Raw genomic sequence first — 57671 nt, 5'->3', positions numbered from 1 at the left:
TCGTCCGCGCTGATCTTCAGCACGCCCCAGTCGCGCAGTCCCTCCGCGATGACCCGCATGGCCGCACCGTGGAAGTCGCGGAAGCTCGCACCGGGCCGCAGGACGGCGATCGCCGCCTCCTGGGCCTCGTACACCAGCTCGTAGACCTGGCGCTGGACCGGGTCGAAGCGCCCGGAGAGCGGCAGGGTCCTGGTGATGTCGGCGGTGTAGAGGTGGTCGGTCTCCACGCCCGCGTCGAGGAGGAGCAACTCGTTCTCGTTCAGCCGCCCGTCGTTGCGGATCCAGTGCAGCACGCACGCGTTCGCGCCGGAGGCCACGATGCTGTCGTAGCCGACCGCGTTGCCCTCCAGCCGGGAGCGGAGGCCGAAGACCCCCTCCAGGTAGCGCTCGCCGCGCCGGTGTCCCAGGGCGGCGGGCAGGGCCCGCACCACGTCCTCGAACCCGCGCGTGGTCGCGTCCACCGCGAACTGCAGCTCCGCGATCTCCCAGTCGTCCTTGATCAGCCGCATCTCGGACAGGAACGCCTCCAGCTCCTCGTCCCCGTCGCCGGGCGCGACTCGCCCGTCCACCGACGCGTCCACCCCGCGCAGCACCCGCGCGGGCCCGCCGAGCACGTCGTCGAGCCTGTCGATCGGCGCGCAGGCGATCTGGTACAGCGCCTCCGCCTCGGCCAGGTCGGGGCGGCGGCCGACCCAGAACTCGCCGTAGCGGCGGTCGCGGTAGAACTCCTGCCCGGCCTGTCCCGGCGCCGACCGCACCGAGCGGGGGCGCAGGAACAGGACGGCCTCACCGGAGGGCTCGACGACCAGCACGTCGTCGGGTTCCTGGTCACCGGTGAGGTAGGCGAACGCGCTGTGCGTCCGGAACCGGTAGTCGCTGTCGTTGCTACGCGCCTTGAGCGTGCCGGACGGGACGACCAGCCGCTCACCGGGGAAGCGGGCGGCGAGCGCGGCGCGCCGCTTGGCGGTGTAGGCGGCCTGTGGCAGCGCGGCCAGGTCGTCGCGGTGGGTGTCGGCCCAGCCGGTGTTCATGAACTCGGCGAGGGCGTCGGAGACCGGCAGGTCGTGGCTGCCGGTATTGAGCTTCTGGGTCATTTTGTCCCCGGGCGCGAAGGTCTGCGGTCCCTCCCACGCTAGCCCGGAGCGACGGGCCCCGCACCTTCGTCGCCGGGGGTGCGGGGCGCCGCCGTGAACCGCGGATCAGCCCACCGGGACCTGGTAGGTCTTGGCCAGGTCGGAGGTGGCGGCCTCCTTGAAGATCACCGCGCCGCCCAGGGCGTCCTTGTCCGGCTTGGCGACGTACGACAGCAGTGAGGCGGGCTTGTCGAACGTGGTGAAGTCCATGACGGCACCGAACTCCGCGCCCCAGGCCGACTGGCCGCGGTGCGCGGCGACCACGGCGGCCCGGGTCAGGTCCTTGCCCTCGCAGGCCTTCTTGAGCGCGTCGACGACGATCGCCGCCGCCGAGTAGCCGGCGGAGACACCGCTGTCGATGGCCGCGTCCGGATACTTCGCCGCGTAGTCGGCGGCCAGCTTCTTCATGGCCGGCTGGTCGGCGCTGATCGGGGTGCCGGCGGTGATGTAGTAGAAGTCCTTCAGCAGCGCGGGACCCGCCGGGGTGGGCAGCAGCTGCGGGGAGTAGGCCGAGTTGCTGCCGACGAACGGCACGTCCATGCCCTTGGCGAGCGAGACGCCGACGAGCGAGGCGGTCTGCCTGGGGCCGACGGAGACCAGGACGGCCTTGACGCCCTCGGCCTTGAAGGCGGCGACCTGGGCGCTCATGTCCTGGTCGGTGGCCTTGATCTTCTGCTCCACGAGCTTGAGGCCGAGCTTCTCCGCCGCGTACTTGGAGCCGTTCAGCGCGCTCTCGCCGTAGTCGCCCTCGAAGTACAGGTGGCCGATCTTGTCGCCGGACTTGATGCCCTTCTCCTTGGCGAGGAAGTCCACCCCGTTGATCATGTCGATGTCGTAGGTCGTCCCGGTGACCTGGATGGGCTTGCTGCCGAGCAGCCCGGTCGCCCACGCCTGCGGGATGGTGAGCATGTCGTCGGCCTCGATGCGCTGCTTGACCGCGTTGACCATGGGCGAGCCGACGACGTGGGCGAGGGCCACCACCTTCGGGGAGATCTCGGTGTAGGCCGCAACCGCCTTCTGCACGTCGTAGCCGTGGTCACGGACCAGAGCCTCCAGCTGCCGCCCGCACACGCCCCCCGCCGCGTTCGCCTGCTCGAAGTAGAGCTGCTGTGCCTGGGTCAGGCTCTTGCCGAAGGAGGCGTACGGGCCGGTGAGGTCGGTCATCAGGCCGATTGTGATCTTGTCGGCGGTGACGCCGGGGCCGGTCTTCACGCCGTCCCCCCCGACGGCGGAGGGGGCGGCCGCACCCCCGGTGGCCTTCTCGCTGGCGCACGCGGTGACGGCCAGGGCCAGGAGGGCGAGTACCGCGATTCGTCGGACCGGGGTTCTTGGGATTCCCATGTCAGTTCCTTGTGTCGGGGGAGGGGGTGGAGGTGGGGGAGAGCGGGGTCTTCCTCGTCGCGGGGACCGGGGCGGGCCGCCGGGTCACAGCGAGGCGCAGGCGCCTGGCGAGGCCGAGCAGCCCGCCGGGCAGGAAGAGGACGATGACGACGACGGCGGCGCCGTACAGGATGCGGGACGCCTCGGCGGGTGAGACCCCGGCTGAGCCGGGCTCGGCCACCAGCGGCAGGGCGTCGCTGTAGCGGCTGAGCAGCTGGGGGAGCAGGGAGATGAAGAACGCGCCGATCACCGCGCCCGCGACGGAGCCGAGGCCGCCGATGATGATCATCGCCAGGTAGTCGAGAGAGAGCAGCAGGCCGAAGTAGTCGGGTACGGTGCGCTGGAAGACCAGCGCGATCAGGACCCCGGCCAGCCCTCCGTACATCGACGACAGCACGAACACCCCGGCGCGGTAGCGGGCCACCGGCACGCCCATCACCCCGGCCGCGATCTCGTGGTCGCGGATGGTGTTCATGGCCCGTCCCGGCCGGCCGCGTAGCACCCCGCGGGCGAACAGTGCCGCGTAGGTCAGCACGGCCAGCCCGAGGAACCACAGGCGCTCCAGTGATCCGAACGGCACCTGGGCGACCACCAGTTCGGGGGAGTCGGCGAACACGAATCCGAACAGTTCCATCGGCGGCACCGCCCGCCCGTTGTAGCCGCCCGTCACGGGTTCGGCGTTGAACAGCACGTGCTGGCCGACGAAGATCAGCGCGAGGGTGGCGATGCCGAGGTACGCGCCCTTCAGGCGTCCCGCGATGGGGCTGAACACCCCACCCGCGACACCCGCGGTGAGCACCGCGAGCAGTGCCGCGACCGGCGTGGGCAGGCCGAGGCCGCCGAGGGCGTGCGCGCCGCCCTCCGGTTCGGCGGCGAAGTAGACGTAGGCGTACGCGCCGACCGCGAGGAAGAACGCGTGGCCCATGGAGAGCTGGCCGGTGGCACCGGTCAGCAGGTTGAGGCCGATCGCCCCGATCGCCGCCGACATCGCGAAGAGCCCGGCCTGCAGCCAGAAGCCCTCCAGGTAGAACGGTACGGCGATCGCCACCGCGACCAGCACGACACAGGAGAGGATGACCTTCTTAGACACGTGCCAGCTCCCTCGTCCCGAACAGCCCCGCGGGGCGGATGAGCAGGACCACGATCATCACGAGGAACGGCGCGACGTCGCCGATACCCCGGCCGAGGAAGACCAGGTCGTTCTGGTAGCCGCTCATCATCGCCTCGGTGACACCGATGATCAGCCCGCCGGCCAGTGCCCCGGTGGTGGAGTCGAGGCCGCCGAGGATCGCCGCGGGGAACGCCTTCATCGCCGCGAAGGTGGTGCTGCGATCCAGACCCGGTGTGGGGAAGACGCACAGGAAGAGCGCGGCGACGGCGGCGAGCGCCCCGGCGACCGCCCAGGCCCCCATCGAGACCCGCCCGCGCCGCACGCCCATCAGCGCGGCGGTCTCGGTGTCCTCCGCGGTGGCGCGCATGGCGATGCCCCAGTTCGTGTATTTGAACGCCAGCAGGAACGCGGAGATCAGGATCGCGGCGACGGCCAGCGCGACGAGCCGGGTCTCGGCGATGCTGACGCCCCCCAGATGCAGCACCCGGTCGCGCCACGGGTCGCCCAGGGCGAGCACGTCGGTGCCGATCTGCCTGGTGAGCTCGGTGGTCAGCACGATGTCGACACCGATCGTCACGATCGCGAGAACGCTGTGCGAGATGACATTCGCCCTGCGGATGATCAGGAATTCGATCAGGGCGCCCACGGCCGCCGCGCCGGCGATGCCCAGCAGCAGCGCGGTCCAGAAGCCGATCAGCGGGTGCAGCCTCGCGACCACGAATCCGCCGACCAGCAGCAGCGAGGCGTGGGCGAAGTTCACCACCTCGGTCGCCTTGAAGATGATCACGAAGCCCAGGGCGATCAGCGCGTACACCGCTCCGACGGAGATGCCGTTCACCAGGAGTTCGAGAAAGGTGATCATGAGGTGACCTCCTCGGTCCCGCTCGCGGTCGTGCTCTCGGCCGCCGCGCCCAGATAGGCGCGGACGACCTCGGGATCGTTCTGCACCTCGCCGGGCGGGCCGTCCGCGATGCGCCTGCCGAAGTCCAGGACCGTCACCGCGTCGGCGAGCCGCATGACCATCCCCATGTCGTGCTCGACCAGCAGGATCGAGATGCCGAGGCTCTCCCGTACCGCGACGATCAGTTCGGCCATGTCGCGGCGCTCGCCGCCGTTCATGCCGGCGACCGGCTCGTCCAGCAGCAGCAGCCGCGGTTCCATGCACAGTGCCCGTGCCAGTTCCACGCGCTTCTGCACGCCGTACGACAGGAGTCCGACGGGCGTGGCCAGGTGCTCGGAGAGCCCGACGAACGCGGCGATCTCGGTCACCCGCCCGCCGTGCGCGGCGGCCTCGCGCCGGGCCGACGGCAGCCGCAGCCCGGCGGAGAGGAACCCTGCGTGGGTCAGCCGGTGGCGGCCGAGCATCAGGTTGTCCCGCACCGGCAGCATCGGCGACAGCGCGATGTTCTGGAAGGTGCGCGCCACGCCCAGGGCGGCGATGCGGTGCGGGGCCAGGGCGGTCAGTTCCGCGTCGCCGAACCGCACGCTGCCCGAGGTGGCCCGGTAGACGCCCGACAGGACGTTGAAGCAGGTCGACTTGCCCGCCCCGTTGGGCCCGATCACAGCGTGCACACTGCCGGGCTCGACGGTGAAGCCGACCGCGTCCAGCGCGGTGAGCCCGGCGAAGCGCACCGTCACCTCGCGCACGTCGAGCCGGGGAACGGAGGTGTCCTTACCGCTCACGCGGACCACCTCGCCAGCACGGGACGGGCGTCGGCCGCCCCCGCGGGCGCGTCCGCGGGGGCGTCCTCGATGCCCAGGTAGCGGCGGCGCACCTCGTCGCTCGCGGCGAGTTCGGCGGCCGGTCCCGACAGGACCACCTCGCCGACCTCCAGCACGTAGGCGTGCGAGGCCAGGGACAGGGCCATGGCGGCGTTCTGCTCCACCAGGAGCACCGTGGTCCCCCCGGCGTTGATCTCGCGAACGGTGTCGGCGATCCGGGCGGCCATCATCGGCGCGAGGCCGAGGGTGGGCTCGTCGAGCAGGAGCATCCTCGGTCTGGCCATCAGCGCGCGGCCGATGGCGAGCATCTGCTGCTCGCCCCCGGACAGCAGTCCCGCGCGCTGCCCGGCGCGCTCGGCGAGCACGGGGAAGAGCGTGAGCACCTTCTCTCTCGCCTCGGCCGCCGACCGCCGGTCGGGCGCGCCGAGTGCACCGGCCCGCAGGTTCTCCGCCACGGTCATCCGGGCGAAGACCCGGCGGCCCTCGGGTACCTGGACGACGCCGCCGGCCACGACGGCCGAGGTGGTGGCGCCGGAGAGCCGCGTCCCGCCGAAGGTGACCTCGCCCGCGGTGATCCCGCCCCGGTGGAACCGGAGGGTGCCCGATATGGCGCGCAGCAGGGTGGACTTCCCCGCGCCGTTGCCGCCGAGCACCGCGACGACCGAACCGCGCGGGACGTCCAGCGAGACACCCCGCAGGGCCAGGACCGGGCCGTAGCTCACCGCCAGATCCCTGACGACCAGCCCGGAGTCTTCGGGCGGGCGAGGGTCGTGCACGTCCATGTGTTCCTCCTGTACAGCCGATGAACGCACCCAACCGAGGTGGTTCACCGGCGTCCAGAGGGCCAGGTGAAGTCGGGGCGGGCGCCCATGCCGGGCGGGGCGCGGTTGTGCGCGAGTACAACCCCGGATCACGAAACAGAACAGAACCTTGTTCCATTACCTGACTTGCTGACACGATTCCCAGATGGGGACCCGGCCGGTTACGGATGACGAAGTACGCAGGATCATGCGCCTGGCCGCCCGACGGCTGCTGCTGAGACTTCCCGAGCTCACCGACGAGCTCGTCGCGAGGATCCGCGACACCGACGAGGCGTACCGCAGGATGGTGCCCACCGACGACCACTGGCAGAGCGTCTACGAGGCGATGCGGGACGGCATCGGCGCCATCCTGCTGCCCCGCCCCGAGCGGCGCGACCTGCCACAGGCCGAGAAGACCGCCCGGCGCAGGGCGGAGCAGGGCCTGCCCATGGACTCCCTGCTGCGCAGCTACCGGCTCTCCGCACAGGTGATGTGGGACGGCCTCATCGACGTGGTCACCGAGGAGGAGTCCGACAGCCTGCCGGTCCTGATCCGCAGCGCCACGAAGGTGTGGCACGCCATCGACAGGCAGGCGATCGCCGCCGCCGAGGCCTACCGACGACGGGAGGCCGAGATGTTCGGCCGCACAGCCGAGAGGGTCCAGGCCCTGCTCGACGCGCTCCTGGAGGACCGGGCGGACGCCGCCCTGGTCCGCAGTGCCGCCGCCGCGCTGGACCTGCCCGAGCTGGGCCGGTACGCCGTCGTCATCACCAGGTTGCCGGGCCGCCACGACCACGGGGACGACGCCCCACGGCCGACCGCCCTGGGCGCGATGCGGTTGCTGTGGCGGATGCGCCCCGACTACGAGGTGTCGGTGGTGCTGCTGCACGACGCGGACATGGAGCACCTGGCCGAGGAGCTGCGCCCGCACGTCACCGGCTGCGCCGGGATCAGCCCGATCGTCGAGGGACTGGCCGAGCTGGGCCGCGCCAGGCGGCTCGCCGAGCTCGCTCTGCGGACGTGCGTGGGCGACGGCCCAGAGATCGCCAGACTGGAGGACAGGCTGCCCGCCGCCCTGGTGGTCAGCCAGCCCGAGCTCGCGGGCCACCTCAGCGGAGCTGTGCTGCGGCCCATCCTCGCCCTCGACCAGGCGGACAGGGACGTGCTCCTCGGCACCCTGCAGGCGTGGCTGCGCTGCGAGGGCTCGGCCATGCGCGCCGCGGGGCAGCTGTACTGCCACCGCAACACGGTCTTCAACCGCATCCGCCGCATCGAGCAGCTCACCGGCCGTTCCCTGGCGCGCCCGCTCGACATCGTCGAGCTCACCCTGGCCCTCGACGCGGTCCGGCTGCTGCCCGTTACGTGACAGTCACACGTTTTGCCGTCTCGGTGGCTTAGCGTGAGGCCCGACTGGGCAGAGGAAAGGGATACCTGCGCCAGGCTGAACCGAGGTGGTGTCAATGCTGATCGGTACGATTCTGCAAGGCAAGGGAACAGAGGTGGCGACCGTACGCCCAGGTGCGACGGTCACCGAACTCCTGGCCATCCTGGCCGAGAAGAACATCGGCGCCGTGGTGGTGTCCGAGAACGGCTCCTCCATCGAGGGCATCGTCTCCGAGCGCGACGTGGTACGACGGCTGCACGACCGGGGCGCGCGCGTGCTGGACGACACGGTGTCGTCCATCATGACGACCGAGGTCCGCACCTGCCCCCCGGACACCGACGTCGATGACCTCCGCCAGACCATGACCACGCATCGCATCCGGCACGTGCCGGTCGTGGACGCCGGCCGGCTGGCCGGGATCGTGAGCATCGGCGACGTGGTCAAGAGCTCCATCGAGGCGCTGGAGACGGAGAAGGCCTACCTGGTCGACTACCTCCACCGCTGAGTGCCCGTTCCCCGAAGTTCCCGGTGAAGACCCGATGGGCCCGGCGCGACGCGCCGGGCCCATCGGTCCGATATCCTCTCCCGCTACTGGACGACTATCTTGTCCACCTCGATGGTCACGCCCTTGACCTGCGGTGTCGACGTTCCCGTCGTCACCTTCCCGGTCCCGGCGCTGACACCCTTGATCTTCATCGTGTAGTTCAGGCTGCCACCCGGGGCGCCGGGCGTGCTGGTCACCCGGAGGTCCTCGGTCGGCGGGCCGGTGATCTGGCCGCCCGCGGTGCCGTCACCGTTCTCCGCTCCCACGGTCAGGCCGTAGCCCGCCGGGGGGTCGCCGGGCAGGTTGCCCGGGTCGTAGGTGTAGGTGATGTCCTCGGTCCCGTTCAGCCCGATCCACTGCTGGAACACCTTGGTGGCGGTCGTGCCGTAGAGGTTGACCCGCCACTCGATGACGAGCCAGTCGCTGACGCCGTCGGTCAGCGTCCCGGCGTAGACGCCCGGCGCGCCGGTGCCGTCCAGGTCGGTCCAGTAGGGGGCGAGCACGTTGTTCGGGGTCGAGGGGTCGGGCAGGGTCTGCGGTTCGAACGAGATGTCCGTCGACCCCGAGCTTCCTCCGGCGATCGTGTAGCCGTTGGAGACGATGCCGATCCTGGTGTAGGTCTTGCCCGCGTACTGGAACGCGGGGACCGTGAAGTTGATCGCCTGCTCGTCGCCGATCGGTGTCGGTGCGATACCGAAGGCGTCAAGCGGCAGGTACGGGGCCGGCCCGATGCCCGGGGCGATGCCCGGCCTGTCCGGCTGCCTGGCCGCGAGGGTGGTCTTCGCCGTCGCGATCTGGGAACCGACCTTGGTGGCGCCGGTCACCGAGTTCAGGCGCAGCTTGCTGTCCAGCGTGCTGACCGCGGTGACCTCGGCGTCCTGGAGCGTGTCGTTCCGCACGGTGACGGTGCAGGTGGACTCGCCGGTGTTACGCGGGATGGTGGCCGGGGCGCAGGTCTGCTCCACCGGGACGGCGCCCTGCTTGCGGACGAACGCGACCGGCAGGTGCAGGTTGCGCGAGCCGCCCACCTGCTTGAGGTTCACCTGGCCGAAGTACTGCCCCTCGGGCAGGTCGGGCGCGGTGATCACCACGCTGAACTTGGCGGTCTTGCCCGCCTTCACGGTGAACAGCGGCGGTAGCACCGAGATGTTGGCGCCGGCCACGGTCGTGCCGGTGGCGGCGAAGGTGAGCGTCTTGTCCGTGACGTTGGTGACCGTCCGCTTGGCGGTGATGAGACCCGGCATGATCGGGGCGTTCACCGACGGCAGGTTCAGGTCGATGCGGTTCAGCGGGTCGTCGGCCGCGGCCAGGAAGTTCGCGCCCGTCTCGTCCAGGGTCAGGCCGGGGTCACCGGCCTTGGTCAGGTCGATGCGCCCGCCGCCGGTGTCGAACGGGTCGGCCGGGGTGACGCCGTCCTGCTTGGTGACCGAGGTCTTGGCCGTCGTCTCCAGTGCGGACTTCACCTGGCCGGGGGTCCAGTCCGGGTGCAGCGCGAACACCAGGGCCGCGGAGCCCGCGACATGCGGCGACGACATCGACGTGCCCGCGATGACCTGGTACAGGTTGTTCGGCGGGCCACCGGCCGGACCTTCCAGCACCGGCGTCTGTCCGGCCACGATGTGCAGGCCGGGGGCGGTGACGTCAGGCTTGAGGAAGTCGCCGCCGGGGCCGCGCGAGGAGAACGTGGTGATCCTGTCGCTCTGCCAGGTGGCCTTGGTGCCCTGGGTGAACGAGGCGGTCGCGCCGGGGTTGGCCGACAGGAACGTCAGCAGCGCGTCCGTATCGGGCTTGTCGATGTGAACCGTGGGGAGCCAGTGGTTGTCGGTCATCACGTCGAGCGGGCTGGAGTTGTACAGGATCATCCCGGCTGCGCCGCCCTGCCTGACGCTGAAGCTCTTCAGGACCCGGTTGGGACCGCGCTCACAGGCGACGATCTTCCCGACGAACAGGCCCGGGGGCGCGGGCGTGGTGCACAGAGCGTTGGAGTACGGCGGCGCCGAGGCCCGTACCACCGGCAGCGCGGAGGGCACGCCCCCCGTGATGGAGGCGCCCTTCAGCGTGGCCGTCGCGCCGCCGGAACCGGACAGCGTGATCGTCGACTGGAAGGTCCTGGGCTGGGTGGAGGCCGCCACCGTGGTCACCCACGGGGAGACGTGGTTGACCGTCGCCGCGCCGGGACCCGCGTTGCCCGCCGAGGCCGAGACGAGCACGCCGGCCGCGTAGGCGTCGAGGAAGGCCAGCTCCACCGGGTCGCTGTAGGGGGAGGTGCCGCCCGAGATCGAGAAGTTGATCACGCGGACGCCGTCGAGGATGGCCCGGCCGACCGCCTGGGCGGAGTCGGAGGGGAAGCAGCCCTCGACGCCGCAGACCTTGTAGATCGACACGTGCGCCGCCGGGGCGATGCCGTGAATCGGGCCGCGGCTGATGCCGAGCGGGTTGGCGTCGGCGACCGGACCGCCGGCCGAGGTGGTCGCCGTGTGGGTGCCGTGACCGTTGGAGTCACGGGCGCTGGTCGGGAAGTACTCGCCGGGGTAGACCGCGTTGTAGGTGTCGAGGAACGGGGCACCGCCGATGAGCTTCCGGTTGCAGACGAACGGGTCGGCCGCCGGGGTCAGCGGGTTGTCGCCGAAGTTGCAGACGCGCGGGGTGCCGTCCCTGGTCGCCGGTACGGCGGGCAGCGTACCCGGGTCGGCGAACTGGGGGTGCTCGGGCCAGACACCGGAGTCGAGGATGCCGACGACGACGCCCTTACCGGAGGAGGAGCTGCCGCCCAGCTTGTTGTAGATCGCGGGCGCCCCGATGAACTCGGGGCTGGAGTCGGTCAGCAGCTGCTCGGGCTTGTCCTCCTGGACGGCGGCCACCCCGGGCAGCTTCAGCACCGCGGCCGCCTTGTTGGCGGGGATGCGCAGCGCGATGCCGCCGTAGACGGTCCGCAGCTTCTGGCCCGCCGTGGCGCCCGGCACGCTTCTGGCCAGTTCGGCGAGGAAGGTGTTCTCGACGTCCTCGATGTGTTTCTGGTATTTCTTCGCGTCGCCGCTCTTTATGTCAAGAGCCTTCCCGGTCTTGGCCGGGCTCGTCGCGGGAAGCCCTTCGAGGCCGCCCTGATAGGCGGCGAAGGAGTCGTAGTCGAGCTTGACCATCACGCTGACCGTGGCGCCCGAGGTCGACTTCAGCAGCCCTTCGTCACTGCGGGCGAGCTTGCCGGTGGGGGACTTCGCGCCCTGGACCGGCTCACCCCCGGTCAGTGGGGTCGCCGTCCATTTGGCGGACGGCGCGGGGGTGGGGGTGGGATCCGCACTCGCGGGCGGCGCCATCGCCGCGACGAGCCCGAGGCCGGCGGCGACTACCGCCACGCGTCTGATCCTCGGTAAGTAGGGCTTCCTGGTCAACGAGACCTCCCTTTCGACACGCATGAACGGCTCACGTGGCAGGGAGGGGGGCCGTCCGTGCGCCCGGGGCAGGGCATGCCGGGGGAAGCCGTGACCCTCCCCGTCGGGTGACACGCGATCGGCCACCCGGTAAAGGCGGCCGATCATGACTGGCAGCCTAACTAGAGACCATTTATTTGCCTAGATCATGAAATTGACACAATCATGATTGGAATTGGTCAAATTTCATTGCAGACTGCACCGGGTGTTCTGGTTATCGCGGAGCCGCGGCTCGGCCGCTCTCCGTCCCCGAGGCACTTGTGGCCGGCGGAAGGGCACGACGGTCCACCGTGCGTAGACTGACCCCAGATGACACGCGGGAGGCCCGGTTGAAGCTCAAGCTTGATCTACACCCCATCTACAACCGGGGCGGGGAGATCGACAAGGCACTGCGGGGCATCATCGACGAGGCCATCAGGAAGAAGGCCACCGAGGTCGAGATCATCCCCGGCAAGGGCTCGGGCCAGCTCAAGAAGAAGGTCTTGCGCTTCCTGGAGCAGAAGGAGATCAAGGCCCTCTACCACCGCATCGACAAGGACGCCAAGAACCACGGCCGCCTCTTCGTCTACTTCCGCTACAAGTAGGAGGGGTAGGTCTCCGACCCGCGGACACCTACCCCAAAGCCCCGCTGAGCCTGGCTTTCTCATCCGCTGGATCTCATCGGACCGCGGGCGGTCCTGGCGTGATGCGCCCTGCGTGTGCCCTGCCTCGCAAGGTGACGTGAATCGCTCACGAAACACCATTGAGCGGCTGACACTCTGCGGGGCAGCCGGCTTTCCTGTCGCGGATCCGCGTCATGCGTTCGCGGGAGCACCTCTTTTCCTCGCCGGTAAGCATCCGCCTTGGCGGGAGCGGCGCTCGGAGAGCACGGGCGGAGTCCTCAGCCGCCGACGGTGACCGTGCCGTACTCATAGGAGGTGTAACCGTTCTCATCATCGTCGTGCCAGCGGCCGGTCATCACCTGGTTGACGCCCGCCTGTGAGTAGTGGTTGTCCTCTCTCACGGGCGATTCCCAGTTCCGATTGGTGAGCCGCAGCTGACTTCCACGCCAGTGCAGCGTGCCGGTGAGGTAAAACGTCCTGCCATTCTCGTCGTCGTAGTGCTTCCTGCCGAGGATGGCCTGGTCGCCGGAAGCGACGAAGTATGAGTCGCTCTCCTTCTGACCGCTGCTCCAACGAACGTTCCCTGTCGAGACCAGTTCACCGTCGATGCGGATCCGGCTGCACTGGTACGTGGTCCAGCCGTTCTCGTCCTTCTGGTGGCCCCGACCGGTCATCACCTCGCCTGACGGGCAGCTGAAGATGCTGTTCGGCTCCCTGAGGGACACGGAGGCTCCGGGGAGGATCTCAATGTTCGCCGCCGCGGCCTGGGATACCGCTGCGGAAGCGGGTGCTGAGGCCAGCGTGGCCAGGGTGGCCGCCACCATTGCGATGGTCAGGGCCTTCTTGTACATGTTCGTGTCCTCCGGTTCGCGTTCTGCTTCGTCCGACGTGCGCCGAGAGCACATGTGCCAACGACTCGCCGTCGCGTCCGGGGACAAGGTCGCAGGCGGCGCTGATGATCGTCTTGGGGTCGACTTGTGGGTTGATTGGCATGATCGGCTTCTCCGCCGGCGCCCAGATCTTTCTGATCCCGTGCCGCGCTCGGGCCGTCCGGTGGTCCGTATCTCTTAGGACGGCGTAGGAAGACGCCGTGCGTCCGACTCGGCTCGCGGATGGGTCCCGACGACGCCGAAGCAACCCAGGGGCCGCCCTCGGTCGACGTCCGAGGTGCGCCGAGAGCATGGGTGCCTGCGGCTCACACGATCGCGTCTGGGGACAAGGGCGCAGGCGGCGCTGGAGGTCGTCTTGGGGTTGACTTTCGGGTCTCCGCAGGCGTTTCGGCTACGGCTATGAAGCCGCAGGCGGGCATGTAGAGGTGGCTTTCTTGAAACGCCGGGCCGTCCAGGGCAGCGCCTCCGGTTTCGGAACTTTATGTTCACTTTATTCGTCATATCCGGGGAAAAGGGGTTCATTTGGCGGGCAGGAGGGGGTAACGATCGACACGAGGCCGTCACTTACCGGGGGAGGGTGCGAGTTGTCGATCGACCACGGGTCTCTGGTCGTCGACGTCTCCGGCCGATACCGTGTGCGGCTGCCGCTCAGCGGCAAGGAGCGCGCGACGAGGCTCGTCCTGTACGGCCGCCCCTCCGGGAACAGGATCGTCTACGGTCTCGCGGTCCTGGACGAGGGCGGGAGGGTCATGCTCGACTCCCCGGGGTTCAGGTCCCGCCACCAGGTACAGACGTTCGCCGCCGCTGCCGGGCTGGCCTCCGAGTACCGGCGGTACGCCACGGAGCAGGAGGCGTATGCCGCGTTCGGGAACCGGGCGCGGCAGTGGTACACCACGGCGCACGAAGGGCTCCCCGCCAACCTCGCCGAAGAGGCGCCGACCGAGCTTCTGCCGTATGGCGGGGCGCTGGAGGGCACGCCCGCTCCGGCGACCGGCCTCACCTGGGACGACCGGACACTGGTCGCGACGGATTCGATCTCCGGGCGTTCGATGCGGCTCGCGCCCGCTGCCCTGTACCACTACCGGTACGAGCGCTCCGTCCTCGTCTCGGGCAAGAACTCGGGTAAGAAGGAGTCGCGTTTCCTCACCGGCCTCGCCGTGCTCGACGCCGACGGGCTGGTGCTCGCCGACCTGCCCGGCGAGTGGACGCCACCGGACGTGGCCATCTTCGCGGCGGGGAGGGGGGTGCCCGTGCGCGACGCCCTGATCGCACCGCCCCGGGCGGTGCGTGCCACCTTGGGCAGGCGAGCTCCCGGCTGGACGCGCCTCACCGGGCAGGCGCTCTCCAGAGCGTCCAGGGCGAGGACGGTCGCCACGGTCTGTGCCGGGGTGGCGGGCCTGTTGGCGATGGCCTACATCGTCTCGGCGAGCGGCTGGTTCGCGTGGCGGGGGCTGTCCGCGCTGGGAAGGGCGCTGCTGGACATCCTGGACGCCAAGTGGCTGGCGGTCTTCTTCGCTCCCCTGCTCGTCGTCCTGAACCCCGCGCGCCAGGCGTGGCACGGCCGGCGGATCCGGCGCGGCAGCGCGCTCGGGCCACCCGGCGGACCGTACCTCTCCGTCTGGCGCAAGAGTACGTTGCGCGTCTGGCTCGGCCCGCGGATGGTTCCCGACGACATCGCGATCGGGCCGGACGCGGGATGCGCGGCCGGCCTGATGACCTACCGCCATGGGAACCTGGCCGGACTCTTCGTGATGGGCGGCAGCGGCCGGATCCTCCGTCACCTGCCCGGACCCTGGTCACCGGAGGACGCGCACCGCTTCGCCACGCGGCACGGCCTCGGCTTCGAGGCCCGGACGCTGAGCCGCGAGGAGTATCTCGGCCTCACCGCCGACGCCTACGACGCCGTCCCCTGACGCGTTTTCCGAGAACGGCTCCGTCTTGGTGTTTTTGGACTGTTAAAAGCCCATATTGATGGATCGACGGCGAGCGGGTGGGTGCGGCACCATTATGTGACGCATGACAGCAATGTCCTCTCCGGCGATCGGTGGAGCCTTCGGCAGGGCGCGGATCGCGGCGGGGTGCCCGAGCGGGGGCCCGATTCCGGCTTGAACGATGTTCCGACGAGTTCAGCGCTGTCATCCGCGTACCCTCACCTTCTTCGAAAGGCCCCTCATGAGCGATATCAAGGCACTTCTCGCCCAGCGTGCCGAGCTGGACCGTCTGATCGAGGAACTCCAGTCCGGCGATCTGAAGGAGCGCGAGAACACCCTCGGTGACATCCTCGCGGCCGTCGCCAAGTGGGCGACCGCGCAGGGCCACGAGGCACTCAGGAGGGACCTCAAGAACTGGGAGTACGTCACCTTCGCCGGCATCGAGGTCGGCGTCGGCCACGACGGCGGCGAGCGCTGGGGTCTGCCGCCCAACTCGGTCACCGTGATGGACTCCGTCAGCGGGACCGACGTGGAGTTCGGGACCACGCCCCCGCCGATCCAGGCGGTCATCGGCCTCCTGGAGGGGCTGCTGGCCACGCGCTAGTCCCGCTTCGCGCATGCCCGTACGGGCACCGGTCCCTCACGCGGAGCCCGTTCGCACGGCTTGCCTGGACCCTCACGGAGTCCAGGCAAGCCGTGCGACCGGGCGTGGTTTCTCCCGAGGGCGTCCCGCGGCGGGCCGCGGCGAGGTCACGCGCCGGTGGAGGTGGCGGCGGGCGGCGGCGCTGTAGGAAGATCTGCCCAGATCTCATCCCGTGTTGGAGGCGTCATGTCGGTGTTGCGAAACCTGGTGGAGAGCATCCGGAACGGCGGGATCGAGGTGATCGACCTGACGGCGCCGCTGTCGTCGGAGACGCCGATCCTGCGGCTGCCGGAGCCGTTCGGCAACACCGTCCCGTTCACGCTCAAGGAGATCAGCCGCTACGACGACCGCGGCCCCGCCTGGTACTGGAACGACATCGTGACGGGAGAGCACACCGGCACTCATTTCGACGCCCCCGTGCACTGGGTCACCGGAAAGGACGGCGAGGACGTCTCGCAGGTTCCGGTCGACCGGCTGATCGCCCCGGCAGTGGTCCTCGACTTCGCCGCGGAGGCGGCCGGAGACGCGGACTTCCTGCTGGAGATCGCGCACGTCAAGGCGTGGGAGGAGGCCAACGGGCCGTTGCCCGAGGGCGGATGGCTGCTCTACCGCACGGGCTGGGACGCCCGCTCCCACGACCAGGAGCGCTTCCTGAACGCGAACGAGACGGGCCCGCACACGCCCGGAGTCTCGGTCGAGTGCGCCCGCTGGCTGGCCGAGGAGACCTCGATCGCCGGGCTGGGCGTGGAGACCGTGGGCACGGACGCCGGCGCCGCGCACGGCTTCGACCCGGCCTTCCCGTGCCACTCCTTCCTGCTGGGCGCGGGGAAGTACGGGCTGACCCAGCTGCGCAACCTCGACCGGCTCCCGGTGACCGGCGCGGTGGTCGTCGCGTCGCCGCTGCCCATCGTGGGAGGCTCCGGCAGCCCGCTGCGGGTGCTGGCACTGGTCGAGAGGTGAACGTCGCCGAGGCCGTGGGCCGGACCTTGGCCTCGCTCGGTGTGGACACCGCCTTCGGGGTGGTGGGCAGCGGCAACTTCCACGTGACCAATGCCCTGGTCGCGCACGGCGCGCGTTACGTCGCCGCGCGCCACGAGGGCGGCGCGGCGACCATGGCCGACGCCTACGCGCGTCTCAGCGGCAGGGTCGGCGTGCTCAGCGTCCACCAGGGGCCGGGGCTCACCAACGCGATGACCGGCATCGCCGAGGCCGCCAAGAGCCGTACCCCGCTCATCGTGCTGGCGGGAGAGGCGACGGAGCCCCGCTCCAACTTCTTCGTCGACCAGGCCGCGCTGGCGGAGGCGGTGGGTGCCGTCCCGCTGCGGATCTCCTCGGCGGAGACCGCCGTCGCCGACACCGCCGAGGCGTTCCGCGTCGCCGGCGAAGGCCGCCGCACGGTCCTGCTCAACCTCCCGCTGGAGGTCCAGGGGCGACACGTCCCGGACGTGCCGGGGGTCTCGGGTACGGGGGCCTCGGGCGGGAACGGTCCGAGGGGCGTACCGGAGGCCGGGGAGGCCGCCCGGCTGGCGGAGATCCTCGCGGCGGCACGCCGCCCCGTCTTCGTGGCCGGGCGTGGTGCCCGCGAGGCGCGGCGCGAACTTGAGGAACTCGCCGAGCGGGCCGGAGCGCTGCTGGCCACCTCCGCCGTGGCCAGGGGACTCTTCCGGGGTAGCCGGTGGGACCTGGACGTCAGCGGTGGTTTCGCCTCGCCGCTCACCGCCGAGCTCATCCGTGACGCCGACGTGCTCGTGGGCTGGGGGTGCGCGCTCAACATGTGGACGATGCGCCACGGCACGCTGATCGGCCGCGACACCACGGTCGTCCAGGTCGACCTGGAGGCCGCCGCGCTCGGCACCCACCGCCCGGTCCACCTCGGCGTGACAGGTGACGTCGCCCGCACCGCGCGGGAGGTCACCCGGCTGCTCGGCGACGACACGAGAACCGGTTACCGCTCGGCGGCACTGGCCACCAGGATCGCCGGGGAGAACCGCTGGCGGGACGTGCCCTACACCGACGAGAGCGGTGACGGCCGCATCGACCCCAGGACGTTGACGATCGAACTGGACGACCTGCTCCCCGCGGAACGCGTCCTCTCCATCGACTCCGGAAATTTCATGGGATATCCATCGATGTTCCTCGACGTTCCCGACGAGCGGGGTTTCTGCTTCACGCAGGCGTTCCAGTCGGTCGGTCTCGGCCTGGCCACCGCGATCGGTGCCGCCCTGGCCCAGCCGGACAGGCTCCCGGTGGCCGCGCTGGGCGACGGTGGCGCGCTGATGGGCGTCGCCGAACTGGAGACCGTCGTGCGGCTCGGTCTCCCGATGGTGATCGTCGTGTACGACGACGACGGCTACGGCGCCGAGGTGCACCACTTCGGCCCGGACGGCCACCCTCTGGACACGGTGACCTTCCCGCCCACGGACATCGCCGCCATCGCCCGCGGCTTCGGCTGCGAGGCCGTCACGGTAAGGGACAGGTCCGATCTCGCGGAGGTGGCCCGCTGGCTGGGCGGAGCCAGGGAACGGCCCCTGCTGATCCACGCCCACGTCAGCCGTGCGCGGGGCTCGTGGTGGCTGGAGGAGGCGTTCCGGGGACACTGAGCCTTTCGCGGGTGTGGGAGGGGGGAGCGGCTGAGGTACGGTTCAGCCATGGCTGAGATCGTGTACCCCCCGGTCATCGGGGCGGCGTTGACCCTGTTCCGCGCGCTGGACCTCAAGATCCGCATCGAGGGGGCCGAGCGTATCCCGCGGACCGGCGGAGCCGTGCTGGTCAGCAACCACATCAGCTATCTCGACTTCATCTTCGCCGGCCTGGCCGCGCGCCCCTCAAAACGCCTGGTGCGTTTCATGGCGAAGAAGGAGGTCTTCGACCACAAGATCTCCGGCCCGTTGATGCGCGGCATGCACCACATCCCGGTCGACCGCGCGGCGGGCGCCGCCGCGTTCGGCGCGGCGCTGAAGGCGCTCAGGGAGGGAGAGGTCGTCGGCGTGTTCGCCGAGGCCACGATCAGCCGGTCCTTCACGGTCAAGGAGATCAAGAACGGCGCGGTCCGGATGGCCGTCGGCGCCAAGGTGCCGATGATCCCGGTCTCGCTGTGGGGCACCCAGCGGCTGTGGACCAAGGGCCACCCCAAGAAGCTGTTGCAGCGGCACGTGCCGATCACGATCGTGGTCGGCGAGCCCATGCACCCCAAGCGCGGCGACGACTACGACGCGGTCACCGCCGACCTGCGCGGGCGGATGAGCGAAATGCTCGACCAGGCGCAGCGGGGCTACCCGGAGATCCCGAAGGGCGTCTGGTGGCAGCCCCGTCACCTCGGCGGCACCGCCCCCACTCCCGAGGAGGCGGACAAGCTCGACGCCGAGGAGGCGGAGGAGCGGGCGGCCCGGCGCGAGTCATGAGGGCGATGGCGCGCACGCGCACGTACCGGGGGCGGGTTCACGGCCCCGGATGCCGCGCCGAGGTCATCGCTCACCGAGACAAAGCACGCGAATCATGAGCATCCTCTACAAGTCATGAGCAGGTAATTCGCAAGTGGCATGCTCCAACCTGTTCGCATGAGCAACGCATTCGACGACGTGGCGAACGCCTTCCAGCCGGTGCCGACCCCCGGTCCCGGCCGCACGCCGGGGCGGGTCGGCATGGCGTTCCTGCTCCTCCTCTGGGTGGGGCTGGGAGTGTCGCCCTTCGTGTTCGCGGTCTCCGGCCTCAAGCTCGCGACCGGCTCCATCGGCACCCCCGGCACCCTCACGGTCATCTCGTGCGAGGAGTTGGGCAAGGGCCGCTACGACTGCAAGGGCAGCTTCGCGCCCGACGGCGGTGGCGCCGCGATCCCGGTCGACGCCTCACCCGACTCCACAGCCGGTGACGTCAGGCGGGCACAGCTCACTCCCGAGGGCGACCGTGCCGTCGCGACCGGTACCTCGGGCATCCTGGCCGCGCTGACCATGCCGTTCCTCGGTGTCGGAGTGTTCGCCTTCCTGCCGTACGTGCTCCTCTACCTCGCCAAGGCGCGGCATGGCAGGCGTGCCGCGGTCCGCTTCGGCTCCGTGCTCACCGCGCTCTCGCTCGCCGGCGTCGTCGTCGGCATGGTCGCCGCCTACTCCTGACCGGCCCCTGCCGTCCCCGCCGATGCGCGGGGCGACCCTACCTTCCGGTGTCCGCCGATCCACCCTGCTCGGCACGCCAGATCCACCATGAGTAGACCAGCGGGATGAGGCTCGCGATGACCGCCCCGACGAGCACGATCGGGAACAGTGCGGGAATCGGCAGCAGGAACGCGACGACGAGCAGGACCACGCCGAGGGCGGCGAAAAGCCGGCCGGCCAGCCGCTGGGTGCGCTGCCAGGAGCGCTCGCTCTCCATCGTCCAGGGAGTGCGTACTCCCACGGCCCAGTTGCTGCGGCTCTTGGGCAGGTAGTTGCCCAGCACCAGGAAGAGCGCCCCCGTCCCGGCGATGACGAATCGGACGACGGGGAGTTCGCCACCCGTGGCGTTGACGATGCCGACCGTGTGGATGCCGGTGAGCAGGGCGAGCGAGCCGATCCAGGCCGCGGTGTAGACGTGGGCCGAATTCGCCATGTTCCCCTGGCGGGGGAGCAGGCGCGGCAGCACGACGAACATCACGCAGAGTCCCAGCATGATCAGCGGGAGCAGGCCCAGCGCCTCGACCTTGCCCGCGAACCGGTCGGCCTCACCGGAAGGACCCCAGTGCACCGGCAGCAGGGCGTCGTCGGGAATCTGCGTCCAACCCCAGATCGAGACGCCCGCCGAGACGAGCAGCGCCACGGCGCCGCCGATCAGCCCGGGACGCGGGTTCACGGTCCTGTCGTCGGTGATGTTCTCGGTCATCGATGTCCCTCTCATTCGTGGTCGTGGCGGGGGGGCGATGAGGGCTGGACGGGATCGGGTGGCCTGGCGTCTCCGATCTTGAACAGATCGAGCAGCGCGTCCAGGGACTCCTCCAGCAGGGACACGTGCAGGTGGTAGATGATCGAGGTTCCCCTACGCTCGCCGTAGACCAGACCGGCCTCGCGGAGCAGGCGGAGGTGGCCGGACAGGGTGGGTTTGGAAATGTCGAAGTGGTCGGCGATCTCGCCCGCCGACCGGTCGCACTGCCGGAGCAGCGCGAGAATCTGGCGGCGAGTCGGATGCGCGAGCGCCTCGTAGACCCGATTCACAGCTTATTCCCTTATTAGCTAATAACCGAAATATACCCTACGTGAGGGAAAGGTAGCGCGTCTCTGTGCTCCGTCCGCGCTCGGAGGTGCCGAGGGAGAGTCCTGGTTTGGGGTGGTATGTGAGGATTCCCCTTCGGGAGCCTCGGCGACGCCTTCCGGCGAGGCGCGGCCGCGGCCGATTTGTTTGATCCGCGAAATGCCACGGTGACCTGGTGGAATATCCGGATTCGGGCGTTGAGTGACTGTTCCGTCGGCATGGGGGGGATAGAAGCGGGCAGTCTTCCCCGCGCCCATCGACGGAGGATCACGGCCGGGCAGTGGTCCTCGGTCTCGGCGGCAGGCGGAAGCACCCCTTGGACGCCGCCGCTGGTTCCGGATCAAGCCAGATGGAGGACAAGGTGACGCTAACAAACCCTGACAGGCCCAACGGGGCCCTGTCGAGCGGAGCGGGCGGACCACACCGGCGCGTTTCGCGTCCACTGGTCTTCGCCACCGCCGTCGTGCTGGCGGCCTCGGGTGGCGTCGGCGTGTCCGCGGCGTCGGCGGGACCGCCGCCGCCCGCCCCGACAGGGTCCCCGACAGGGTCCCCGACAGGATCGCCGACAGGGTCTCCGACGAGCTCGCCGACAGGGGCGGAGACGCCGGCTCCCAGCGAGACGGTCACCCCGACTCCCACGCCCACCGCCACCACGGCGCCGCAGGTGCCCCTGATCGCATTCCCCGGCGCGCTGCACGGCGAGTTCGTCCTGCCCGCGGAGGACGGCTGTGGCTTCACGGTGTTCGCCCAGACGGGGGCGGCGATCGCCCTGACGGAGGACTCGATCACGGTGAGAAGTCAGGACGGCTTCGAGAGGGCGTACGTGATCGACGACTCCACCCGGACCCTCGCGGGCCGGCGGGGCAACGAGGTCAGGCAGGGCGACTGGGTGTCGGTGACCGCCACGACCCAGGGTGAGACGGCGACCGCCGCCTACGTCTTCGACCTGTCGCGGCCCAGTAAGAGGTTCTGGCGCGGTGACGGCTGGTGGCTCCCCAGGCAGTGGCGGCCGGATGGCAGGTGGCGCACCCCCACCCCCACCCCCTGTCCCACCCCGCCCGTCGAGACTCCCACCGCTCCGCCACTCCCGACGCCCACGGACGCCCCGACGGTGCCGACGGAGACCCCGGCCGTGCCCACGCCCGAGCCGACTCCCACGGTGACGGACACCGTGCCCCCCAGCCCGACCCCGACCCCCTGAGCATTCGCTGTCGAACTCGCCAGATGAGATCGGACCGGCCGGCCGTTCCGGCTCCGCCGGGTCCGTGGTACCGGGCGCGCTCAGCCGATGCGGCTGAGCGCGCCCGACCGGGCCGGGCGCTCACGCCTCCGGCCGGAGATCTCCGGCGATTCTCCGGTGGCGGCCAGGTCGCGACGGCTCTTCGCCCCGGGCCGTACACCGGTTCATTCTTCCGGCAACGTTAACGGTGGGTAACAATCCCTTGTCGTTGACATGATCTAGATCACGCGGCTACGGTTACATCCCGACCGGTTGGAACTGAAGTCGCGTAGTGGAGAACGCTCCGCGACCCAACGTCTCCGCGAATCACGCGGTAGACGCACACGTCCTTCTCCCTCCCCCCAGCGAGTCGTTCTACAGGAGCGCCATGCGATCTCTTCGGCGTTGTACACGGCAGGTACGTCTACTGTCAGTCCTGTCCATGGCGGTCATCATGTTGACCGCGTGTTCGAGTTCAGCGGGGACCAGCTCTGGTCAGGCGGCCGGCGGTTCCGCCTCCGGCGCGCACCCACTGAGAGTGGTGCTCCCGGCGGAGCCGGCTACTTTCAACCCGGCACTCGCGCTCTACAGCACCCTGCGCATCGTGGGGCCGGTATTCGACCCGTTGGTCGGTTTCGACAAGGAGACGCTGGAGCCGAACGACTCCGGTCTGCTCACCTCCTGGGAACGGGTCTCGCCGACCGAGTGGCGATTCAAGGTCCGGGAGGGGGTGAAGTTCCACAATGGCGAGGAGTGGAACGCTACAGCGGCCGCTTTCACCATCGAAAAGTATCGGGACGAGCCGAAAAGCGGTTTCGCCCCGTACTACGCGCGAGTCGCGGACGTGAAGGCCGAATCGGATGGCTCGCTGCTGGTGACGACGAACGTTCCCTACATCGCGATGCCGAAGGTGCTGACCACCGCGATGGGCCTGCCGCCGAAGTACTACGCGGAGGTGACCGGGGACAATTTCGGGAACAAGCCGATCGGTACCGGGCCCTTTGAGTTCGATTCGCTCCAGGCCGGCCAGAAATTCTCGGTCAAGGCGTTCAAGGATTACTGGCGGGGTGCGCCCAAGCTGGAGGGAATCACCTACTCGTGGGCCGCGGACGCGTCCACCCGCGCCGCACTGCTGCAGAGCGGTGGCGCCGACCTGGTCTCCGACCTCCCGAACGAGCTCATCGAGGAAGTCGACAGCGCACCCGGCACCAATGTTCTCTCCGCGCCGTCCCTTTACAAGATGGCGCTCAGCATGAACTCGAATGACGGCACGCTGAAGGATCCGAACCTTCGGAAGGCCGTGCAGGCGGCGATCGACTACGACGCCATCGTCAAGACGCTCTTCGGAGACGTCGGGGCACGGAAGTCGCCCTACTTCATCGGCGACCTGCTTCCGGAGAAGCCCGAGATCGGCTACCAGAAGTACGACCAGGCCAAGGCGAAGGCACTGGTCGGCGCCAGTGGCGGGACGCCCAGGCTCCGGTATCTGTACACGACGGGTTTCTACCCGAAGGACAAGCAGGTCGGCGAGGCGGTCTCGGCGATGCTGGAGGCGGTGGGCTTCCAGGTCGAGCAGGTTCCGATGGAGAACGCCGCGCTCCGCAAGGAGCGCAACACCGGGAACTACTCGATGTACATGGTGCAGAACTTCCCCGTCTTCGCCCACCCGGACTCGTTCATCGCCTTCTTCACCGGGAAGAACGCGGCGGTGAAGTACTGCACCGACCCGGCGGGCTACGACGCTCTCACCGCGGAGGCGCTCTCGGCGAAGGAGCAGGAGGCGAGTGACCAGGTCTACGACCGGGTCGAGAAGAAGGTCCTGGACTCCGACGCCTGCAACGCGGTGCTCTACGACCAGGTGATCTCCTACGGCATGACCGACAAGGTCAAGGGGTTCAAGTCCGCGCTCGACGCGGTCCCCTCGATGTACGAGGTCACGCTTGACAGCTGATTCGGGGCACCGGGGGTCTTCCGCCGAAACGGCGGAGGACCCCCACCTTCGCGTGACGGAGCGGCCGGTGGGGGATTCTGGCTCGAACCCTGGTCTTTGACCGGTCGAGAGTGGATCCGGCCACCGCGCCTACCGGGAAGGAGATTGGCAAACTCCCGTTCGGGCGCCCAGTCGCAGACGATCCACTGTACGACTTCGTCCCACGATCGACTGATAGGTAAGTGATTGATGGGACATATGTCTTCTTGTATAAGGAATGTCTTGACCGTCCAGATCGGCTTCACTACGGTGAACATACCGACCGGCCGTTATCCATACCGTGAGTTTGAGATCACCGACCTGAGCCGGAGTGGCGATTCCATGGCCGTCGGGAGTCGGTGCCCGCGCTCACCATCGGGTTCTCACCTCCTCGGGGAACCGTTTTCTGTCACAGGCGCTGTCCGTCAAGGGAGGTCCGGATGACTGAGGAACGACGCATACTCGACGTCGACCGCCTGTCCGTCGTGCACCGCGCTCGGGGCCGCAGAGGCCATCCCGTCGTCGCGGTCGACGACGTCTCACTCGGTGTCGGCGCCGGCGAGATCGTCGGAGTCGTCGGCGAGTCGGGATCGGGGAAGACCTCGCTGGCGATGGCGGTCGCCGGCCTGGGGAAGATCTCCACCGGTAAGGTCACGGTCTCCGGCATCGAGGTCGGCAAGCGGCTCTCGCGGAGCGCCAGGGCGGAGATCCAGGTGATCCTGCAGGATCCGCACGGCTCTCTCGACCCCCGCCAGAGCGTGCGTCGTGGGCTGCGGGAGCTGCGCGGCATTCATTCCGCGCGGACCGCCTGGGTGACGGACGAGGAACTGCTCGCCAAGGTCGGGCTGACCGCCGACCTGCTCGACAGGCTGCCTCATCAGATGAGTGGTGGCCAGGCGCAGCGAGTCTCGATCGCCCGCGCTCTGCTGCTCCGCCCGAGCCTGCTGCTCGCCGACGAACCGACGTCGGCTCTCGACGTGTCGGTCCAGGCGCAGATCCTCCGGCTGCTCCTGGAACTGCGTCGCACCGAGGGACTGGCGATCCTGTTCATCAGTCACGACCTCGCCGTGGTGCGCGCCGTCTGCGATCAGGTGCACGTGATGCTGCGCGGCCAGGTCGTCGAGCACGGAGTCACCGCGGAGGTCTTCGACCATCCCGTGCACGAGTACACCCGCAGGCTACTGGCGGCGATTCCCGGCAGGCAGACGGTGAACCCGGCGGAGCAGGCCCATGTGTCAGACGACTCGATCCCCGGTGACGGTCATCGATCTCCCACCCCCGTTCTTTGAGAGGCCGACGTGATTAGGTTCCTCGCGGGCAAGGCGGTGCAGGGTATCGCCACCCTGATCATCGCGGTGTCCGTCGCCTTCTTCCTCGCCCGTGGTACCGGCAACCCGGTGAGGGAGATGCTCGGTGATCTCGCCAGCGCCGAGCAGGTCGCCCAGCTCAACGCCCAGCTCGGTCTTGACCGGCCGCTCTCCGTCCAGTACCTCCACTTTCTGGGGGACCTCGTGACCGGGAACCTGGGCGACTCGCTCCGATACGGTTCCAGCAACCTGGAGCTCATCCAGAGCCGGCTGCCGGCGTCGATCCAGCTGGCGGCGGCCGCGATGTTCATCGCAGTGCTTTTCGGCGTGCCCCTGGGTATCTGGGCCGCGCTGCGGGAAGGCCGGCTGGCGGACCGGCTGGCCTCGGCCGTGGCGCTGATAGGCCAGTCGATCCCGCTGTTCTGGCTCGGTCTGATGCTGATCCTGCTGTTCGCGGTGAGCCTCGGCTGGCTACCCGCCGGGCAGTCCACCGGGTTCAGTTCGCTGATCCTGCCCGCCGTGACACTGTCCACGTTACCGATGGCACAGATCGCGCGGCTCACCAGATCGAGCATGTCCGAGGTACTGGGCGAGGCGTTTCTCTCCGCCGCCCAGGCCCGTGGCATTCCCCGGTGGCGGATCGTGCTGATCCACGCTCTCCAGAACGCCTCGCTCCCGGTGATCACGATCATCGCCCTTCAGGCGGGAACCCTGCTCTCCGGGGCGATCACGGTCGAGTTCGTCTTCGCCTGGCCTGGGCTCGGCACCCTTGCCACCCAGGCGGTTCAGACGAGGGACTTCTCCCTGATCCAGGCGATCGTGGTCTTCGGAGCCGCGGTGTTCGTGGTCGTGAACCTGATCGTCGACCTCCTCTACGGAGTCCTGGACCCGCGAATTCGGGACGGTGTCGCATGACCATGATCAACACGATCCAGAAGTCCCCGCGGACCGCGCGGAAGCCCTCGGCGGTGCGGGCCCGCGGTACGGGCTCCGTGCTGGCCTTTGGGCTGCCGTTGGCGGTGATCGGTCTCATCTGCCTCGCCGCACCGCTGCTGCCGCTGCCGGACCCGGCGCTGCAGACACTCGGAGACGCGCTCCAGCCACCGGTCTGGATGGACGGCGGCAACTGGTCGCATCCGCTGGGCACCGATCACCTCGGGCGTGACGTCCTGTCCAGGATCGTCCACGGCGGCCAGCTCACCTTCGTCATCGCGATCGTCGGCATGCTGGCCGGGGCCATCCCCGGCACGCTGGCCGGACTGGTGAGCGGGTTCTACCGGGGAGCGGCCGACGCGGTGATCTCCCGGTTCGTCGAGGCGCAGCTCGCCCTGCCGTTCATCCTGCTGGCCATCGCGATCATCGCCAGCCGCGGACGTTCTCTCGCCGTTCTGATCCTCGTACTGGCTCTGATCGGCTGGGCGCAGTACGCCCGGGTGGTCCGCGCCGAGACGCTGTCGCTACGGGAGCGTCCGTTCGTACTCGGCCTGCGCTGCGCCGGTGTGCCGACCCTGCGGATCCTGCTCCGGCACATGCTGCCCAACCTCGCCGGCACCGTTCTCGTCCTCACCACCCTGCAGATAGGAACGGTGATCCTGGCGGAGAGCGCGCTCAGCTTCCTGGGCCTGGGCGTGGTGTCACCGCAGATCAGCTGGGGCGCGATGCTCGCGGACGGGCGCGACCAGCTCTCGCACGCCTGGTGGGTCGCGGCCTTCCCCGGCCTGGCGATCACGATCGTCGTACTGCTGGTGAACCTGCTCGGTGACGCCATGCGCTCCTGGCTCGACCCGAAGAAGCGGAGGTACTGACATGGGTACGGTTCTCGAACTCCGTGATCTCACCATTGAGGCGGCGACCGCCCGAGGCACGCAGGTGCTGGTGGACGCCGTGGACCTGACCCTCGAAGGGGGAGAGATCCTCGGTCTCATCGGGGAGTCGGGCAGCGGCAAGACGACCACGGTGCGGAGCGTCCTGGGCTTGCTGGACCGCAATGTCTCGGTGGCCTCAGGCGAGGTCGTCGTGCTGGGTGAGCAGGTCCAGGCGCCGGGAAGGCAGAACGTCGACAAGGTCCGCGGACGTCATGTCGGAATGGTCTTCCAGGGGGCGTCGTCCTCGCTCAACCCCCTGATGAGGGTACGGCGCCAGCTGCGTGAGGTGGTCCGCACCCACCTGCCGAAACTCTCTCCCGAGGAACGGGACGCGCGGATCGCTCATGTGATCAGCCGGATGGGCTTCACCGAGGTGGATCGGGTGCTCGACTCCTTCCCCCATCAGCTCTCCGGGGGAATGCGCCAGCGGATCGCCATCGCACTCGCGGTGGTCACGGAGCCGGAGGTGCTGATCACCGACGAGTGCACCTCGGCGCTGGATGTGACCACCCAGGCGGAGGTCGTCGACCTGCTCGGCTCGCTGACGGCCGGATCCGGGATGGGCACGGTGTTCGTGACCCACGACCTCATGCTGGCGAGCGAGATCTGTAACCGGATAGCGGTGATGTACGCCGGTCAGATCGTGGAGATGGGCACGGCGAAGGACGTCGTCCACCGTCCCCGGCACCCCTACACACGGGCCCTGCTGGCGGCCATCCCGAGCTGGGACGGCGGCGAGATCAAGGCGATCGACGGGGCCGCTCCCAGGATCACCGAGGACTGGACGGGGTGCCGATTCGCCCCGCGCTGCCCCCGCGCCGAGCAGATCTGCACGACCGGTCAGGTCCCGTGGGTCGAGGTCCCGGGTGGTGACCACGCGCGATGTCACTTCGCGCTGGAGAACGACCGGGGCGAGGCGTTCCTGCCCGCCTCGTCCCAGGCATGAGCGCCCTGACCGCGCCCGAGGGCCGGCCCGAGAGCAGGTTCGTCGCCTCGGTGGCCGACGGCCCGGTGGCGACGGTGACCTGGTCCCGGCCCGAGCGGCGCAACGCCATCGGACAGGAGGTCTGCGACGAACTGGTCGCCGCCCTCGAATGGCTGGCATCCCGGCCGGAGATCGGCGTCGTGGTACTTCGGGCCGCCGGCCGGCCGTTCTGCGCCGGATGGGACGTCACCGACTTCGAGCGGCTGGCCGGTGCCGATCCCGAGGTGCTGGCGTCGTTCTTCCGGCATGGCCGACGGCTGCTCGCGGCGATCAGCGCACTGCCACAGGTGACCGTGGCCGCTCCGGCGGGCCTGGTTCTCGGATTCGGCTGCGCCCTGCTGACCCGCTGCGACCTGGTGATAGCGGCGGACGACAGCCGTTTCGGGCTTCCGGAGATCAGGCTCGGCATGCCGCCCGCCACCGTGATCCCGGAACTGCTCTCCGTCATGACGCGCCGCGCGGCGCTGGAGTGGGCGGTGACCGGGGAGCGGTTCGACGCGCGCCGGGCGATGGCGGACGGGCTGGTGACCTCGGTCGTCCCGGCCTCGGAGCACGACGAGGAGACGGTGCGGGTCGCCGGCCTGCTCTCCGGTCATCCGGACGGGGCGGTACGCGCCACCAAGGAACTCGTGGGGCGGCTCGCCGCGGCCGACGAGGGGGAGCGGGTGGCGCTCGGGGTCGAATCGGCTCTGCGCCGTTTCGCCGGCCAGGCGCCCGCATGACACAGGCAGACGCGGCCGTGCGAACGGCACGGACCGACGAGGAGGAACGACGATGACCGAGACGAGACCCACCCGTCGCATCCGGGTCGGGATGTCACTCTCCGCGCACTACACGCCCGAGGCATCGGTCCGCGAGGGGCTGCGCGACACGATGGAGCAGGTGGCGCTGGCCGAGGAGATGGGCCTCGACACCATCCTGCTCGGGCACCATTACCTGACCCGCTCGCAGTTCCTGCAACCACTGTCGACGGTGGCCTACCTGGCCGCGCGCACCGAGCGGATCCGGCTGGGATTCGGCGTCTACCTGCTGCCGCTGCACAACCCGCTGGCGCTCGCCGAGGAGTTCGCGACCATCGACCAGCTCTCCGGAGGTCGTCTGATCCTCGGACTCGGCGCGGGCTACCGCAGCGTGGAGTTCCGCGCGTTCGGGATCCCCCTGGAGGAGCGGTTCAAACGGATGGAGGAGTACGTCGAGGTCCTCCGAGCCCTGTGGTCGGGGGAGCCGGTCACCAGGTCGGGCTCCTTCGGCGAACTGGACGGCGCCCGGGTGCTGCTGAAGCCGGTCGAGCCCTCGGGGCCGCCGCTCTGGCTGGGGGCCTTCGGCCCGGTGGGCATGCGCCGGGTGGCCAGACTCGACGCCGCCTGGGCCGTCGCCCCCAACGGAACGGTCGAGGAGGTGGCCGAGCGGATGGCGGTGTTCCGGGAGGCCCTGGTCCAGCACGGGCGCTCCCTCGACCGTGACTACCCGCTGCTGCGAGAGGGTTGTGTCGCCCCGACACGACAGGCCGCCGTCGACGCGGCCGGAGCCTTCCTCGCGGAGCAGTACGAGAACTACCGCGGCTGGAAGCACGGTGCCTCGCTGGACGACCTGATCAGCGGCCATGCCGTGATCGGCTCACCCGAGGACGTCATCGAGAGGCTGAGCCGCTACGCGGAGATCGGCTACACCGACGTGGTGCTCCGGCTGCAGTGGACCGGGATGCCCCAGGCCGACGTGCTGCGCTCGATCCGGCTGCTCGGCGAGGAGGTCATCCCCGCGCTGGCGGAGGTGCCGGTTGGCGAAACTTCTGAAGTCCTCCGGAAATCGATAGGAGAGGTCCGAATTTAATGACCGCGATGAACTTTGGGCGACTGGTCGATCTTCAGAGGGTACGCAGGGAGACGGAGCCCGCGCTCATCACCGATGAGGACGTCTGGACGTACGGGCGTCTCGCCGACTCGGTCCACGCCACCGCCGCGTTCCTCGCCGAACGCGGTGTCGGGAAGGGTGACCGGGTCGCCGTACTCGGCATGAACTCGCCGGAGTACGTCTGCGCGGTGCTGGCCGTTTACCGGCTCGGGGCCATCGCGGTCCCGCTGAACTACCGGCTCCAGCGGGTGGAGCTCGAGTTCCTGGTTCGCGACTCGGGAGCGGTCGCGGTGATCTGTGAGACCGAGTTCGTGGAGGTCATGCACGAGATCTGCGAGGACCTGCGTCTGCGGGCGTCGGTGCAGCTCGACGGTGACGGTTGCGGTTCTCCCGGATGGTCGCTCTTCTCCCAGGTGCTGGCGGACTACTCGGGCCGGGAGGTCCCGTCGGCGGAGGTCGCCTTCGACGACCCGCAACGGATCATGTACACCTCTGGAACCACCAGCCGTCCAAAGGGCGTGATCATCACGCACGGCATGGCCGCGCTGAACGTCATCGCCCAGACGAGCGAGCTCGGGCTCTCCTCGGCCGACCGGCTCCTCATCTCGTCCCCGCTGTACCACGTCGCGGCCTGGGACTCACCCGGCGTCGGCGCGCTCTTCAATGGCGGGGCGCTGGTGATAATGCGAAAGTTCGACGCGCCACTGGCACTCAGGCTCATCGAGGAGCACCAGGTCACCGGTGGTATCTTCGTGCAGGCGATTCTGCACAGCCTGCGGTCGGCCTCGGACGGCTCGCGGGATCTCTCCTCGCTCAAGTGGATCGTCTTCGGCGCGGCCGCCGGAGAGCTGTACCGCGAGGTCCGGGAGATGTTGCCGACGACCCGCCTGGTCCAGGCCTACGGCATGACGGAGGCGTGCAGCTCCATCGCCTACATGGACGTCGCACACGTCGTGTCGAAGCGTGGTTCCGTCGGCACGGCCGTGCCCTTCGTGGAGTATCGGGTGGTCGATGAGAACGAGAACGACGCCGGTCCGGGTGTTCAGGGTGAGGTGGTGCTCCGCGGCCCGAAGGTGACGCCCGGCTACTGGGGTGACGAGGAGCTGACCGCTCAGGCGTGGCGGGGTGGCTGGTTCCACACGGGTGACGTCGGAATGGTGGACGAGGACGGTTTCCTCTACATCACGGATCGGCTCAAGGACATGATCCGTTCCGGCGGGGAGAACGTCGCGAGCCAGGAGATCGAGCGGGTGATCTACACTCATCCTCTCGTGTCCGAGACGGCGGTGATCGGTGTGCCGCATCCGCGCTGGCAGGAGGTGCCGAAGGCGTACGTCGTGCTGAAGGCCGGCGCGACGCTGGCGGAGGACGATCTGCTCGGTTACTGCCGTGAACGTCTCGCGTCCTTCAAAACGCCGAAATCCGTGGCTTTCGTGGACAAGCTCCCCCGCAATCCCTCGGGAAAGGTGCTCAAGCGGGTGCTACGGGAATCCTCGGAGAAAACCGATTCGATGCTCCTCTCCTGACCTCGCGCACTGTGACGGCGGACGCCCTACCCTGTGTGGCAGATAACCACTGAAAAACCGTTCTAGGTAAGGGGGACGAGAACCATGGCACGTACCGCATCACGAGGTGGCCCCCGGGGCACCTATTCTCCCGCGGAGACGCGGCGGGCGCTGCTGGCAAGTGCACTGAAGCTGTTCGAGGTCGGCGGTTACCACGCGACGTCCGTGGAGGACATCGTGAAGGAGGCCAACCTGACCAAGGGGGCCTTGTATCATCACTTCTCCGGTAAGGAGGAGATCCTTCAGCAGATACAGGAGGAATACATCGACGACCGGCTCCGGAACTGCCGTCGCATTCTTGAGTCATTCGAGACCCCGGTCGAACGGTTGCGGCAGCTCATCCTTGAGTCATTGGTCGCCATCGACCAGTTCCGCGCCCATGTCACCGTGTTTACTCAGGAGCGTCGCTTCCTTACCGAGGAACGCTTCGCCGCGATAAAGAAAAAGCGCGACGAGCTCGACGCGATGTACGAGTCGGTGATCCGTCAAGGTATCGAAGAAGGGGTTTTCAACTCGGCCCTGCAGCCACGTATCGCCAGCTTCGGAGTCCTTGGCATGCTGACCTCGGCGTACAACTGGTACCGCCCTGACGGCCTGCTGGCCGTCTCCGAAGTGGCCGACCAGCTCTCCGAGCTGGTCCTCGGAGGACTGATCTCGCCGACGAGCGGGGCTTCTTCCAGCCGGTAACGTCCCGACCGGTCGGTGTGAGAAAACGGGCACCGTCGCGTGCCCGGTTACTCACCGGGCCCGGGGTGTCCGTCGTAGGCGGAGAACCTGGGGGCGCGCTCGGACGACCGCGCCTCTGAGGATGCCCTGTGATGCTGCTGACCTCGGCGTTGACGCCGTTCGGTGGAGGCCGTGGAACGGCCCGCGAACGCTGACGCGTCCGCCGGGGAAGTACCGGGAGTCCAGACATCCGGCACCTTGACGATCTCAGTTTGATACCCGTACCATACCTACTGGTCGGAATGTAACGAGGGGGTTGAAGCATGAAATTTGGCGTGATGAATCTGTTTCCGGCCGAGGGTGACGGAGACGACGCGCAGGTGCTGCGAGACACCATCGAGGAAATCCAGATCGCCGACGAACTGGGATTCGACTCGTGCTGGCTGGCGGAGCACCATTTCTCGCGCTACGGGATCCTCGGTAATCCGCTGATGCTGGGCACGGCGATCGCCGAGCGGACGCGCAACATCACCATTGGCACCGCAGTGGTCGTCGTCCCACTGCACGACCCGCTTCGCATCGCCGAGGACGCCGCGCTGCTTGACATCCTGTCCGGCGGCCGTCTCGTGCTCGGCATCGGACGCGGCTACCAGCCGAGCGAGTTCCGAGGTTTCGGCAAGGACCGCAACGCCAACAAGGAGCTGTACGCGGAGATCGTCGACATCCTGAAGCTGGCGTGGACTCAGGAGAACTGGTCGTACGAGGGCAAGCACTTCCAGTACAGCGACATGAACGTCTTCCCGAAGCCGGTGACTCCGGGAGGGCCGCCGATCCTGCACGGCACGTCGTCACCGGAGACCTTCCGGCAGCGCGGGCTGGCCGGCGACCACATCATCGTGTCGTCCAGCTTCACGCCCATGCAGCGGATCAAGGAGAACTACGACTCCTACCGTGAGGCGCTCGTCGAAGGCGGGCACGAGAGCGGCGGTTTCGACCTCCCCTTCATGCAGCAGGTGTGGGTCGGCGGGAGTGCGGACGGTCTGCAGGCGGCGGCAGGGGCCGCGCTGAACTACTACCGCAGCGTCGGCAAGGTGATTCCCGGCTCCGACGAGGCGATCGAGTCGGAGCGGGCGTACTACGACAAGGTTCAGCGGAACATCGGTCTGCTCACCGTGGAGAAGACCCTGACCCACGGCGGCACCTTCGGGTCGGTGGACCGGGTGGTCGACACCCTCGGCCGGATCCGGGACGAACTGGGTGTCACCCACTACATCGGCTGGTTCCACATTCCCTCACTTGACCGCAAGCGTGCCATCGAGTCGATGGAGACCTTCGCCGCGAAGGTGATTCCCCAGCTCACCTCGGTCTGACGGTCGGCCCAATCCCAGTTCCTGGAGAGTTTGATGAAGAAGAGCGAGTACGAACTCCTGGCCTCTCAGTGGGACGCCGAAGGCATGGCGATCGACGAGAAGGCCATCGAGAACTCGGTGCTGTACGAGAAGGACCCGGAGAAGGCGGTCGCCTACATCATCTTCAATGTCCCGGAGAAGCTGAACGGCATCCCGGTGGCGGCTTTCGAGAGGGTCGGCGACCTGATCCGGGAGGCCGAGGTGGACGACGACGTGAAGACGATCGTCTTCAAGGGCAACGGCGACTGCTTCGGCTCCGGTGCGGACGCCGCCGAGCTGGGCTACTACATCGGCTACGGCAAGAACAAGAAGGGCGAGCGGGCGGGGCGTCCGGCGCAGCGCCAGCGCATCCTCCCGGATAGGAACCTCCTTTCCGAGAGCCTTGGAAACAAGGTCACGAACTGCCTGAAGGCGACGATCTGCCAGGTGCACGGTTACTGCTACGGCGGCCACATGAAGATCGCGCTGGGTGCCGACATGATCGTCGCCTCGCCGGACGCCCAGTTCACCCATCCGGCCTTCCGCTACCTCGGCTCCGCTCCGCAGGACATGTACCTGTGGATCGAGAACCTGGGGCTGAAGAAGATGAAGGAGATCATGCTGACGATGCGGCCCCTCACCGCGGAGGAGGGGGAGCGCATCGGCTTCGTCAACCAGGTGGTGCCCAGAGAGGAGCTGGACGCCGCCGTCGACGAGTACGTCACGGCCATCTCGTTCATGCCGCTGGACGGCCTGATGATCGGCAAGTCGATGATGCGCATCGCCATGGAGGCTCGCGGCAAGGGCGTCGGCGAGGTGGGCAACTGGATCGGGCACGCTTGGGCCACGAACCTTTCGCTGGCGGAGGGCGAGTACAACTTCGTCAAGGAGCGGCGGGACAAGGGCCTTGCCCAGGCGCTCAGGGACCGGGACGCCGCGGTCGCGCCGAGATTCCGGCTCGGAGGAAAGCTCGGCTGACGTCCACTATCGAGGGAGAGTTGCCGATGGTCGGCGAGATCCACCACATCGCGGTCAGTGTTCGCGATCTTGAGAAGTCCATCCCGTTCTATCGCGACGGGCTCGGACTGCGCATGACCTTGGACATGCGGGTGGGCAACGAGACGATGCACAAGCGGCTGCGGACACCTCCGGGCGCCGGTGGCAGGGCGGTGTACTTCCAGGGGCCGACGAAGATCGGGCAGCTGGAGCTGATCCAGTGGGACCTGCCGGTGCCGGAGGACTCCCACCCCAAGCGGCCGGGAGACCCGGGCGTCTTCTCCATATGTTTCCCGGTACCGGCCGACGAGATCCAGGACGTGTACGACCGTCTGGTCGGCATGGGGGTGGACTGCTACCACCCCCCGGCGACCAGCGTCCTGGACAACTACGGTCCGATCACCATGTTCATGTGCGAGGACCCGGATCAGATCCAGGTCGAGTTCGTCAGCCTGCCCACCCCGGAGCAGGTCCGTGCCTTCAGGGCCGCGCAGCGAGCGGAAACGGCGTCAGCGGGTACGCCGGAACAGGAGCGATAATGAAGTTCGGCATCTTGGCGTCGCATCAGTACCTGCCGGAGGACGACCTGCGCCAGCGGCTCTACGAGCTGTGGGACCTGACCGAGCTGGCCGCCGAGCAGGGGTTTGACTCGATCTTCGCCATCAACCACTTTCTCGCGAACCTGCAGACACCGCAGACCATCTCGGTCGTCGCGAAACTGATCCAGCACTCCGGCAACATGACCGTCGGGACCAGCCTGGTGATCCTGCCCGCCTACCACGCCGTTCACATCGCGGAGGAGTTCGCGACCCTCGACCACATGGCCGGGGGAAGGCTGGTCCTGGGGGTGGGGGCGGGCTACCGGAACAACGAGTTCGCCGCCATGAACATCGACAAGCCCAACCGTTTCCGGAAGATGCATGAGCAGATCCGGTTGATCCGCGCGCTGTGGACCGGCGAAAGGGTGGACTTCGACGGCGAGTTCTACAGCGTCCACGACAGCATCTGCGTGAAGCCGTTCCAGCAGGGAGGTCCGCCGATCTGGGTCGGGGCCGGAGGCCCGATCTCGGTGCGGAAGGCCGCGGAGCTGGGCGACGCCTGGATCATTCCGGGTAACTCGCCGAAGCCCGGCTGGCACGTGAAGGCCATGGCCAATCACGACGACGCATTGGCCAAGGCCGGCAAGTCGCGTGAGGGCCGCGAGTACCCGATGATCGTGAACGTGTTCTGCGCCCCCACCACACAGCTGGCCAGGGACACCGTGCGATCGAACGTCGAGCGGGAGTACTTCAACTACGCCGAGTACCCGCAGCTCGCCTTCCAGAAGGAAAAGTTCGAGTACATGTGGGAGAACCTGTTCATGGTGGGTGACCCCGACTTCGTGGCCGAGCGCATCGCGCGCCTGGAGGAGACCGGTGTGAACCACATCATCGCCCGGCCGTACTGGCTCGGGACGTCGCACGAACGAACAGTCGAGTCCGTCAAGCTGTTCGCGAAAGAGGTCATGCCGCGGTTCGCCGGTCTGGCCAGCGTCTGAGGGCGGACGGTGCCTCGCAGCACGGAGACCACGTTCGCCATGGCTGCCCACCTGGTCGGTGCGGCTCTCGTTCCCCTGAGTTTCCCGCCTGCGGAGCGACGGAGCCGCGCGACCCGGTCAGCCCCGGCGAGCGGGGAACCTCTCCCGGACGCCCTCTTCGGCCGGAAGAGCATACCGACCGGACGGTATTAAAATGGGGAATCCACTGATTCGAAGGAAGAGCGGAATGAGCGCTACCAAGGATGTACCGACCGCGGCGCCGACGCGTGACCTCGGCGGTTTCTTCGCGCCACGGCGGGTGGCGTTGATCGGTGCGAGCGAGTCCTCCGGCTGGACCCGGCTCGTTCTCGCGGGCACGGACCTCTCGGCGGGACTCGACGTCGTCCTGGTGAACCCGCGACGCGGCACGGTGCACGGGCGACGGACCGTGCCGGGCCTGGACGCGCTGGACGAGCCGGTCGACCTCGCCTTCGTCATGGTCGGACCGGACCACGTGGCGGACCTCGTCGAGCAGGCGCTGGCGGCCGGTACCAGGGACTTCGTCGTGCTCTCGGCCGGTCTCGGTGAGGCGGGCCCCAAGGGTGCGGAACGACAGCGACGTCTGGTGGAGCTCTGCGCGGCCGGGGGCGCCCGGTTGCTCGGCCCGAACGTCAGCGGGTTCGTGAACGCCACGGACGGGGTGCGGCTGTTCGGCCTGCCGGTTCCGGACGGTCTGCCGACCGGCCGCGTGGGGGTCGTCATGCAGTCCGGAGGGTTGGCCACCCACGTGCTCAGCCTGGCGCGGAGCTGGGGCACGGGTCTGAGCCTGCTCGCCACCACCGGGAACGAGGCGGTGATCACCGCCACCGACGTGATCGACCACCTCGTCGACGACGAGGCCACGGATGTCATCGCGGTGTTCCTGGAGTCGGTGCGCGACCCCGCGGCGTTCAGGGCGACCGCGCTGCGGGCGGCGGAGCGGGGCAAGCCGATCGTCGCACTGCATGTCGGCAGCTCGTCACTGGGACGCGAGGCGGCCCTGTCGCACACCGGTGCCCTGGTGGGCGACCACGCCTCCACGGTGGCGGCCCTGGAGGACCTTGGTGTCGTCCCGGTGCGTTCGATAGAGGACCTGGTGGCGACGGCGGCACTGCTCGGCCGCCACCCCCGGGGCCTGCGTGGACGCCGGCTCGCCGTCGTCGCCGCGTCGGGGGGAGCGTGCGAACTGATCGCCGACGCGGCCGAGCCGCTGGACTTCACGCTGCCTCCCTTCGCCGGTCCCCTGGCCAAGGCGCTGGTCGAGGAGATGCCCGCCTTCGCCGACGTCCAGAACCCCCTGGATGTGACGGGGTTCGTGGTCAAGGCGGCCGACCTTCCCTTCACCGCGACACGACTGGTGGCGGAGCACGGCGCCGACGACTACGACGTGACGATCCTGCAGTCCGTGGTGCTGCCGGCGGCGCCTGGACCTGACGAGGACGTGGTTCGGGCCCGGTTCGGGCGGCTCGCCCAGGCGATCCGGGACAGTCCGGTACCGGTGGTGCTCCAGACCGGTGCGGTCTTCGCGTTGAGCCCGTTCGCGCTGGAGATCGTCCGTGAGAACGACCTGGTCATCCTGCCGGGGATCGCGGCGGGGATGACCGCGCTCGACAGGTCCGCCAGGTACGCGGAGCTGCTGCCGCGCGCGCTGCGGGACCGGAGCCCCGCCGCGCCGGTGACCGGCGGCACCGCGGGCGCCGCCGCTTTCGAGCCGGAGAGGCTTCTGGTCGAGTACGGAGTGCCGGTACCCCCCAGCCGCCTGGCCCGCACGGCCGACGAGGCCGCGGAGGCGGCCGCCGAGCTGGGCTTCCCCGTGGTGCTCAAGGTGATCAGTGAGGACGTGCCCCACAAGTCCGATGTGGGGGGTGTGGTGCTCGATCTCCGCGATTCCGATGCCGTGCGGTCCGCCTTCGAGAAGATGCTGGCCGAGGTGGCGAGCCGGCTACCGGGCGCGGTGCTGGACGGAGCGCTGGTCGCCCCGATGCGTCCGGCGGGCGTGGAACTGCTGGTCAGCGTGATCAACGATCCGACCTGGGGTCCGCTGCTGACCGTGGGGTCCGGTGGGGTGCTGACCGAGTTGCTGGAGGACGTCGTGGTCAGGCCGCTTCCAGTGCCTGAGCGGGACATCCCGGGCCTGCTGTCGGAGCTGCGCGTCTCGCGGCTGCTCGGCGGCTTTCGCGGTTCGGCGCCCGCCGACCTGGCAAGGGTGGCGGCCGCCGTGCACGGAGTGCAGCGGCTCGCGACCGCCCTCGGCCCCGAGCTGCGGGCTGTCGAGGTGAACCCGCTGTGGGTCCGCGGAGACCGGGTGGAGGCGCTGGACCTGTTGGTCGAGTGGGCCCCTCGGCCGGAGGCGGAGAAGGTGGACAGCCAGTCCGGCACGCAGTAATATTCCGACTAGTCGGTATCAAAATAATGGGCGCCGGAAGTGGACCGCGGCTCACCCGAAGCGCCGGAGGGGCCCCGAGGGCAGGCGCGATGGGCGCGGCCGATCCGCCGGGAGAACGGAATCACGATGTTCGGCCACCGTGCCAACAGCCGAGGAGGACAGTTGAGGCGTAACCTCGTACACGACCTGGAGGCGCGGGCGAGCAGGTCGCCACACCGCATCGGACTCATCCATGAGGATGGCCGGACCTGGACGTACCGGCAGATCGACCAGGCCGCCTCGGCGGTCGCCCGCGCCCTCGTCGAGCATGGCTCGACGCCGGGCAGCCGGGTGGGCCTCTACCTCGCCAACAGCCCCGAGCTGGTCTTCGGTCTCGCCGGCTGCTGGAAGGCCGGTCTCGTTCCGGTCCCGATGAGCGGGCTCTACAACTCCGACGAGGTCCGATCGTGCATCGCCAAGACCGGGCCCGGCATGGTGGTCGCCGACCCGGCGAGGCTCCCCGAAGACGGCGTCGGCGTCCCGGTGCTCTCCCTTGACGTGGTCCGGACGGCGGGGGAGACGGCTCGTGGTTCCGCCGAGAGCGACTCGCCGCCGGTCAGGGCCCCCGAGCCGGCCGACGAGGACGAGGGGCTGCTGCTGTTCACCGGTGGTTCCACCGGAATGCCGAAGGCCGTGGCCGTCACCCACTCCGGCACGTACGCCTCGATGTCGACCCTCGCCCGGGCGCAGAAGGGGGGGCGGCAGCCGGAGGAGGGGCTGTACGCGCCGGCGGACGAGTCCGTGCCGCCGAACCTGGTGCTGCTGCCGCTCTTCCACGGCGGCGGCATCCAGTCCCTGCTGTTCGGCTGGCACGTCGGCAGGGCGGTGCTGCTGGTCGAGCGATTCTCCGTCGACCGGATCGCGCGGCTGGTGCCGCGCTACCGCGTCGACAATCTGTTCCTGCTGCCGACCATGGTGTACGACCTGACGCACACCGCCGAGCAGCTGGACATCTCCTCGGTACGCAAGGTGCTCGTCGCGGGGCAGCGGCTGGACCCCGAGCTGAAGGCCCTGTTCGAGCAGAGGTTCGGCGTCATCGTGATGTCCAACTACGGTTCGGCCGAGCTCGGCCACGTCGCGGGGTGGAATGCCCGGGACGTTCGTGAGGGGCGCTGGAAGCCGGGGTCGGTCGGCCGGATCTACGACGGTGTCGAGCTTGAGATCCGGGACGAGGGCGGCGCCTCCCGGGAGGCCGGGGAACAGGGCGAGATCTGGGTCAAGTCCACGCGCACCAAGGGCTACGTCGACGCGGACGGTGACGGGGCCTCGCTCGTGGAGAACGGCTGGGTCCGGTCCGGCGACATCGGCTATGTCGACGCCGACCGGGTGCTGTATCTCGTGGGGCGTAGCAGGGAGGTCATCAAGACCGGAGGTTTCCAGGTGTGGCCGGGGGAACTGGAGGCGGTCCTACGCCGGCATCCCGCGGTGGCCGACGTCGCGGTGGTCGGCGTGGCGGACGATCGCCTCGGCGAGGTGCCCAAGGCGTTCGTCGTTCCCACGGCGGGAACGGCGGTGGGAACGGCGGTGGCCGACGAGCTGATCGCCTGGTGCCGTGAGCGGCTCGCTCACTTCAAGAGCGTGCGGCAGGTGGCCTTCGTGGACGCGCTGCCCCGGAGCGAGGCAGGAAAGGTCCAGCGCGCGGCGCTTGTCGCCTCGGACGCGTCCCGGTCCTCCGGGGCGAACGACATCAAGGAGTCGGCATGACGACTGTTCCGATGACCGGATCGTCGCGCCAGGCCGGATCCTCCGGCGCGTCCGCGACGATCCCGGGAGCGCACTTCCGGCGGGTGCTGGGAAACGTGCCGACCAGTGTCGCGGTGGTCGCCGGTATCGGGCCGGACGGGCAGCCGGTCGGACTGGCGATCGGCACGTTCACCTCCGTGTCCATGAATCCCCCGCTGATAGCCTTCTGCCCCGGTGAGAGCTCCACGAGCTGGCCCAAGATCCGAATGGCGAGGCGTTTCTGCGTGAACGTCCTCGCGGCCGGCCAGGAGGACGTCTGCGCGGCCTTCGCGAGCAAGCAGCCCGACAAGTTCCGCGGACTCTCCTGGGCGGCGGCGGGCAACGGCGCGCCGCGGTTGGAGAACGTGGTCGCCTGGGTGGAATGCGATCTGGAGGCCGAGTACCAGGCGGGCGACCACAGCATCGCCGTCGGCAGGGTGACGCACCTTGAGACGGGGACCGGGGAGATGCCGCTGGTCTTTCTCGGCGGGCGGTACCTCAGTGTCGACTGAGGCCGATCTGGCCTCGGCGGCTCGGCGGCCGATCGACTGGCGACCGGTTGAGATCCGTCCCGGCCTGTGGTCGATACCGGTCGCGATACCGATCGCCTCGCTCCAGGCGGTCAACGTCTATGTCCTCGAACTGGCGGGCGGTGGCATCGCGCTCGTGGACGCGGGCTGGGACAGCGAGGAGTCCTGGCGGAGCCTGCGAGACGGACTGGCCTTCCTGGGACGGCGTCTTGACGAGGTGCGCAAGGTGGTCGTCACCCATGCCCATCCCGACCATCTCGGCCTCGCCTACCGGGTGGCGGGCGCGTCGGGGGCCGGCGTGCTGGTGCACGAACTGGAGGCGGGACGGCTGCGGGGCGGCAGGAGCGGCCCGCTGAACTTCCGGCGAGCGCTCGAGGCCACCTATCCCCGCTGGGGCGTGCCTTCGGCGCGGGTCGAGGAGATGCTGGCCGCCAGCGCCCCCTCATCCGAGGAGTCCTGGACCGCTCCGGTCACGGGGGTGCCCGACGGGGCGATGCTGGATCTGCCCGGGTGGTCGGTGCGGGCGGTGTGGACCCCCGGTCACACGCAGGGGCATCTCTGCCTGTACGACACCGGGCACCGGCTGCTGTTCTCCGGTGATCACGTGCTGCCGCGGATCACGCCGGGTGTCGGTGTGCACCCGGCCGAGGAGTCGGACGTCCTGGGGGACTTCCTGGCCTCCCTGCGAAAGGTGGCCGCGCTCGACGTCGAGGAGGTGCTGCCGGGGCACGAGAACCGGTTCTCCGGACTGCGCGAGCGGACCGACTTCCTGGCCGGCCACCACGACCTGCGCCTCGACGAGGTGGAGTCGGTGGTCCGCGCGGACCCCGGGGTGTCCGGTTGGCAGGTGACGCGGCGTATCGGCTGGTCACGGCCCCTGGAGCGGTTCGGTTCCGCGATGGTCCGGGCCGCCGTCGCGGAGACCATGTCGCACCTCGTCCATCTCGAGACGCTCGGCCGCCTGGCGCGACTCGACCGGAACGGGGTGTCCACCGAGAGCTGGGTGCCTCGGGACTCCTGAGGTCGAGGCCGTCGCGGGCCGGGAGCGACCCGGCCCCGGGCCCGCCGGTCAGGCCTGCCGGGGGAGCGACCGGTAGATCGAGAGCACCACGGAGTCACCGAGCCGGACCGCGGCCCGTTCCTCGTGCGCGGTCAGGGCCGGCGCCATGACGGACAGCGCGCCGGCGGTGATCAGCAGGTCGTGCGCGGCCGCGACATCGGCGACCTTGACGTTGAGGCTCACCGTCGCGCCGCCGGGCAACTCCTCGGCCACGGTCAGGGCCACGGTGACCCCACCCGCGTCCAGTGCGGTCCAGCGGGCGCCGTCCCTGACGGTGACCGGGAGGTCCGTCACGCGGCCCAGCAGCCTCTCGGCGGCGGCGGTGTCCTGGACCGCGACGGCGATGCCGCGGAGCACGCCACTCTGCTGGGGGGCCACGGTCATGATGGTCTCCTTCTCGGCCTGACGGCCGCCCGGCCGCTCACGACCCGGACGTTGACGGGGATGTGCACCCGATCATACCATCTGGTCGGTATCTAAGGACAGGTGATGATGTTCCAAGACTTCGGCTCCTTCCGTGACCGCCTTCATGAGATCGCCGTGGACGCGGTCCGACCACGGGCCGCCGAGATCGACGCCGACGGCCTTTACCCCGAGGACGTCTACCGGAGATTCGCCGCGGAAGGGCTGCTGGCTCTCAGCCTGCCGCCCGAGCTCGGCGGTCCCGACGGCCATGCCCCCCGGGGGGTCGCCGCGCTCACTCACGCCACCGAGGTGATGGCGCAGTACTCGAGCGCGGCGGGCCTGATGCTGCTGCTGTCCCGGTTGCCCGCGGCGCCCCTGCTCCTTGGGGGGACGCCGGAGCAGCGACGGGAGCGGTTGATCCCCCTGGGGCGGGGCCGGAGCAGAGGCTCGTTCTGCATGTCCGAGCCGCAGGCCGGTAGCGATGTGCTTGGTGTGTCCACCCGCGCCGAGCCGGACGGCGACGGCTGGCTGCTCTCGGGTCACAAGAGCTGGGTCTCCGGCGCGGACGAGGCCGACTGGTACGTGGTGGTCGCGACCACGGCCGACCCCGCCGAACGACGGCCGGACGCGCTGCGCGCCTTCATCGTGGACCGGGACGTCCCGGGGCTGAGCCTCCGGCTCCATCCCCGCTCGTCGGTCCGGGGAATGAGCCTGGGGGACATCGGACTCGACCGCGTGCGCGTCCCCGGCGACGCCATGCTGCCGGGTATCACCGGGCTCGGCCCTTTGCTGCGCTCGCTGGCGACCATGCGCCCCGTCGTCGCCGCGCGCGGGCTCGGCCTCGCCGAGGCGGCCCTGATGCACGCGGTGCGCTACGCGGAAACGCGCCAGGTCAACGGGGTGGCGCTGATCCGGCAACAGGGGATCCAGTGGGAACTGGCCCGGGCGGCCGCCGATGTCGAGGCGGCCAGGCTGCTGACCTACCGGGCCGCGGCCCTGGTGGAGAGCGGCGACAGCGGGCCGGATTCGGCCGGGCAACTGGCCGTGGCGAAACTGCACGCCACCGAGTGCGCGGTACGGGTGTCCGGGTTGGCCACGCAGATCTTCGGTGCCGCGGGAAGCGTCGCCGGACACCCGGCGGAACGGTTCTACCGCGACGCGCGGAACCTGACCGTGGTGGAGGGGACGTCGGAGATCCAGCTCGGCATCATCGCCCGCGGTCTCCAGGACCGGCATCTGTGGTGGGGATCAGCGGAGAAGAGGACGGTGCGTCAGTGAGCATGTGCGCGGGCCGGGTGGCCATCATCAGCGGTGCCGGACGAGGCCTGGGAAGGTGCCACGCCGTCGCGCCGGTCGCCTGCACGCGGATGACCTCGGATCTGGTGACGGACCCGCGCGCGGTCGGCGAGCCGGCGCCCGAGCAGGTCTCGCCGGTGGTCACCTGGCTCGCCGGCGACCCTGACGGCGCGGTACGGTGCGTGCCGCCGTGGCGCCGGGCGTCGTGATGGCCGAACGCAGGTCCCCTTTCCAGGCACTCGCCGTGGTGAGCTATCGCTGGTTCGCCCTCGCCCAGGTGCTGGGCAACGGCGCGATGTGGATGCACCGCACCGCCCACGTGTGGCTCGTCGTCCAGATCTCCGGTGGTGACGGCGTGGCGGTCGGCGTGGTGACCGGCCTGCAGTACATCTCGATGATCCTGCTGGGGCTGAGCGGCGGCGCGCTCGGCGACCGGTTCGACAAGCGCCGGATCATGCTGATGACGCAGAGCGTCGTCGTGCTGGCCAGTGTCGTCCTCGCGGTGCTGATCGCCGGTGACGCCGTGACGCTGCCGATCGCCTACCTCTTCGCCGTCCTGCTGGGCGTCCCGGGAGCGCTGGACGCGCCCGTGCGGCTGGCCTACCCCCGGCAGCTCGTCCCGTACCGGTTCCTGGCCGCGGCGGTCGGGCTGAACGGCGCCGTCTTCCAGCTCGCGCGCGTCGCCGGGCCCGCCCTGGCCGGCGGTGTCATCGCCTTCTCCGGCACCGCCGCGGTGTTCGCCGTCGTCGCGCTGTTCGGCCTGATCTCCTGCCTCGCGCTGGTGAGAGTGCGTCCGCTGCCCGGCGGCGAGAAGGCGGAGGCGGAGGAGCCCGCGGTCGGTCGCCGGGGTCTCGCGGACCTGCGCGCGCCGGCCTATCTCGTGCCGCTGCTGGGCGGGCTGATGCTCGGCATCGGCATGACCCACCTGCAACTGGCCATCCCGCTGCTGGTGGACTCCACGGAGAAGGACGCGGCGGGGAGCTTCGGCGCGTTGACGGCGATGATCGGGGCCGGCGGCATCGTGGGGGCGGGGCTGGCGGCGTCGCTGAGGTCCGAGCCGACCAACCGGATCCTGCTCGCCTGGTCGGCGGTCTTCGCCGCGGTGACGGTGCTGGTGTCCACGCTCCCGTCAGGGCTCATCCTGGCCGCCGGGCTGTTCGTCGCGGGTGCGACGATGCAGGTGTTCGGCACCTCGGCCATCTCGGCGCTGCAACTGCGCTCACCCGCGAACGTCCAGGGGCGCATGATGGCGCTGTACGTGATCGCCTTCTTCGTCTGGGTCCCGGTGGGGGCGCCGATCTTCGGCTGGTTCGCCAACCTGGTCGGGGCACGGCAGGCCCTGGGTGTCTCCGGACTCGTCTGCCTTGCCGTGGTCGGGCTGCTCGCGCTGTCCTTTCTGACCGGCCGCGCCGTGACGCGCGAGCAGCACCGGGAGTGACCGCGCCTCGGCCGCTCAGCGACGGATCGTTACGGCTCCGGGGTCGCCGTGGCCGGTGAAGTGCCGCTGGAAGTGCGCCCACTCGGTTTGGAGCGCCTCCGGCGGTGTCTGCCGGCGGACCGACCGGATGAGCGCGGTCATCTCCGCCACGGCGGTCCGGTCGTATCCGGCCAGCACCCGTGCCGCCTCGTCGACGGTCTGCACCAGCAGGCTTCCCTGAACCGTCCGGCTCACCAGGCCGAACTCGGTCATCTCGGCGGCGCTGAACCGTTCGCCGAGGAGCAGCATCCGGGTCGCGCGCGCGGCCCCCACCGCGCGGACCAGCCGCGCGGAGCCGCCCCAGGCCGGGATTCGCCCGTGTGGCAGGTGCAGGTCCCCGAAGACCGCGTCCTGTGACGCGATCACGAGGTCGCACGCGAGGACCAACTCCAGCCCGCCGGCGAACGCGGCCCCGTTCACCGCGGCGATCACCGGCAGCGGTGACTCCTCGATCGCCGCCATCAGATCGCGTCCGCTCTCCAGGAAGGCCAGGCGGGAGTCCGCGTCCCGCAGGGCGGCGGAGGCCCGGACGTCGGCCCCGGGGCAGAACGCCCTGCCGGTTCCGGTGACGACCAGGGTCCGCACCGCCGGGTCGGCCGCTCCGTCGGCGAGCCACCGGGTCAGCCCGGCGACGATCTCAGGGCCGAGGGCGTTCGCCCGCTCCGGCCGGTCCAGGCGTGCCCACAGCGCCGAACCCCGGCGGCTGACCTGAACGTAGCTCATGGCTCGACCACGACCTTGCCGAACACCTGGCCGGAGAGCAGCCGGGAGAACTGCTCACGAGCCGAGTCGAGCGGCGCCACCGAGTCCACCAGCGGCCGGACGCCGCCGGCGACGAGGAACCCGATGAGGTCCTCGAGTTCGGTCCGGGTGCCCATCGTCGAGCCGAGCACGTTGATCTGCCGGGAGAAGAGCCGGGCCAGGTTGGTCGGCGCGTCGAAGCCGGTGGTCGCGCCGGAGAGCACCACGGTGCCGCCCGGGCGTACCGCGGCGAGAGAGGACTTCCAGGTGGCCTGCCCCACGGTGTCGAGGACGACGTCGCAGTCGGACGGCAGCCGCGCCCCGGACATGACGACCTCGTGCGCGCCGAGCTCGGCGGCTCGTCCCGCCTTGGCGGGGTCCCGCGTGACCACGCGCACCCACAGTCCCGCGGCGCGGGCCAGCAGGATCGCGGCCGTGGCCACCCCGCCTCCGGCGCCCTGCACCAGCACCCGGTCACCGGGCCGCGCCCGAGCCTTGGTGAACAGCATGCGGTAGGCGGTCAGCCACGCGGTGGGCAGGCAGGCCGCCTCGGCCCAGGAGAGCGCGGCGGGTTTCGGGACAAGGTTGCGGCGCGGGACGACGATCCGCGCGGCCAGGGTCCCGTGCCCCGCGTCCGAGAGCACGGACCGTTCCGGGTCGAGGGTCTCGTCACCACGGCCGCGCGCGGGGTCGCCGAGGACTGAGTGGATCACGTACTCGTTGCCGTCGTCGTCCACCCCGGCCGCGTCGGTGCCCAGCACGCAGGGAAGGCCGCCTGCCGGAGTGACGGCACCGCGCAGCGTCCACACGTCGTGGTGGTTGAGCGAGGCGGCCCGCACCGTGATCGGCACCCAGCCGTCCGGCGGTACCGGTTCGGGGCGCTCTCCGACGGACAGGGCACTGACGGGGTCGTCGGCCGACGTGGCGTGCGCGAATGCGGCGAGCATCGGGGGCTCCCTGGGCGGTCGAGGAGAAAGTTCTCGACATCATACCAACTGGCCGGTACGATTCTGGATATTCAACGCCTCGAATGTTCGAGGGATTCCACACCATCGTTGTGTGAGCGTCTGTGCTGAGGAGGATTGGATGACGACCGACTTCGGCGATAAACGGCTCGAGGACTTTCGCGCTGAACTGCGACAGTGGTTGAGCGAGCATCGGCGGCCGGCACTCGCGTCGAAGGGCGAGTACGAGCTGGAGCGCGAAGCCTGGCGGAACCCTGAGTCGCCGCTCTACGAGGACTTCCTCGCCTGGGAGAAGGCGTCGCTGGAAGCCGGGTTGGTCTGTCCGCACTGGCCCGTGGAGTACGGCGGCCGTGGACTGGACGACCTGGAGATGGCCGTCCTCGCCGAGGAGTTCGCACGCGCGGACATGCCGCGAGTGACCCGGGGGATGGGGGAGCGCCTCGCCGGTCCGGCCATCCTCGCGCACGGCACCCCCGAGCAGAAGGCGTACTTCCTGCCGCGTGTCGTCAGCGGCGAGGACAGGTACTGCCAGGGTTTCTCCGAGCCCGATGCCGGCTCGGACCTGGCCGCCGTCGCCACCCAGGGGGTCGTGGAGGGTGACGAGATCGTCATCACCGGGCAGAAGATCTGGACATCCCGGGCGCATCTCGCCGACACGCTGTTCCTGCTGTGCCGGACCGACCCGCACGCCCCCAAGCACAAGGGCATCTCCTACGTGCTCGTCCCCATGAAGGACAACGGGATCACGGTGCGGCCGCTGATCACCATGTCGGGTGAGGACGCGTTCTCCCAGGAGTACATCGACGGCGCCCGAGCTCCCCTGTTCAACGTCATCGGGGGCCTCAACAACGGGTGGCGGTCCGCGATGACCACCCTCGGCAGCGAGCGTGGCGCGGTGGCCGCCGTCCAGCACCTGGAGTACGAGAAGGAGTGGGAGGCCCTGGTCGAGCGGGCCAGGGAACTCGGCAGGGACGCCGATCCGCTCATCCGCCAGAAGCTGGCCTGGGCCTACTGCCAGGTGCACGTCATGAAGGCCACCGGCCAGCGGGTTCTCGCCACCCTCGCCTCCGGAGGGGAACTGGGCGCCGAGGCGTCGCTGACCAAGCTGGTCTGGAGCGAGTACCACCGGAAACTGGGCGAGATCGCCATCGACATCGAGGGCGCGGAGGCGCTGGTGCGTCCCTCGGGCGACGGCTACCGGGTGGGGCGCTGGCAGAAGACGTTCCTCACCAGCCGCGCTGAGACGATCTTCGCGGGAACGAGCGAGGTCCAGCGCCGGATCGTCGCCGAACGGGTACTCGGCCTGCCGAGGTCGTCCTAGCGTGGCGATCCTCGACAAAGTGACCGGTGGCGCGCGGTCGGAGGCGGCGCGGGCGACGTCGGACCTGAGCACGCTCTTCCGGCCGCGCTCGGTCGCCCTCGTCGGCGCGACGGAACGTTCCATGTGGTCGGTCAACGCCTTCGAGAACCTGCGTCGCTACTCGCCGCGGATCGCGGTGCACTGCGTCAGCCCTTCGCGGGCGACCGTGCACGGTGTCACGGCGGCGGCCTCCCTCAGCGCGCTGGGAGAGGCGGTCGACCTGGCCTACATCATGTCCCCGCGCGACACCGTTCCCGACATCCTGCGTGAGGCGGCCGCGAACGGGATCGGCGGTGCCATCGTGCTCACCGCGGGATTCGGGGAGACGGACGACGGCCGAGCGCTACAGCGCGAGCTCGTCGCGGCGGTGGAGGAGACCGGCATCCACCTGCTGGGGCCGAACGGCAGCGGGTACGTGGACGTGCGGCACCAGGTCGTACCGTTCGGCCTCGCGCTGCCGGACCTGCCCGACCCCGGCGGTGCCTCGTTCGTCCTGCAGTCGGGCGGCCTGATGAAGCCGTTGCTCTCCCTCGCCAGAGCCTGGGGTGTGGGGGTCGGCATGCTGGCGGGCACCGGGAACGAGGCCACGCTCTCGTCCACCGATGTGGCGCGGTATCTCATCGAGAGCGAGGAGACCGGGGCGATCGGCCTGTTCCTCGAGGCGTTCAGGGACGCCGAGGGCTTCCGGTCGCTGGCGGAGCGCGCGCTCGAACTCGACCGGCCGGTCGTGGTGCTCCCGGTCGGGCGCAGTGAGGTGGCCCGGCGAACGGCGATGTCGCACACCGGGGCACTGGCGGGAGACGCCGCGGTGACGTCCGCGGTGCTGCGGGAGCTCGGCGTGGTCGAGGTCTCCTCGATGGAGGAGTTCGTCGCGACGACCGAGCTGCTCTCTCGCGGGGTGCGGCCGCGCGGTGGCCGCCTCGGCGTGGTCTCGGCGTCCGGCGGAAGCTGTGAGCTGGTGGCGGACAAGGCCGCCGACGAGGGGATGACCCTGCCGCGGCTGCCACCCGCGGCGCTGGAGGAGCTCCGCTCCCTGCTGCCGGCCTTCTCCCACGTGCAGAACCCTCTCGATGTCACCGGTTACGCGACGGTGAACCCGAGACTGCCGGTGGACGCGGCCGCCATCATGGGCAGGACCGGGGCGGAGCACTACGACCTGCTGCTGTTCCAGGCGTTCGTCGCGCCCCCCGGGCGACCCGCCGACCCCGACTTCACCCGCGCCCACTTCGCGGCGATCGCGGACACCGTCAAGGGGCTCGACGTCCCGGTGCTGCTGCAGGACGAGGTGGGTGTCGGGCTCAGCGACTTCGCCCGGGAGCTGTTCGCGGAACTCGGCCTCGTCAGGCTGCCGGGAGTCGAGGTCGGGTTGCGCGCCGTCGCCAACGCGATGCGCTACACGGGCAGCAGAGAGCGGCTGCGCGGGGCGGAGCGGACCGGCGCCGCCCGGCCGACGTCGTCCGCACCTCTGCCGGAGGGCCCGCTGTCGGAGGCGCGGGCGCTGGAGTTGCTGGGTGGCCACGGCGTCCCGGTGATGCCCCACCGCCTCGTCTCGGACGCGGCGGGCGCGGTGGAGGCCGCACGGCTGCTCGGTGGCCGGGTGGTGTTGAAGATCTGCTCGCCGGACATCGCCCACAAGTCCGATGTCGGTGGCGTCGTCCTCGACGTCGAGGGTGACGACGCGGTGGCCGAGGCGTACACCGGCCTGATGGCCACGGTCACCGCCCGGGTACCGGAGGCGCGCCTGGACGGCGTGCTCGTCGCGCCCTTCCGCCCCGGTGGCGTCGAGCTGATCGTCGGCATCAACCGCGACCCCGTCTGGGGGCCCGTTCTCGTCCTCGGGTTCGGCGGTGTGCTGGTGGAGGTACTGGCGGACGTGGCGATACGGCCGCTGCCGGTCAGCGCGCGAGACGTCACCGAGATGCTCGACGGGCTCCGGGGGGCGGCGCTCCTACGGGGAGCACGAGGCCGTGCGGCCGGCGATGTCGACGCCGTGGTCGCGGCGGTCCTGGCATTGGCGGACGCGGCACTCGGCTGGGGTGACGGCTGGGATTCAGTGGAGGTCAACCCGATGCGGGTCGACGGGACGGTGGTCGAGGCCCTCGACGCCCTCGTGGTCGGTAAGTCGGCGTGACATTCACCAGGAAGCGTAAGGAGACGGCAATGAGGCTTGGATTCACGGCTGAGCAGGAGGAACTGCGCACCGGCGTGCGCCGCCTGCTCACCGAGCACGCGAGCACCGACAGGCTGCGGGCGGAGTTGGAGTCCGAGGAGCCCTACGACGCGGGGCTCTGGAAGCTGATGGCGGAGAGCCTCGGACTGCACGCGATGGCGATTCCCGAGGAGTACGGCGGCGCGGGCTACGGCTTCCGCGAGCAGTCGGTGGTGCTGGAGGAGATGGGCCGGGTGCTGCTGCGCTCGCCCTACCTGTCCACCGTGGTCGTGGCGGCCAACGCCCTGCTGCTCGGCGACGACGAGGAAGTGCGCCGCGAGTGGCTGCCCCGCATCGCCGCCGGCGACGCGATCGCGAGCCTGGCCCACGTCGAGGCGGACGGGGACTGGCGGGCCACCCGCCCCCGGGTGAGAGCGGTACGCGACGGCGAGGGCTGGCGCGTCACCGGGACCAAGTCGTTCGTGATGGACGGCGTCCAGGCAGACCTGCTCCTCGTCCTGGCCTCGGTCGCGGGCGGCGAGGAGGGCGAGACCGTGCTGCTCGCCGTGGACACCCGCGAGGCGGGCGTCGTCGCCGAGGACGTACCCGTGCTGGACATGACACGGCGGCTGGCGACGGTGACGTTCGCCGACGCCCGCGGCCGGGCGGTCGCCCTGGGAGCCCGCGCCCGGCGGGTGCTGGACGCGACCCTCGGCATCGCGGCCGCCGGCCTGGCGTGCGAGCAGGTGGGCGGTGCCGCACGGTCCCTGGAGGTGGCCGTGGAGTACGCCAAGGTCCGCGAGCAGTTCGGCGTCCCCATCGGCAGCTTCCAGGCCATCAAGTTCAAGTGCGCCGACATGCTGCTCGACCTGGAGGCGGCGCGCTCCGCGGCGTACTACGCGGCGGCCGCGGTCGCCGACGACGCGGAGGACCTGTCCATCGCGACCTCCGTGGCGAAGGCGGTCTGCTCGGACGCCTACACGGCCATCACCGGAGAGATGATCCAGGTACTCGGCGGGATCGGCTACACCTGGGAGCACGACGCCCACCTCTACTTCAAGAGGGCGAAGGCCTCCCAGCACCTTTTCGGAGACTCCGACCTGCACCGCGAGCAGCTCGCCGTCCGGGTGGGGGTCTGACGTGGCCCGCAACGAGGGGAAGCAGGCGCCGAAGCCCACCCCCGACACCCGGCCCTACTGGGACGGCGCCGCGGCCGGTGAGCTGCGGCTGCCGCGGTGCGTCCCGTGCGGCAGGGCGTTCCTCTACCCGCGCTCGGTCTGCCCCTTCTGCTCGTCGTCGGACATCGAGTGGTTCACCGCCACCGGCAGGGGAAAGCTGCACTCCTACCTGATCGCCCACCGGCCGTCGCCCGGCTTCGAGAACGAGGGACCGTACGCCGTGGCGGTGGTGGAGCTTGAGGAGGGTCCAAGACTCATGTCCAACATCGTCGGGGTTCCCAACGACCCGGAGCACCTTGTCCTCGACATGGATCTCGAGGTCGTCTTCGACAAACACGGTGACGTCGCCGTTCCGAAGTTCCAGCCGGCGGGCGGTGGCCGATGAGCATCCGAGGCAGGGTCGCGATCGTCGGAGCCGCCGAGTCCGAGCAGCTCGGGCGCATCCCCGACAAGTCCGCGCTGCAGCTGCACGCCGAGTCCGGGCTGGCCGCGCTGCGCGACGCGGGGCTCACCGTCGCGGACGTCGACGGGGTGGCCTGCGCGGGGGAGAGCCCGCTGGACGTCGCCAACTACCTGGGTATCAACCCCTCCTACCTGGACGGGACGATGGTCGGCGGGACGTCGTTCATGCTGCACGTCCGGCACGCCGCCGCCGCGATCATGGCCGGGCTCTGCGAGACGGTCCTGATCACCCACGGCGAGTCCGGCAGGTCCCGGGTCGGCATGCAGCCGTGGGCCCCCGCGCCGCAGTCGATGCGCGGGCAGTTCGAGGTGCCCTACGGCGGGGTCTTCGCGCCGTCGACGTTCCCCATCGGGGTACTGCGCTACATGAAGCAGTACGGCATGACGCCGGAACAGCTGGCGATGGTGCCGGTCGTCCAGCGGAAGTGGGCCGCCCTCAACCCGCGGGCGAAGCTGCGGGACGAGATCACCGTCGACGACGTGCTGTCCTCCAAGATGATCTCCTACCCGCTCCACCTGCTGGAGTGCTGCCTGGTCACCGATGGCGGCGCCGCGGTGGTGGTCACCTCCGCCCGGCGGGCCGCCGACGGGCCGAAACCTCCCGTGTACCTGCTGGGGGCCGGTGAGGCGGGAGAGTCGTCGGCCATCTCGCAGATGGCGGACCTGACGTCGTCCCGCGCGTTCCGGGATGCCGGCCGCGCGGCGTTCGCGGAGGCCGGGGTCTCGCACTCCGAGGTGGACCACCTGATGATCTACGACGCCTTCGCGCACGTCCCGCTGTACGGGCTGGAGGATCTGGGCTTCGTGGGCCGCGGGGAGTCCTTCGGATTCGTCGGGGAGGGGCACACGGCCCCCGGCGGGCGACTTCCGATGAACACCAACGGCGGCGGTCTGGCGTACACGCACACCGGGATGTACGGCATGTTCGCCATCTGCGAGTCCGTACGCCAGGTACGCGGGGAGGCCGCGGCCCAGGTGGACGGGGTGCGGACCAGCGTCGTGCTGGGGAACGGCGGCTCGTTCATGAGCGCGGGCGTCCTGGTGCTCGGCGCGGAAGAGGTCGCCGCCGCCTGAGGCGCCACCCCATTGTCGAAACATGTGAACAGGAGGACGGATGTCGCGGTTGTGTGAGGGACGCGTGGTGATCGTGACCGGTGCGGGAAACGGCATCGGCCGCTTCCACGCGCTGGAGTTCGCCCGCCAGGGGGCCAAGGTGGTCGTCAACGACCGGGGTGTCGAGCGTGGCGGCGCGGGTGGCTCGCGCACGCCGGCCGACGCGGTCGTCGCGGAGATCGAGGCGATGGGAGGCGAGGCCGTCGCCGACCACGGCGACATCGCCGACATGGCCTCGGCCGAGGCCATGGTGCAGACCGCCGTCGACCGGTTCGGCACCCTGGACGTGCTGGTGAACAACGCCGGCATCGTGCGTGACCGCACGCTGACCAACATGACGGAGGAGGAGTGGGACGACGTCATCAGGGTCCACCTGAAGGGAACCTTCGCGCCGTCCCGCGCCGCCGCCCGGTACTGGAAGGCGCGTGCCAAGGCGGGCGAGAAGCTGTCCGCGCGCCTGGTCAACACCTCGTCCTCGTCCGGCCTGCTCGGTAACATCGGCCAGACCAACTACGGGGCGGCCAAGGCGGGCATCGCCGGCTTCACCGTGATCGCGGCCATGGAACTCGCTCCGTACGGGATCACCGTCAACGCGGTCGCTCCCGGAGCGCGAACCCGGATGACCGAGGGGCTGATGGCCGAGCCCGAGGGGGACTTCGACCCCTACGACCCGGCCGCCATCTCGCCGCTGGTCGCCTGGCTGGGCAGCGAGCGGTCCGCCGGCGTCACCGGACAGGTCTTCGGGTCCAGCGGAGGACTGCTCAGCGTGTACGAGGGCTGGAACGTCGGCCCCACCGCGGAGCTGCCTCGGCTGTGGCGCGCCGAGGAGATCGACGGAGCGGTCCGCAAGCTGCTGGCCCAGTCCGTGCAAAACCCCCGGCTGCCCCAGCTGGACGGAGCCTGACATGGCCCTCGACCTCGACGCGGTCGGCCGGATCAGCGAGCCGGTGGACATCTCGTGGGGATCCGACGAGGCGCTGCTCTACGCCGTCTCGGTCGGCGCCGGGCAGGATCCGGGCGCCGAGCTGTCGGTGACCACGGAGAACAGCGAGAACCTGCGCCAGCGGGTGCTGCCGACCTTCGGCGCGCTGCTCAGCCAGCGGGTGTCCAGGCCGGACATCGGTTCGTACGACAGGAGCCGGCTGCTCCACGCCGAGCAGCACCTGGAGCTGGCGGCCCCGCCGGCGGTCTCCGGCCGGGCGAGACTGACCGCCGAAGTGCTGGCGATCCATGACAAGGGCAGCGGGGCGATCGTGTGGACCGGCGTCCGCGCGGTCGATCCCATCTCCGGCGCGCCGATGTTCTCCACCCGGTCGGCCGCCTTCATCCGGGGTGCGGGAGGCTTCGGCGGCCCCCGGGGGGCCGCCGACGACTGGAAGCGGCCGGCGCGTTCTCCGGACGAGATCGTGCGCTACCAGACCCGTCCGGAACAGGCGCTGCTCTACCGCCTGACCGGTGACCGCAACCCCCTGCACTCGGATCCCGCGTTCGCGGCCCGTGGCGGGTTCGACCGGCCGATCCTGCACGGGATGTGCACGTACGGCTTCACCGGCAGGGCCGTCGTGGCGGCCGCCTGCGGCGGCGATCCGGATCTGCTCACCGCCATCGGCGGCCGGTTCCGCGGCATCGTCGTCCCCGGGGAGGCTCTGGAGGTCCGCCTGTGGCTGGACGGGGCCGACGTGCTGTTCCAGACCGTCCGGGCGGACGGGACCGTGGTGATCGACCGAGGTGTCGCGCGGATCGACGCGTCCCGTCGCTCCTGGTAGATGACACCTCCCGACTTGGCAATATGTGAGGCACGAAGTGAACAAACGTTCCGCCGGACTTGATCCGTACGACTTCCTCGACATCGACTCGCTGCTCGGCACCGAGGAGAGGGAGATCCGCGACACGGTCCGCCGTTTCGTCAGGGAGCGGGTGTTGCCGGAGATCGGCGACTGGTACGAGAGGGGGGTGTTCCCGCGTGAGATCGCCAAGGAACTCGGCTCCCTGGGACTGCTCGGCATGCACCTGGACGGCTACGGCTGTGCCGGTACCAACGCGGTCTCCTACGGCCTGGCCTGCCTGGAGGTGGAGGCGGGTGACAGCGGCCTGCGCAGTTTCGTGTCCGTGCAGGGTTCCCTGGCGATGTTCCCGATTCGCGCCTACGGATCGGAGGAGCAGCGGGAGACCTGGCTGCCGCGGATGGCGGCGGGGGAGGCGATCGGGTGCTTCGGGCTGACCGAGCCGGACTCCGGCAGCGACCCCGGCAGCATGCGGACGACGGCCCGCCGGGACGGTTCCGACTGGGTTCTCAACGGGACCAAGATGTGGATCACCAACGGTGGCATCGCGGATGTGGCCGTGGTGTGGGCCCGAGCCGAGGAAGGCGTGCGGGGCTTCGTGGTCCCCACCGACACGCCGGGGTTCAGCACCAGGGACGTTCACGGGAAGCTCTCCATGCGGGCCTCGGTGACCTCCGAACTGGTGCTGGAGGACGTGCGGCTGCCGCAGGACGCGGTGCTGCCCGGCGTCGTGGGGCTGAAGGGCCCGCTGTCCTGCCTGAACGAGGCGAGGTTCGGGATCCTGTTCGGCGCGGTCGGCGCGGCACGGGCGTGCTACGAGGCGGCGGTGGAGTACAGCGTCTCCCGCACGCAGTTCGGCAAGCCGGTGGCCGGTTTCCAGCTGGTGCAGCGGAAGCTGGCCGAGATGGCGGTCAGCGTCAACCGGTCGAGCCTGCTGGCGATTCACCTGGGGCGGCTCAAGGACGCGGGGAGGCTGGTGCCGGCTCAGGTGAGCTTCGGCAAGCTGGACAACGTCCGGCAGGCCCTCGACGTCGCGCGCGAGGCGCGCGGCTGTCTCGGCGCGAACGGGATCACGCTGGAGTACCCGGTGATCCGGCACATGACCAACCTGGAGTCGGTCTCCACCTACGAGGGCACGCACGAGATCCACACCCTGGTACTCGGTGAGGCGATCACCGGGATGCCCGCGTACCGATGACCGGCACACCGGCGGGGGCACCGGGACCGGTTCCCGGTGCCCCCGCCGGCGGCGACGCGGGCCGGTTGTTCCGTTCAACGAAGGCAGGGAGGTGGCCGGCGGGTACGGGTAACCATCATCGGGGTGAACGTCTGAGGGGCGGGCACGATCTTCCGGGACAGGGCCGCTGTCTGGAAGGTCAGCCCATGTGCGGGTAGCGGTGGTCGGTCGGCGGGTAGGAGGACCGCTCTCGGGCTCACCTCGCGAGACCAGCTGATCAGTCTCCTGGGAGACGAATCCGCCCAGCGCCGCCACCGGCACGTGTAGCCGCTCCAGCACATCCGGGGCCCGCGCCACCACTTCCCCCCCGGCCCCGGTGGCTTTCCCAATCGGTTGCAAGCCGGTTCCCAGCTCCGTCCGGCACCGTGGTGCGCACGTGCGACGGCGAGGACCGCCGCCATTCATGGTATTTCGCCGACCATGAAACGAAGGTGCTTGTGAGGTGCGTCATGCCCCTGCTCGTTCTCGGCCCGCCGGCCACGCCGTTACCGGGACCCGCCCATGCTGCCGAGTACGGCCATCTGGTCGTCCAGAGCATCCAGGCGGACAGGACCACCCGCACCGGGCTGTGCCGACGAGACGAAGGGCAGCTGCCATGACAAGGGTCTCGATCGACGACATGCCCACCGGGGATCTCCTGGCGGGCGCGTCGCTGGGGGAGTTGTTCGCGGCCTCGGTGGCTCGGAACCCTGATGCGGTGGCCATCGTCTCCGACGGCCGCTCGGTGTCGTACCGGGAGCTTGACGAGTGGTCGGACCGGCTCGGGCAGTGGCTGAGCGAGCGGGGGGTGCGGCCGGAGTCGCGGGTGGCGCTGGTGCTGCCACGTTCGGTGGAACTGGTGGTCGCGGTGCTGGCCGTGACCAAGGCCTGCGGCGTGTTCGTGCCGGTGGATCCGGCCTATCCGCTACGAAGGCAGGAGTTCATGCTGGCCGACGCCGCCCCGGCGCTGGTGCTGCGGGACACCCTTCCGGACGTGTCGGCACATCCGGCGGTGCCGCGCGCGGCCGGCGGGCCGCTGACCCGGGCGGCGTACGTGATCTACACCTCCGGGTCGACCGGCACACCCAAGGGCGTGGCGGTCTCGCATCAGGGTCTGGCGGCGTTGGCGTTGGCGCAGGCGCAGCGGCTGGGTGTGGGCAGGGGGGCGCGGGTGTTGCAGTTCTCGTCTCCGAGCTTCGACGCGTGGGTGTGGGAGGTCATGGCGCTGGCCTCCGGGGCGGTGCTGGTGGTGCCGCCGGGTCGGTTGGCGGGTGCGGAGCTGGCCGATCTACTGGTGCGGGAGCGGGTCAGTCATGCGACGTTGCCGCCGGCGGTGCTGGCGACGGTTCCGGTGGTGGAGTCGGCGGATCTGGTGACGTTGGTGGTCGCGGGTGAGGCGTGCGGTCCGGAGTTGGTGGAGCGGTGGGCGCCGGGCCGGCGGATGGTGAACGCCTACGGGCCGACGGAGTCGACGGTGTGCGTGTCGATGTCGGTGCCGCTGAAGCCGGGTGGTGGGGTGCCGATCGGTCGTCCGGTGCGCGGCACCCGGGTGTATGTGCTGGATGAGCGGCTTCGTCCGGTGCCGCCGGGTGTGGTGGGGGAGTTGTACGCGGCCGGTGCGGGGGTGGCCCGGGGGT

53 protein-coding genes (1 of these 53 running past the window's edge) are annotated in these 57671 nt (G+C 69.8%); 40 read left to right on the top strand and 13 right to left on the bottom strand.

Annotation, left to right across the window (positions count from 1 at the left end):
• The 6 genes from ACWD3H_RS13160 to ACWD3H_RS13135 all read right to left on the bottom strand — a co-directional run.
• Nucleotides 1–1094, bottom strand: partial view of an aminopeptidase P family protein gene (locus ACWD3H_RS13160; RefSeq protein ID WP_451955106.1) — the 5' portion only. The gene continues 343 nt to the left of window position 1, outside the view; only the first 1094 of its 1437 coding nucleotides appear in the window; the start codon lies at nt 1092–1094; its stop codon lies off the left edge, out of view.
• A 105-nt stretch (nt 1095–1199) separates the two neighbouring features.
• Nucleotides 1200–2474, bottom strand: a complete 1275-nt coding sequence (locus tag ACWD3H_RS13155; RefSeq protein ID WP_451955105.1) for an ABC transporter substrate-binding protein — start codon at nt 2472–2474, stop codon at nt 1200–1202.
• A gap of 1 nt (nt 2475) precedes the next feature.
• A complete protein-coding gene (locus ACWD3H_RS13150) occupies nt 2476–3603 on the bottom strand; it encodes a branched-chain amino acid ABC transporter permease (RefSeq protein WP_451955104.1) in 1128 nt (375 codons plus the stop codon).
• The gene (locus ACWD3H_RS13145) at nt 3596–4486 is read right to left on the bottom strand and encodes a branched-chain amino acid ABC transporter permease (RefSeq protein WP_451955103.1); all 891 of its coding nucleotides are present in this window, start codon (nt 4484–4486) and stop codon (nt 3596–3598) included. Before ACWD3H_RS13145 ends, ACWD3H_RS13150 begins: the two co-directional genes overlap by 8 nt.
• Nucleotides 4483–5307, bottom strand: coding sequence for an ABC transporter ATP-binding protein (locus ACWD3H_RS13140; RefSeq protein WP_451955102.1), 825 nt, complete (start codon nt 5305–5307; stop codon nt 4483–4485). The genes ACWD3H_RS13145 and ACWD3H_RS13140 overlap by 4 nt, the downstream gene beginning before the upstream one ends.
• On the bottom strand, nt 5304–6128 hold the full coding sequence (locus ACWD3H_RS13135; protein WP_451955101.1) for an ABC transporter ATP-binding protein: 825 nt from the start codon (nt 6126–6128) through the stop codon (nt 5304–5306). Before ACWD3H_RS13135 ends, ACWD3H_RS13140 begins: the two co-directional genes overlap by 4 nt.
• A gap of 184 nt (nt 6129–6312) precedes the next feature.
• On the opposite strand from ACWD3H_RS13135, the gene ACWD3H_RS13130 reads away from it, so the two are divergent.
• Nucleotides 6313–7512, top strand: coding sequence for a PucR family transcriptional regulator (locus ACWD3H_RS13130; RefSeq protein ID WP_355549289.1), 1200 nt, complete (start codon nt 6313–6315; stop codon nt 7510–7512).
• Between the two features lie 94 nt (nt 7513–7606).
• Complete coding sequence (locus ACWD3H_RS13125; protein WP_350922535.1) at nt 7607–8035, top strand: CBS domain-containing protein; 429 nt, start codon at nt 7607–7609, stop codon at nt 8033–8035.
• An 83-nt stretch (nt 8036–8118) separates the two neighbouring features.
• On the opposite strand, the gene ACWD3H_RS13120 is transcribed toward ACWD3H_RS13125, so the two are convergent.
• Nucleotides 8119–11427, bottom strand: a complete 3309-nt coding sequence (locus ACWD3H_RS13120; RefSeq protein WP_451955100.1) for a S8 family serine peptidase — start codon at nt 11425–11427, stop codon at nt 8119–8121.
• A 404-nt stretch (nt 11428–11831) separates the two neighbouring features.
• Between ACWD3H_RS13120 and ACWD3H_RS13115 the strand changes: the two genes are divergently transcribed.
• Complete coding sequence (locus tag ACWD3H_RS13115; protein ID WP_030919034.1) at nt 11832–12086, top strand: Smr/MutS family protein; 255 nt, start codon at nt 11832–11834, stop codon at nt 12084–12086.
• 296 nt (nt 12087–12382) lie between these two features.
• On the opposite strand, the gene ACWD3H_RS13110 is transcribed toward ACWD3H_RS13115, so the two are convergent.
• Nucleotides 12383–13042, bottom strand: a complete 660-nt coding sequence (locus ACWD3H_RS13110; protein ID WP_451955099.1) for a hypothetical protein — start codon at nt 13040–13042, stop codon at nt 12383–12385.
• A gap of 536 nt (nt 13043–13578) precedes the next feature.
• On the opposite strand from ACWD3H_RS13110, the gene ACWD3H_RS13105 reads away from it, so the two are divergent.
• From ACWD3H_RS13105 to ACWD3H_RS13080, 6 genes are all read left to right on the top strand, one after another.
• Nucleotides 13579–14907, top strand: a complete 1329-nt coding sequence (locus tag ACWD3H_RS13105) for a hypothetical protein (protein WP_451955098.1) — start codon at nt 13579–13581, stop codon at nt 14905–14907.
• Nucleotides 14908–15166: 259 nt separating this feature from the next.
• A complete protein-coding gene (locus ACWD3H_RS13100; protein ID WP_350922516.1) occupies nt 15167–15529 on the top strand; it encodes a hypothetical protein in 363 nt (120 codons plus the stop codon).
• A 225-nt stretch (nt 15530–15754) separates the two neighbouring features.
• A complete protein-coding gene (locus ACWD3H_RS13095; protein WP_451955097.1) occupies nt 15755–16528 on the top strand; it encodes a cyclase family protein in 774 nt (257 codons plus the stop codon).
• Nucleotides 16525–18168 carry a thiamine pyrophosphate-binding protein gene (locus ACWD3H_RS13090; RefSeq protein WP_451955096.1) on the top strand — a complete coding sequence of 548 codons (1644 nt, stop codon included), beginning with the start codon at nt 16525–16527 and terminating at the stop codon, nt 18166–18168. The genes ACWD3H_RS13095 and ACWD3H_RS13090 overlap by 4 nt, the downstream gene beginning before the upstream one ends.
• Before the next feature lie 48 nt (nt 18169–18216).
• Nucleotides 18217–18969, top strand: a complete 753-nt coding sequence (locus tag ACWD3H_RS13085) for a lysophospholipid acyltransferase family protein (RefSeq protein ID WP_451955095.1) — start codon at nt 18217–18219, stop codon at nt 18967–18969.
• 156 nt (nt 18970–19125) lie between these two features.
• On the top strand, nt 19126–19677 hold the full coding sequence (locus tag ACWD3H_RS13080) for a hypothetical protein (protein WP_355549271.1): 552 nt from the start codon (nt 19126–19128) through the stop codon (nt 19675–19677).
• Nucleotides 19678–19714: 37 nt separating this feature from the next.
• Here the strand turns inward: ACWD3H_RS13080 and ACWD3H_RS13075 are convergent, their stop codons facing one another.
• Together ACWD3H_RS13075 and ACWD3H_RS13070 are read right to left on the bottom strand one after the other, a co-directional pair.
• Complete coding sequence (locus tag ACWD3H_RS13075; RefSeq protein ID WP_451955094.1) at nt 19715–20419, bottom strand: SdpI family protein; 705 nt, start codon at nt 20417–20419, stop codon at nt 19715–19717.
• 11 nt (nt 20420–20430) lie between these two features.
• Nucleotides 20431–20748, bottom strand: coding sequence for an autorepressor SdpR family transcription factor (locus ACWD3H_RS13070; protein WP_451955093.1), 318 nt, complete (start codon nt 20746–20748; stop codon nt 20431–20433).
• A gap of 701 nt (nt 20749–21449) precedes the next feature.
• On the opposite strand from ACWD3H_RS13070, the gene ACWD3H_RS13065 reads away from it, so the two are divergent.
• From ACWD3H_RS13065 to ACWD3H_RS12980, 18 genes are all read left to right on the top strand, one after another.
• The gene (locus ACWD3H_RS13065; RefSeq protein ID WP_451955092.1) at nt 21450–21986 is read left to right on the top strand and encodes a hypothetical protein; all 537 of its coding nucleotides are present in this window, start codon (nt 21450–21452) and stop codon (nt 21984–21986) included.
• 559 nt (nt 21987–22545) lie between these two features.
• Nucleotides 22546–23955: an ABC transporter substrate-binding protein gene (locus tag ACWD3H_RS13060; RefSeq protein WP_451955091.1), complete on the top strand. Its 1410-nt coding sequence runs from the start codon at nt 22546–22548 to the stop codon at nt 23953–23955.
• Between the two features lie 458 nt (nt 23956–24413).
• The gene (locus ACWD3H_RS13055; RefSeq protein ID WP_451955090.1) at nt 24414–25262 is read left to right on the top strand and encodes an ABC transporter ATP-binding protein; all 849 of its coding nucleotides are present in this window, start codon (nt 24414–24416) and stop codon (nt 25260–25262) included.
• A gap of 9 nt (nt 25263–25271) precedes the next feature.
• Nucleotides 25272–26195 carry an ABC transporter permease gene (locus tag ACWD3H_RS13050; RefSeq protein WP_350929866.1) on the top strand — a complete coding sequence of 308 codons (924 nt, stop codon included), beginning with the start codon at nt 25272–25274 and terminating at the stop codon, nt 26193–26195.
• On the top strand, nt 26192–27085 hold the full coding sequence (locus tag ACWD3H_RS13045; protein ID WP_451955089.1) for an ABC transporter permease: 894 nt from the start codon (nt 26192–26194) through the stop codon (nt 27083–27085). The genes ACWD3H_RS13050 and ACWD3H_RS13045 overlap by 4 nt, the downstream gene beginning before the upstream one ends.
• Before the next feature lies 1 nt (nt 27086).
• Nucleotides 27087–28091: an ABC transporter ATP-binding protein gene (locus ACWD3H_RS13040; RefSeq protein WP_451955088.1), complete on the top strand. Its 1005-nt coding sequence runs from the start codon at nt 27087–27089 to the stop codon at nt 28089–28091.
• Nucleotides 28088–28852 (top strand): enoyl-CoA hydratase/isomerase family protein, encoded by a 765-nt coding sequence (locus ACWD3H_RS13035; protein WP_451955087.1) that lies wholly within the window; start codon nt 28088–28090, stop codon nt 28850–28852. The genes ACWD3H_RS13040 and ACWD3H_RS13035 overlap by 4 nt, the downstream gene beginning before the upstream one ends.
• Before the next feature lie 52 nt (nt 28853–28904).
• Nucleotides 28905–29960 carry an LLM class flavin-dependent oxidoreductase gene (locus ACWD3H_RS13030; protein ID WP_451955086.1) on the top strand — a complete coding sequence of 352 codons (1056 nt, stop codon included), beginning with the start codon at nt 28905–28907 and terminating at the stop codon, nt 29958–29960.
• Between the two features lie 8 nt (nt 29961–29968).
• A complete protein-coding gene (locus ACWD3H_RS13025; RefSeq protein ID WP_451955085.1) occupies nt 29969–31507 on the top strand; it encodes a long-chain-fatty-acid--CoA ligase in 1539 nt (512 codons plus the stop codon).
• Between the two features lie 84 nt (nt 31508–31591).
• Nucleotides 31592–32233, top strand: coding sequence for a TetR family transcriptional regulator (locus ACWD3H_RS13020; protein WP_451955084.1), 642 nt, complete (start codon nt 31592–31594; stop codon nt 32231–32233).
• Nucleotides 32234–32535: 302 nt separating this feature from the next.
• Nucleotides 32536–33582 (top strand): LLM class flavin-dependent oxidoreductase, encoded by a 1047-nt coding sequence (locus ACWD3H_RS13015; RefSeq protein WP_355549248.1) that lies wholly within the window; start codon nt 32536–32538, stop codon nt 33580–33582.
• 33 nt (nt 33583–33615) lie between these two features.
• Nucleotides 33616–34578: an enoyl-CoA hydratase-related protein gene (locus tag ACWD3H_RS13010; RefSeq protein ID WP_350929874.1), complete on the top strand. Its 963-nt coding sequence runs from the start codon at nt 33616–33618 to the stop codon at nt 34576–34578.
• A 26-nt stretch (nt 34579–34604) separates the two neighbouring features.
• Nucleotides 34605–35135 (top strand): VOC family protein, encoded by a 531-nt coding sequence (locus ACWD3H_RS13005; protein ID WP_350962305.1) that lies wholly within the window; start codon nt 34605–34607, stop codon nt 35133–35135.
• Nucleotides 35135–36133 carry an LLM class flavin-dependent oxidoreductase gene (locus ACWD3H_RS13000; RefSeq protein WP_350962303.1) on the top strand — a complete coding sequence of 333 codons (999 nt, stop codon included), beginning with the start codon at nt 35135–35137 and terminating at the stop codon, nt 36131–36133. Before ACWD3H_RS13005 ends, ACWD3H_RS13000 begins: the two co-directional genes overlap by 1 nt.
• A 226-nt stretch (nt 36134–36359) precedes the next feature.
• Nucleotides 36360–38537, top strand: coding sequence for an acetate--CoA ligase family protein (locus tag ACWD3H_RS12995; protein WP_451955083.1), 2178 nt, complete (start codon nt 36360–36362; stop codon nt 38535–38537).
• Between the two features lie 162 nt (nt 38538–38699).
• Complete coding sequence (locus ACWD3H_RS12990; RefSeq protein WP_451955082.1) at nt 38700–40280, top strand: class I adenylate-forming enzyme family protein; 1581 nt, start codon at nt 38700–38702, stop codon at nt 40278–40280.
• The gene (locus ACWD3H_RS12985; RefSeq protein ID WP_451955081.1) at nt 40277–40810 is read left to right on the top strand and encodes a flavin reductase family protein; all 534 of its coding nucleotides are present in this window, start codon (nt 40277–40279) and stop codon (nt 40808–40810) included. Before ACWD3H_RS12990 ends, ACWD3H_RS12985 begins: the two co-directional genes overlap by 4 nt.
• On the top strand, nt 40800–41849 hold the full coding sequence (locus ACWD3H_RS12980) for an MBL fold metallo-hydrolase (RefSeq protein WP_451955080.1): 1050 nt from the start codon (nt 40800–40802) through the stop codon (nt 41847–41849). Before ACWD3H_RS12985 ends, ACWD3H_RS12980 begins: the two co-directional genes overlap by 11 nt.
• 48 nt (nt 41850–41897) lie before the next feature.
• Here ACWD3H_RS12980 and ACWD3H_RS12975 read toward each other — a convergent pair whose 3' ends face one another.
• Nucleotides 41898–42272 (bottom strand): VOC family protein, encoded by a 375-nt coding sequence (locus ACWD3H_RS12975; protein WP_451955079.1) that lies wholly within the window; start codon nt 42270–42272, stop codon nt 41898–41900.
• A 105-nt stretch (nt 42273–42377) separates the two neighbouring features.
• Here ACWD3H_RS12975 and ACWD3H_RS12970 point away from each other — a divergent pair, with 105 nt between their 5' ends.
• From ACWD3H_RS12970 to ACWD3H_RS12960, 3 genes are read left to right on the top strand one after another with little or no spacing between them, the layout of a single operon-like run.
• Nucleotides 42378–43571 carry an acyl-CoA dehydrogenase family protein gene (locus ACWD3H_RS12970; RefSeq protein WP_451955078.1) on the top strand — a complete coding sequence of 398 codons (1194 nt, stop codon included), beginning with the start codon at nt 42378–42380 and terminating at the stop codon, nt 43569–43571.
• On the top strand, nt 43568–43798 hold the full coding sequence (locus ACWD3H_RS12965) for a hypothetical protein (RefSeq protein WP_451955077.1): 231 nt from the start codon (nt 43568–43570) through the stop codon (nt 43796–43798). The genes ACWD3H_RS12970 and ACWD3H_RS12965 overlap by 4 nt, the downstream gene beginning before the upstream one ends.
• Nucleotides 43780–45027, top strand: a complete 1248-nt coding sequence (locus tag ACWD3H_RS12960) for an MFS transporter (RefSeq protein WP_451955076.1) — start codon at nt 43780–43782, stop codon at nt 45025–45027. The genes ACWD3H_RS12965 and ACWD3H_RS12960 overlap by 19 nt, the downstream gene beginning before the upstream one ends.
• Before the next feature lie 15 nt (nt 45028–45042).
• On the opposite strand, the gene ACWD3H_RS12955 is transcribed toward ACWD3H_RS12960, so the two are convergent.
• Complete coding sequence (locus ACWD3H_RS12955) at nt 45043–45789, bottom strand: enoyl-CoA hydratase/isomerase family protein (protein ID WP_355622347.1); 747 nt, start codon at nt 45787–45789, stop codon at nt 45043–45045.
• The gene (locus ACWD3H_RS12950; protein WP_451955075.1) at nt 45786–46754 is read right to left on the bottom strand and encodes a zinc-binding dehydrogenase; all 969 of its coding nucleotides are present in this window, start codon (nt 46752–46754) and stop codon (nt 45786–45788) included. The genes ACWD3H_RS12955 and ACWD3H_RS12950 overlap by 4 nt, the downstream gene beginning before the upstream one ends.
• Nucleotides 46755–46893: 139 nt before the next feature.
• Between ACWD3H_RS12950 and ACWD3H_RS12945 the strand changes: the two genes are divergently transcribed.
• The 10 genes from ACWD3H_RS12945 to ACWD3H_RS12900 all read left to right on the top strand — a co-directional run.
• Nucleotides 46894–48093, top strand: a complete 1200-nt coding sequence (locus ACWD3H_RS12945; RefSeq protein WP_355549224.1) for an acyl-CoA dehydrogenase family protein — start codon at nt 46894–46896, stop codon at nt 48091–48093.
• A gap of 1 nt (nt 48094) precedes the next feature.
• On the top strand, nt 48095–50263 hold the full coding sequence (locus tag ACWD3H_RS12940; protein ID WP_451955074.1) for an acetate--CoA ligase family protein: 2169 nt from the start codon (nt 48095–48097) through the stop codon (nt 50261–50263).
• 29 nt (nt 50264–50292) lie between these two features.
• A complete protein-coding gene (locus ACWD3H_RS12935) occupies nt 50293–51420 on the top strand; it encodes an acyl-CoA dehydrogenase family protein (protein WP_451955073.1) in 1128 nt (375 codons plus the stop codon).
• A 1-nt stretch (nt 51421) separates the two neighbouring features.
• Nucleotides 51422–51844 (top strand): Zn-ribbon domain-containing OB-fold protein, encoded by a 423-nt coding sequence (locus tag ACWD3H_RS12930; protein ID WP_355549218.1) that lies wholly within the window; start codon nt 51422–51424, stop codon nt 51842–51844.
• Complete coding sequence (locus ACWD3H_RS12925; RefSeq protein WP_355549216.1) at nt 51841–52995, top strand: thiolase C-terminal domain-containing protein; 1155 nt, start codon at nt 51841–51843, stop codon at nt 52993–52995. The genes ACWD3H_RS12930 and ACWD3H_RS12925 overlap by 4 nt, the downstream gene beginning before the upstream one ends.
• 40 nt (nt 52996–53035) lie before the next feature.
• Entirely contained in the window at nt 53036–53938 is a 903-nt protein-coding gene (locus tag ACWD3H_RS12920; protein ID WP_355549214.1) for an SDR family oxidoreductase, read from the top strand.
• Between the two features lies 1 nt (nt 53939).
• On the top strand, nt 53940–54800 hold the full coding sequence (locus tag ACWD3H_RS12915) for a MaoC/PaaZ C-terminal domain-containing protein (protein ID WP_355549212.1): 861 nt from the start codon (nt 53940–53942) through the stop codon (nt 54798–54800).
• A gap of 37 nt (nt 54801–54837) precedes the next feature.
• Nucleotides 54838–56016: an acyl-CoA dehydrogenase family protein gene (locus ACWD3H_RS12910; RefSeq protein WP_355624475.1), complete on the top strand. Its 1179-nt coding sequence runs from the start codon at nt 54838–54840 to the stop codon at nt 56014–56016.
• Between the two features lie 488 nt (nt 56017–56504).
• A complete protein-coding gene (locus ACWD3H_RS12905) occupies nt 56505–56654 on the top strand; it encodes a hypothetical protein (protein ID WP_355549208.1) in 150 nt (49 codons plus the stop codon).
• Nucleotides 56651–57671: AMP-binding protein (locus ACWD3H_RS12900; protein WP_451955072.1), on the top strand; the 1021-nt coding region annotated here is incomplete at its 3' end. The genes ACWD3H_RS12905 and ACWD3H_RS12900, both read left to right, overlap by 4 nt.

The sequence above is a fragment of the Streptosporangium sp. NPDC002607 genome, from assembly GCF_053592655.1.
This window is presented reverse-complemented; position numbering and strand designations above follow the sequence as displayed.

Bases quoted from the DNA above. Each gene is read 5' to 3' on its own strand.
- ACWD3H_RS13015 (WP_355549248.1), top strand. From the start codon at position 32,536: ATGAAATTTGGCGTGATGAATCTGTTTCCGGCCGAGGGTGACGGAGAC.
- ACWD3H_RS12925 (WP_355549216.1), top strand. From the start codon at position 51,841: ATGAGCATCCGAGGCAGGGTCGCGATCGTCGGAGCCGCCGAGTCCGAG.
- ACWD3H_RS13075 (WP_451955094.1), bottom strand. From the start codon at position 20,419: ATGACCGAGAACATCACCGACGACAGGACCGTGAACCCGCGTCCCGGG.
- ACWD3H_RS12970 (WP_451955078.1), top strand. From the start codon at position 42,378: ATGATGTTCCAAGACTTCGGCTCCTTCCGTGACCGCCTTCATGAGATC.
- ACWD3H_RS13125 (WP_350922535.1), top strand. From the start codon at position 7,607: ATGCTGATCGGTACGATTCTGCAAGGCAAGGGAACAGAGGTGGCGACC.
- ACWD3H_RS13030 (WP_451955086.1), top strand. From the start codon at position 28,905: ATGACCGAGACGAGACCCACCCGTCGCATCCGGGTCGGGATGTCACTC.
- ACWD3H_RS12975 (WP_451955079.1), bottom strand. From the start codon at position 42,272: ATGACCGTGGCCCCCCAGCAGAGTGGCGTGCTCCGCGGCATCGCCGTC.
- ACWD3H_RS12935 (WP_451955073.1), top strand. From the start codon at position 50,293: ATGAGGCTTGGATTCACGGCTGAGCAGGAGGAACTGCGCACCGGCGTG.
- ACWD3H_RS12905 (WP_355549208.1), top strand. From the start codon at position 56,505: ATGCCCCTGCTCGTTCTCGGCCCGCCGGCCACGCCGTTACCGGGACCC.
- ACWD3H_RS13085 (WP_451955095.1), top strand. From the start codon at position 18,217: ATGGCTGAGATCGTGTACCCCCCGGTCATCGGGGCGGCGTTGACCCTG.
- ACWD3H_RS13025 (WP_451955085.1), top strand. From the start codon at position 29,969: ATGAACTTTGGGCGACTGGTCGATCTTCAGAGGGTACGCAGGGAGACG.
- ACWD3H_RS12945 (WP_355549224.1), top strand. From the start codon at position 46,894: ATGACGACCGACTTCGGCGATAAACGGCTCGAGGACTTTCGCGCTGAA.
- ACWD3H_RS13005 (WP_350962305.1), top strand. From the start codon at position 34,605: ATGGTCGGCGAGATCCACCACATCGCGGTCAGTGTTCGCGATCTTGAG.
- ACWD3H_RS13135 (WP_451955101.1), bottom strand. From the start codon at position 6,128: ATGGACGTGCACGACCCTCGCCCGCCCGAAGACTCCGGGCTGGTCGTC.
- ACWD3H_RS13055 (WP_451955090.1), top strand. From the start codon at position 24,414: ATGACTGAGGAACGACGCATACTCGACGTCGACCGCCTGTCCGTCGTG.
- ACWD3H_RS13045 (WP_451955089.1), top strand. From the start codon at position 26,192: ATGACCATGATCAACACGATCCAGAAGTCCCCGCGGACCGCGCGGAAG.
- ACWD3H_RS13130 (WP_355549289.1), top strand. From the start codon at position 6,313: ATGGGGACCCGGCCGGTTACGGATGACGAAGTACGCAGGATCATGCGC.
- ACWD3H_RS13040 (WP_451955088.1), top strand. From the start codon at position 27,087: ATGGGTACGGTTCTCGAACTCCGTGATCTCACCATTGAGGCGGCGACC.
- ACWD3H_RS12955 (WP_355622347.1), bottom strand. From the start codon at position 45,789: ATGAGCTACGTTCAGGTCAGCCGCCGGGGTTCGGCGCTGTGGGCACGC.
- ACWD3H_RS12915 (WP_355549212.1), top strand. From the start codon at position 53,940: ATGGCCCTCGACCTCGACGCGGTCGGCCGGATCAGCGAGCCGGTGGAC.
- ACWD3H_RS12995 (WP_451955083.1), top strand. From the start codon at position 36,360: ATGAGCGCTACCAAGGATGTACCGACCGCGGCGCCGACGCGTGACCTC.
- ACWD3H_RS12985 (WP_451955081.1), top strand. From the start codon at position 40,277: ATGACGACTGTTCCGATGACCGGATCGTCGCGCCAGGCCGGATCCTCC.
- ACWD3H_RS12920 (WP_355549214.1), top strand. From the start codon at position 53,036: ATGTCGCGGTTGTGTGAGGGACGCGTGGTGATCGTGACCGGTGCGGGA.
- ACWD3H_RS13100 (WP_350922516.1), top strand. From the start codon at position 15,167: ATGAGCGATATCAAGGCACTTCTCGCCCAGCGTGCCGAGCTGGACCGT.
- ACWD3H_RS13145 (WP_451955103.1), bottom strand. From the start codon at position 4,486: ATGATCACCTTTCTCGAACTCCTGGTGAACGGCATCTCCGTCGGAGCG.
- ACWD3H_RS13020 (WP_451955084.1), top strand. From the start codon at position 31,592: ATGGCACGTACCGCATCACGAGGTGGCCCCCGGGGCACCTATTCTCCC.
- ACWD3H_RS13000 (WP_350962303.1), top strand. From the start codon at position 35,135: ATGAAGTTCGGCATCTTGGCGTCGCATCAGTACCTGCCGGAGGACGAC.
- ACWD3H_RS13035 (WP_451955087.1), top strand. From the start codon at position 28,088: ATGAGCGCCCTGACCGCGCCCGAGGGCCGGCCCGAGAGCAGGTTCGTC.
- ACWD3H_RS13155 (WP_451955105.1), bottom strand. From the start codon at position 2,474: ATGGGAATCCCAAGAACCCCGGTCCGACGAATCGCGGTACTCGCCCTC.
- ACWD3H_RS12950 (WP_451955075.1), bottom strand. From the start codon at position 46,754: ATGCTCGCCGCATTCGCGCACGCCACGTCGGCCGACGACCCCGTCAGT.
- ACWD3H_RS13080 (WP_355549271.1), top strand. From the start codon at position 19,126: ATGAGCAACGCATTCGACGACGTGGCGAACGCCTTCCAGCCGGTGCCG.
- ACWD3H_RS13095 (WP_451955097.1), top strand. From the start codon at position 15,755: ATGTCGGTGTTGCGAAACCTGGTGGAGAGCATCCGGAACGGCGGGATC.
- ACWD3H_RS13010 (WP_350929874.1), top strand. From the start codon at position 33,616: ATGAAGAAGAGCGAGTACGAACTCCTGGCCTCTCAGTGGGACGCCGAA.